This window comes from Komagataeibacter sp. FXV3, assembly GCF_015155755.1.
Classification (GTDB): Bacteria; Pseudomonadota; Alphaproteobacteria; order Acetobacterales; family Acetobacteraceae; genus Komagataeibacter.
In genome coordinates this window covers 1-43,949 of record NZ_VWPI01000099.1, presented here as the reverse complement: position 1 = coordinate 43,949, position 43,949 = coordinate 1, and the positions used below count along the sequence as shown (strand labels likewise).

Annotated in this window: 41 protein-coding genes, 1 tRNA gene and 1 riboswitch; of the genes, 15 read left to right on the top strand and 27 right to left on the bottom strand. The window is 62.4% G+C overall.

The window, feature by feature from the left end:
* On the bottom strand, positions 1-148 hold a 148-nt coding region (locus tag F1542_RS17410; RefSeq protein WP_193732837.1), incomplete at its 3' end, for a 1-deoxy-D-xylulose-5-phosphate synthase N-terminal domain-containing protein.
* Between the two features lie 451 nt (positions 149-599).
* Here F1542_RS17410 and hpnH point away from each other — a divergent pair.
* Together hpnH and F1542_RS09555 are read left to right on the top strand one after the other, a co-directional pair.
* A complete protein-coding gene (hpnH, locus tag F1542_RS09560) occupies positions 600-1,781 on the top strand; it encodes an adenosyl-hopene transferase HpnH (RefSeq protein ID WP_193732836.1) in 1,182 nt (393 codons plus the stop codon).
* A 128-nt stretch (positions 1,782-1,909) separates the two neighbouring features.
* Positions 1,910-3,199, top strand: coding sequence for a hemolysin family protein (locus F1542_RS09555; protein WP_193732835.1), 1,290 nt, complete (start codon positions 1,910-1,912; stop codon positions 3,197-3,199).
* Positions 3,200-3,299: 100 nt separating this feature from the next.
* Here the strand turns inward: F1542_RS09555 and F1542_RS09550 are convergent, their stop codons facing one another.
* Together F1542_RS09550 and F1542_RS09545 are read right to left on the bottom strand one after the other, a co-directional pair.
* Positions 3,300-5,276, bottom strand: coding sequence for a lytic transglycosylase domain-containing protein (locus tag F1542_RS09550; protein ID WP_193732834.1), 1,977 nt, complete (start codon positions 5,274-5,276; stop codon positions 3,300-3,302).
* Between the two features lie 182 nt (positions 5,277-5,458).
* Complete coding sequence (locus tag F1542_RS09545; RefSeq protein ID WP_193732833.1) at positions 5,459-6,394, bottom strand: uracil-DNA glycosylase; 936 nt, start codon at positions 6,392-6,394, stop codon at positions 5,459-5,461.
* Between the two features lie 42 nt (positions 6,395-6,436).
* Between F1542_RS09545 and F1542_RS09540 the strand changes: the two genes are divergently transcribed.
* On the top strand, positions 6,437-8,254 hold the full coding sequence (locus F1542_RS09540; RefSeq protein WP_193732840.1) for a tetratricopeptide repeat protein: 1,818 nt from the start codon (positions 6,437-6,439) through the stop codon (positions 8,252-8,254).
* A complete protein-coding gene (locus tag F1542_RS09535) occupies positions 8,254-9,180 on the top strand; it encodes a 4-(cytidine 5'-diphospho)-2-C-methyl-D-erythritol kinase (protein ID WP_193732832.1) in 927 nt (308 codons plus the stop codon). The genes F1542_RS09540 and F1542_RS09535 overlap by 1 nt, the downstream gene beginning before the upstream one ends.
* A 179-nt stretch (positions 9,181-9,359) precedes the next feature.
* Here F1542_RS09535 and F1542_RS09530 read toward each other — a convergent pair whose 3' ends face one another.
* From F1542_RS09530 to F1542_RS09505, 6 genes are all read right to left on the bottom strand, one after another.
* Positions 9,360-10,346 carry an SDR family oxidoreductase gene (locus tag F1542_RS09530; protein WP_193732831.1) on the bottom strand — a complete coding sequence of 329 codons (987 nt, stop codon included), beginning with the start codon at positions 10,344-10,346 and terminating at the stop codon, positions 9,360-9,362.
* Between the two features lie 141 nt (positions 10,347-10,487).
* A complete protein-coding gene (locus F1542_RS09525; protein WP_193732830.1) occupies positions 10,488-11,066 on the bottom strand; it encodes a YqaA family protein in 579 nt (192 codons plus the stop codon).
* 39 nt (positions 11,067-11,105) lie between these two features.
* Positions 11,106-11,582: an OsmC family protein gene (locus tag F1542_RS09520; RefSeq protein WP_193732829.1), complete on the bottom strand. Its 477-nt coding sequence runs from the start codon at positions 11,580-11,582 to the stop codon at positions 11,106-11,108.
* Between the two features lie 40 nt (positions 11,583-11,622).
* Entirely contained in the window at positions 11,623-13,227 is a 1,605-nt protein-coding gene (locus tag F1542_RS09515) for an ATP-binding protein (protein WP_193732828.1), read from the bottom strand.
* 10 nt (positions 13,228-13,237) lie between these two features.
* The gene (locus F1542_RS09510; RefSeq protein ID WP_193732827.1) at positions 13,238-13,957 is read right to left on the bottom strand and encodes a response regulator; all 720 of its coding nucleotides are present in this window, start codon (positions 13,955-13,957) and stop codon (positions 13,238-13,240) included.
* An 82-nt stretch (positions 13,958-14,039) separates the two neighbouring features.
* Positions 14,040-15,062: a cysteine synthase A gene (locus F1542_RS09505; RefSeq protein ID WP_193732826.1), complete on the bottom strand. Its 1,023-nt coding sequence runs from the start codon at positions 15,060-15,062 to the stop codon at positions 14,040-14,042.
* 150 nt (positions 15,063-15,212) lie between these two features.
* Here F1542_RS09505 and F1542_RS09500 point away from each other — a divergent pair, with 150 nt between their 5' ends.
* A complete protein-coding gene (locus F1542_RS09500; RefSeq protein ID WP_193732825.1) occupies positions 15,213-15,623 on the top strand; it encodes a rhodanese-like domain-containing protein in 411 nt (136 codons plus the stop codon).
* Between the two features lie 50 nt (positions 15,624-15,673).
* On the opposite strand, the gene F1542_RS09495 is transcribed toward F1542_RS09500, so the two are convergent.
* The 3 genes from F1542_RS09495 to F1542_RS09485 all read right to left on the bottom strand — a co-directional run bounded on the left by F1542_RS09495 (position 15,674) and on the right by F1542_RS09485 (position 18,897).
* On the bottom strand, positions 15,674-16,567 hold the full coding sequence (locus tag F1542_RS09495; protein WP_193732824.1) for a DUF2272 domain-containing protein: 894 nt from the start codon (positions 16,565-16,567) through the stop codon (positions 15,674-15,676).
* 142 nt (positions 16,568-16,709) lie between these two features.
* The gene (locus F1542_RS09490) at positions 16,710-17,066 is read right to left on the bottom strand and encodes a hypothetical protein (protein ID WP_193732823.1); all 357 of its coding nucleotides are present in this window, start codon (positions 17,064-17,066) and stop codon (positions 16,710-16,712) included.
* A gap of 64 nt (positions 17,067-17,130) precedes the next feature.
* Entirely contained in the window at positions 17,131-18,897 is a 1,767-nt protein-coding gene (locus F1542_RS09485) for a Na+/H+ antiporter (RefSeq protein WP_193732822.1), read from the bottom strand.
* Positions 18,898-19,178: 281 nt separating this feature from the next.
* Between F1542_RS09485 and F1542_RS09480 the strand changes: the two genes are divergently transcribed.
* Positions 19,179-20,120, top strand: a complete 942-nt coding sequence (locus F1542_RS09480) for a J domain-containing protein (protein WP_193732821.1) — start codon at positions 19,179-19,181, stop codon at positions 20,118-20,120.
* Positions 20,117-20,446 (top strand): chaperone modulator CbpM, encoded by a 330-nt coding sequence (locus F1542_RS09475; RefSeq protein ID WP_193732820.1) that lies wholly within the window; start codon positions 20,117-20,119, stop codon positions 20,444-20,446. Before F1542_RS09480 ends, F1542_RS09475 begins: the two co-directional genes overlap by 4 nt.
* A gap of 45 nt (positions 20,447-20,491) precedes the next feature.
* Here the strand turns inward: F1542_RS09475 and F1542_RS09470 are convergent, their stop codons facing one another.
* Positions 20,492-20,896 carry a hypothetical protein gene (locus F1542_RS09470; protein ID WP_193732819.1) on the bottom strand — a complete coding sequence of 135 codons (405 nt, stop codon included), beginning with the start codon at positions 20,894-20,896 and terminating at the stop codon, positions 20,492-20,494.
* Positions 20,897-21,135: 239 nt separating this feature from the next.
* Between F1542_RS09470 and budA the strand changes: the two genes are divergently transcribed.
* The 5 genes from budA to F1542_RS09445 all read left to right on the top strand — a co-directional run bounded on the left by budA (position 21,136) and on the right by F1542_RS09445 (position 28,149).
* A complete protein-coding gene (budA, locus tag F1542_RS09465; RefSeq protein WP_193732818.1) occupies positions 21,136-21,939 on the top strand; it encodes an acetolactate decarboxylase in 804 nt (267 codons plus the stop codon).
* 79 nt (positions 21,940-22,018) lie between these two features.
* Positions 22,019-23,710, top strand: a complete 1,692-nt coding sequence (alsS, locus tag F1542_RS09460; protein ID WP_193732817.1) for an acetolactate synthase AlsS — start codon at positions 22,019-22,021, stop codon at positions 23,708-23,710.
* 204 nt (positions 23,711-23,914) lie between these two features.
* Complete coding sequence (gene dld, locus F1542_RS09455) at positions 23,915-25,648, top strand: D-lactate dehydrogenase (protein WP_193732816.1); 1,734 nt, start codon at positions 23,915-23,917, stop codon at positions 25,646-25,648.
* Positions 25,649-25,787: 139 nt separating this feature from the next.
* Positions 25,788-27,482, top strand: a complete 1,695-nt coding sequence (locus F1542_RS09450; protein ID WP_193732815.1) for an alpha-keto acid decarboxylase family protein — start codon at positions 25,788-25,790, stop codon at positions 27,480-27,482.
* Between the two features lie 223 nt (positions 27,483-27,705).
* On the top strand, positions 27,706-28,149 hold the full coding sequence (locus F1542_RS09445; RefSeq protein WP_193732814.1) for an NUDIX domain-containing protein: 444 nt from the start codon (positions 27,706-27,708) through the stop codon (positions 28,147-28,149).
* A gap of 57 nt (positions 28,150-28,206) precedes the next feature.
* Here the strand turns inward: F1542_RS09445 and F1542_RS09440 are convergent, their stop codons facing one another.
* The 3 genes from F1542_RS09440 to F1542_RS09430 all read right to left on the bottom strand — a co-directional run bounded on the left by F1542_RS09440 (position 28,207) and on the right by F1542_RS09430 (position 31,176).
* Positions 28,207-28,392 (bottom strand): hypothetical protein, encoded by a 186-nt coding sequence (locus F1542_RS09440; protein ID WP_193732813.1) that lies wholly within the window; start codon positions 28,390-28,392, stop codon positions 28,207-28,209.
* Between the two features lie 276 nt (positions 28,393-28,668).
* Entirely contained in the window at positions 28,669-29,652 is a 984-nt protein-coding gene (locus F1542_RS09435) for a phosphotransferase enzyme family protein (RefSeq protein ID WP_193732812.1), read from the bottom strand.
* Positions 29,653-29,697: 45 nt separating this feature from the next.
* Positions 29,698-31,176 (bottom strand): carbohydrate porin, encoded by a 1,479-nt coding sequence (locus F1542_RS09430; RefSeq protein WP_193732811.1) that lies wholly within the window; start codon positions 31,174-31,176, stop codon positions 29,698-29,700.
* Between the two features lie 262 nt (positions 31,177-31,438).
* Between F1542_RS09430 and moaB the strand changes: the two genes are divergently transcribed.
* Entirely contained in the window at positions 31,439-31,993 is a 555-nt protein-coding gene (gene moaB, locus F1542_RS09425; protein WP_193732810.1) for a molybdenum cofactor biosynthesis protein B, read from the top strand.
* Between the two features lie 32 nt (positions 31,994-32,025).
* A complete protein-coding gene (locus F1542_RS09420; protein WP_193732809.1) occupies positions 32,026-32,601 on the top strand; it encodes a DJ-1/PfpI family protein in 576 nt (191 codons plus the stop codon).
* 75 nt (positions 32,602-32,676) lie between these two features.
* Here F1542_RS09420 and folE read toward each other — a convergent pair whose 3' ends face one another.
* From folE to metZ, 3 genes are all read right to left on the bottom strand, one after another.
* Entirely contained in the window at positions 32,677-33,282 is a 606-nt protein-coding gene (folE, locus tag F1542_RS09415; protein WP_010509068.1) for a GTP cyclohydrolase I FolE, read from the bottom strand.
* A gap of 57 nt (positions 33,283-33,339) precedes the next feature.
* Positions 33,340-33,750: a Co2+/Mg2+ efflux protein ApaG gene (apaG, locus tag F1542_RS09410; RefSeq protein ID WP_193732839.1), complete on the bottom strand. Its 411-nt coding sequence runs from the start codon at positions 33,748-33,750 to the stop codon at positions 33,340-33,342.
* An 84-nt stretch (positions 33,751-33,834) separates the two neighbouring features.
* Positions 33,835-35,037: an O-succinylhomoserine sulfhydrylase gene (metZ, locus tag F1542_RS09405; RefSeq protein WP_193732808.1), complete on the bottom strand. Its 1,203-nt coding sequence runs from the start codon at positions 35,035-35,037 to the stop codon at positions 33,835-33,837.
* A gap of 127 nt (positions 35,038-35,164) precedes the next feature.
* A riboswitch (SAM riboswitch) is annotated at positions 35,165-35,245 on the bottom strand.
* Positions 35,246-35,356: 111 nt separating this feature from the next.
* On the opposite strand from metZ, the gene F1542_RS09400 reads away from it, so the two are divergent.
* A tRNA-Gly gene (locus F1542_RS09400) sits at positions 35,357-35,430 on the top strand.
* Positions 35,431-35,487: 57 nt separating this feature from the next.
* Here F1542_RS09400 and F1542_RS09395 read toward each other — a convergent pair.
* The 8 genes from F1542_RS09395 to F1542_RS09360 form a co-directional block, all read right to left on the bottom strand.
* Positions 35,488-35,988 carry a hypothetical protein gene (locus F1542_RS09395; RefSeq protein WP_227672624.1) on the bottom strand — a complete coding sequence of 167 codons (501 nt, stop codon included), beginning with the start codon at positions 35,986-35,988 and terminating at the stop codon, positions 35,488-35,490.
* Between the two features lie 134 nt (positions 35,989-36,122).
* A complete protein-coding gene (locus F1542_RS09390) occupies positions 36,123-36,800 on the bottom strand; it encodes a membrane integrity-associated transporter subunit PqiC (RefSeq protein WP_193732807.1) in 678 nt (225 codons plus the stop codon).
* Entirely contained in the window at positions 36,797-37,762 is a 966-nt protein-coding gene (locus tag F1542_RS09385; RefSeq protein ID WP_193732806.1) for an MlaD family protein, read from the bottom strand. The genes F1542_RS09390 and F1542_RS09385 overlap by 4 nt, the downstream gene beginning before the upstream one ends.
* Positions 37,762-38,574 carry an ABC transporter ATP-binding protein gene (locus tag F1542_RS09380; protein WP_193732805.1) on the bottom strand — a complete coding sequence of 271 codons (813 nt, stop codon included), beginning with the start codon at positions 38,572-38,574 and terminating at the stop codon, positions 37,762-37,764. Before F1542_RS09380 ends, F1542_RS09385 begins: the two co-directional genes overlap by 1 nt.
* Positions 38,575-38,579: 5 nt before the next feature.
* Positions 38,580-39,716 carry an ABC transporter permease gene (locus F1542_RS09375; RefSeq protein ID WP_193732804.1) on the bottom strand — a complete coding sequence of 379 codons (1,137 nt, stop codon included), beginning with the start codon at positions 39,714-39,716 and terminating at the stop codon, positions 38,580-38,582.
* Positions 39,717-39,921: 205 nt separating this feature from the next.
* Positions 39,922-40,995: a hypothetical protein gene (locus F1542_RS09370; protein WP_193732803.1), complete on the bottom strand. Its 1,074-nt coding sequence runs from the start codon at positions 40,993-40,995 to the stop codon at positions 39,922-39,924.
* A complete protein-coding gene (locus F1542_RS09365; RefSeq protein ID WP_193732802.1) occupies positions 40,992-41,726 on the bottom strand; it encodes a 2OG-Fe dioxygenase family protein in 735 nt (244 codons plus the stop codon). The genes F1542_RS09370 and F1542_RS09365 overlap by 4 nt, the downstream gene beginning before the upstream one ends.
* A partial coding sequence (locus tag F1542_RS09360; protein ID WP_193732801.1) for a mechanosensitive ion channel family protein occupies positions 41,719-43,949 on the bottom strand: 2,231 nt, incomplete at its 5' end. The genes F1542_RS09365 and F1542_RS09360, both read right to left, overlap by 8 nt.

The window sequence follows — 43,949 nt, the reverse complement described above, 5'->3', positions numbered from 1 at the left end:
ACACGGCATCGATCGTCTCGGACCGCAGTTCCTCCGCCAGCTGCTTCAGCTGTTCCACCGAAAGGTTGCGCATGTCATGCGGCGCGCGCACCCGGTCAAGCTGGGGGTAGCGCCCAAGGGTCGGAATCGCGGGCTTGGTCTGATCCATGATGTTCGCGTCCATTGTTCTGCGTTGGCTCTTGCCCCATGTTCAGGGGAGGAACCAACCCGGGTTTCGGTTTGGCCTGTCGGTCCCGGGATCGGGGCCGGCAACAGGCTGCTCCGGCGGCGATGAATGGCGGCTCATGGCACGAAAACCATGGCGACCGTAGCGTAATCGCGATGTGTTACTCCGGTTAAGCCTGTAAATACAGTCTCTAATTCTATGACTGTTGTTAATTGGCCACACCAAAGCTGATAGCAATTGAATACAGGATGGTTTCTGTCCTATACCCTCGCGAAAGGCTTCATGTGTCGTACAAGTCCGCAACCTCGGCATGCTTTAAATGCACGGCTGGGTGATGTTGGGCTTGTTTTCTCGTAGGGGGATGTGACCATATCCGCCCTACCAGACTTGAAATATGAGACCGGCGTTGGGCCGGTGCAGGAGCAGAGGTTTCATGGCCGTTCCTATTATGCAGGCAGTCCGCGTCGGCGCCTATGTTGTCAAGCAGCATGTCACGCGGCGCAAACGTTATCCGCTCGTGCTTATGCTCGAGCCCTTGTTCCGCTGTAACCTGGCATGCGCCGGGTGTGGCAAGATCGACTATCCCGCCCAGATCCTGAACCAGCGCATGACCCTGCAGGAATGCCTGGATGCGGATACCGAGGCCGGTGCGCCGGTCATTGCCGTGGCTGGTGGTGAGCCGCTGCTGCACAAGGAAATGCCCGATATCATCCGTGGCCTGATCGCGCGCAAGAAGTACGTCTATCTGTGCACGAACGCCCTTCTTCTGGAAAAGAAGATGGATGATTACGAGCCGAATCCCTTCTTCTCATGGGATGTGCATCTGGATGGTGATCCGGCGATGCATGACGCATCGGTGTGCCAGGACGGCGTGTACGAACGCGCGGTCGCCGCCATCAAGAAGGCGAAGGCCCGTGGTTTCCGCGTGTCGATCAACTGCACCCTGTTCGATGGCGCTGATCCCAAGCGCGTCGCCGCCTTCTTTGACGAAGTGATGGCGATGGGCGTTGATGGCATCATGACCGCGCCGGGCTATGCCTATGAGCGCGCGCCGGATCAGGAACACTTCCTGAACCGTCACAAGACGAAGCAGCTGTTCCGTGACATTTTCCGTCTGGGCAAGGGCAAGAAGTGGCGTTTCACGCAGTCGCCGCTGTTCCTGAACTTCCTGGCTGGTAACGAACAGTACCACTGCACCCCGTGGGGCAAGCCGCTGCGTAACGTCTTTGGCTGGCAGCGCCCGTGCTACCTGCTGGGTGAAGGCTATGCCAAGAGCTTTGAAGAGCTTATGGCCGATACCGACTGGGATGCATACGGCACCGGCAATTACGAAAAATGCGCCGACTGCATGGTGCATTCCGGTTACGAATCGACCGCCGTTATGGATGCTGTGCGCAGGCCCTGGCACATTGCCAAGGTCGCCCTGTTCGGACCCGAGACGGAAAAGCCGATGGCGCCCGAAATCTCGCTGGCCAACCAGCGTCCGGCCGAATACGTGTTTACCCAGCACGTTGACGCCAAGATGGAGGAACTTGCCGCCCGCAAGAAGCCCGCGGCCCCGCCGCGCGTGAACAAGGTGGCGGCCCCGGCTGAAACGGCCGACGCGGCAGACTGATCACGCATTCCATGTATTGCGTTTGGGAAAGGCGGGGCATATGTCCCGCCTTTTTCTTTTATGTGGGTATTTTCAGGCATGTGCGTGGTGTGCCCGTGTGCGTGATTATGCTGTAGGATCGCGGGATCATGGTTGTCTCACTGATTGTCATATTATGCCTCGTTCTGCTCAACGGGCTTTTTGCCATGGGCGAACTGGCCCTGATTTCCGCCCGCCGGGCGCGGCTGGCCATTCTTGCGCGTGACGGTATCAAGGGGGCGGACCGCGCCCTGAAACTGGCCGGTGACCCGCAGAGTTTCCTGCCCACCGTCCAGATCGGCATGACCCTTGTCTCGATTCTGGAAGGCACTTTTGGCGGCAACAGCATCGAGGCTGGCGTCAGCCGCTGGCTGGCCCATATTCCCGCCCTGCGCTCGATTGCCGATGAACTGGCCATGTTCCTGGTGGTCAGCGGCATTACCGCCGTCATGCTGGTGCTGGGGGAACTGGTGCCCAAGCAGATCGCGCTGCGCCAGCCCGAACAGATCGCGGCCCGCCTGTCCCTGCTGCTGGAATGGATGGCATGGCTGACGCGGCCCATCGTGTGGCTGCTGGGACGGTCATCCGAACTGGTGCTGAAGCTTATGGGGATAGGTGGCGCGATCCGGCAGTCCGTCTCGGTCGAGGAACTGCGCGCCTATATTGCCGAAGGGGCGCAGGCCGGGGTGCTGGAGCAGGAGGAGCGTGACATGATCGAACGCCTGCTGCGCCTGGCTGAACGGCCCGTTCGCGCCATCATGACCCCACGTAATGAACTGTGCTGGGTGGAACGGCACGTGCCGCGCGCGCAACTGCTGCAGGTGCTGCGTTCGACCACCTATTCGCGCATCGTGGTGTGTGAAGGGGGCGTGGACAACCCGGTGGGCGTGATTCTGGCCAAGGATATGCTGGACCGGTTTCTGGACGGTAAAAGTCCGTCGGTCGAGATCGGGCTGCGTCACCCCATCTCGGTGCCCGATACGCTGTCGGCCTTTGACATGCTGGAACGCATGCGGGCGTCCTCGCTGGGTCTTGCGCTGGTGCTGGATGAATATGGATCATTTGAGGGAATCGTGACCTCATCCGACCTGTTCGGTGCCATCGTGGGTGAACAGCATGAACCGGGCAACACCCCGCCCCAGCGTCTGGCCCATGACAATGTGCTGGTGCTTGACGGGTCCATGCCCGCTGATGAGGTCAAGGACCGGCTTGGCCTGTCCGACCTGCCCGCCGAAGGCAGCTATCACACCCTTGCCGGATTGATACTGGCCCTGCTGCGGCGCGTGCCAGCCAGGGGGGACAAGGTTGTGTTTTCCGGTTGGCTGTTCGAGGTGCTGGAAATGGAAGGCCGTCGCGTCGTGCGCGTGCAGGCCAGCCGGCAGCTGCTGGCGGAAAACTGAGAACCAAACAAAGTAAAAGTTTTCGGATGCCGCCTTTTTTCAAAAAAGGGGCGTCCCCAGCAATGGGGCGCCCCTTTTGCAAATGGGTGCGGAAGATCCGTTAATGAATGGTGTGGCCAGTATGGCTCGCCATGGCGATTTCCGCATCGAAACCCGGCCACTCATTGCGGGCCAGTGTTTCCAGCGAAGGCGTCTGGACGCCCAGCTTGTCGGCATAGATCCACAGATAGGTGAAAGCCCGGCGGACATAATCACGTGTCTCGGCATTGGGCAGGCTTTCGATATACATCAGGGGATCTTCCCCGTCGTCCATCGTGGCGTTATGACGCGAAATGGCGGATGGCCCGGCATTATAGCTGGCCAGCATGCGGATCATGTCGCCGCCCGGGGGGGCATGCGTCCCGCCGGTCTGTGTGGAGCGCTGGGCCAGGTACAGCACATAGCGCTGTCCGATATCGAGGTTGGTCGCAGGGTCGTGCAGGTCTACGGAACGGCGGTTGGAACGGTCCTTGTCGTGCGTAATGAAAGCGGCCGTCACGGGCATGAGCTGCATGAGGCCACGCGCGCCTGCCCCGGAAACGACGGTGGTGTCGAAATTGGATTCCAGCCGCGTCAGCGCATAGACCAGCGCCGGGTCCATGCGGAAACCATGCTGCGGCTGTAGCGGCGGCAGGGGGAAGCGGGAGTCGTGGGTGCTGTGTTCACTCTCGTTCGTATCGATCAGCATGAGCATCTGGGCCGACAGGTCCTTCATGTTCATGGCGTCGGCCACCATCTGGGTGGAACGGCACAGGGCGGCATCGTTCTGGATATCGGGCCACATGCGGCGCAGGGTGGCTTCCGCCCGGTCACGTTCGCCAACCTGCAGCAGGGCAAAGGCACGGCGGCCCGCCGGTGTGGCGGCCACGGCCTCGATATCGATTTCACCCAGTACACGGTTGCCTGCATGGATGGTCTGCTGTTCTGCCGCCAGCGTCATGGCTGCATTCGGGCCGATCGTGTCAGGCCTATGGACGGATTTCGGGGTCGGGGTGCGCAGGCCAAGGATCTGTGACGCCAGCAGGCCATAGAATGTATGCGGGGCAGCGGCCGCGCGGTGCAGCCATGGGTGATAGGCCGCCACGTCCCCCGTTGCCTGATGGGCACGTGCGGCCCAGTAGGCGGCGCCGGCGCGAATGCTGCCCGGTGTCAGGCTGGCGCGCGATGCGGCCTCGAACAAGGGTTCGGCCATGTCGGGCCGTCCCTGCCGCCATGCGGCCAGACCGGCCACATAACCCGCCAGACCCAGCCGTTGGCCAGAATGTTCAAAGGCGTTGCGTGCAATCGACATGGCCTGCCGGTTTTCACCGGCGCTGAACAGGGTCATGGCGATTTCCGCCTGCAGGTGCGCGGCATACAGGTCGTTTATGCCCGGCGTCACCGCAATCAGGTGCAGGGCGCTGCGTGCCCCCTTCACCCCCTGCGCGGCGCGTTCGCGTACCGCGTGGTCCAGCAGGCTGCTGCGGGTAAAAACGCGGAGAGAGGGGTCATCCTCCTCCGGCAGGTGGATATGCTGGGGCGGATGGCTGCTGTCCAGCGCGTTATGGGCAGGCGCTGGCGGCAGGGGGCCGCCCCTGTTGGGCATGGAGGACAGCAGGGAATAAATTGCCGGCGAATCAGCCAGGCCCGAGAACGTGCGCAGCCACAGCCGCAGCTGTCCCGGACTGGCGTGATAGGCGGGATTGAGATAACGCGCGGCCAGGATATCACCCAGCAGGGTATCATCGTGGATCGCGGCCGTTTCATGGATGGCTGCATCGAACTTGCCATCAGCCTGAAGCCGGAACACCCGGCGGATGCGGCTTACGTCATCGGGCGTGAGGGGACGCGGCAGCCCGGCGCTGCCATGCGTGGGCAGGCGCGGAAGGGCAAGTGCCGTTTCCTCGTTATGGTCGCCGTGGGGGGTAGGATCCTGATCCGCCCTTCCGGCTTCCACTGTTTGGGCACGAAGCGGCGCGAACGCAGCCCCTGCCAGAAATGCGGCGCCAGCCAGAAAGGCCGTCACCGCGTGATGGGGGGTATTGATTGTCCCTCGCATAGCGGAGCCGGATGTAAGCCCTGCGCGAATGGAAAGCAATAGATATCGTATTACGGGAAGGTAAATAAGTTTTCAGAACAGATGCAGGAACTATATGTAAACAGTAAAAAACATACACTTGAGCTAGAATGAATAACAGCCTTGCCCCAAGCTAATGCCGGGCATGATTATGTTAATACCCTTTATGATTTTGAAGGAATGTTTCCGATTGCTTCACGTATCAGAAGCATGTCTTTCCATGCATCACGGCGGGCCGTGGCGCTGGCGCGTAGCTGCAGTGGATGACGCATGGGCAACGCCTGTAGCGTGGGCGGGGTTGCACCCTTGTCCGCACTTTCGGCAGGCAGGGGCAGGTCACGCCAGCGGCCACGCATGCGTGCCGCCGTGGTGCGCTGGTCCAGCAGGACCGATACCGGCAGGTTGCCCATAAGAACCACGCGTGCGGGGCGCGCCAGCACGATCGCGCGCTGGATGAAGGGCAGGCAGATCCGTGTTTCGGCGACGGAGGGCGGCCTGCCGCCGGGCGGTCGCCACGGAATGACCGGCGCGCGCAGCAGGCTGGCCTGGTCAATGCCGATACTGGCGAACATGGTGCTGACCAGCGCCCCGCTTTCCCCCGCGAAGGGGTGGCCGCCGCGATCCTCATCCGCATCAGGGGCCTCGCCGATCAGCATGAGCGGGGCGCCCTGCGGTCCTTCCACAAATACGCTGCTGGTCGCGGTATCGCGCAGGCTGCATTCTCCGAAATCGCGGATGGCGGCGTGCAGTTCCGCCAGCGTGCGCGCCGCCTGCGCAACCTCCCGCGTCATGGCCGCTGCCTGGTCGATCAGGGTGGCGGACCCGCGTGGGGGGGGCGGCGCCGGTCGGTGTTTTCTATGTCCATTCCCCGCATCTGGCTGTATGGGGGGGGGCTGTGTTGGCCGGGAGTGGTCGTGTATCGTGGGCGTCAGCGCCAGCCGGTCATGTGGGTGGGGATCCAGCGCGTCATCAGCGCCCCATTCGACATACAGGCGCAACAGGGACAGGGAATCAGTCATCGGATGGATATATCCCGCACAGGCAACGCACGCACGCGCCGTCCTGCCCCCATGCGCGGGGTTTGGCAGCGGACGCCGCACGCGGTAGATTCTGGCGTCATGCTCTTACCTCGTCTGTCACGCATGGTCGTGGCCTCCCTTGTTGTACCGCTCATCGCCGGGATTCCCAACCGCGAAATACATGCCGCAACCCCGGCTGAAGCCATTATCCATGCGGGGCAGCAGGACCTGGCCACCAACCTGCTGGTCGGCAGCGTCGCCGCCAGTGAGGGTGATAACGCCAGCGCGGCCCAGGCCTTTGGCAATGCGGCGCGGCTGGCTCCCACATACCACCTGTTCAGTGAGCGTGCGTTTTATTACAGCATTCTGGCCGGCCGGCCGGAGGCCGCAACCCTGGCGCGTAGCCAGACACCCGGCGTCATGTCCGCGCTGGTGCTGGGCAATGCCGCGGCCCTTGCGGGAAAATGGGACGAGGCGCTGGCAAGCTACCAGAGCGCGCCCGGGGACCAGCTCATGACCCTGCTGCGCCCGCTGCTGCGCGCATGGGCGTTGCAGGGCGCGGGCCGGACGGATGAAGCGCTGGCCGCCCTTGATACAGCCCGGCAGGATCGTACGCTGGGGGGATACTATACCCTCCATGCCGCCCTGGTGGCCCAGCTGTCGGGCCAGAAGATGCGGGCGGATACCCTGTTCCGGCAGGCCGGCAGCATGACGGGCGGCGATCTGTTCACCTCGCTGGTCATGGCGCGGTGGCTGGTAACGCAGGGGCATGTGGCCGATGCGCAGTCGCTGGTCAACCAGCGTATCGCGGGCATGCCGGTGCTGGAGGCGGCGCGCGCCAATATCATGGCCATGATCCAGCGCCCGGTGGTGACCCATGCAACGCAGGGACTGGCGCAGGCATACGGGCTGGTCGCCCTGCTGATCGACCAGCAGCTCTATACGCATGACGGTCCGGATGACGATCACCAGTCACCTGACATGGCAATGGAAATCGGCACCCTGCGCGGCACCGAACAGATGATGCTGCGCATGGCGCTGATGCTGGACCCGGCGGATTCGGAAGCCCGGCTGCTGCTGTCTTCCATGCTGCATCTGCGCAAGCAGGACCGGCAGGCGCGTGAGGCGCTGGATGGCGCACCGGCGGACGACCCGCTGCTGCCGGTCTACCGGACCGAACAGGCCGACCTTGATGTCGTGATGGGGCATAAGGAGCAGGCGGCGCAGGAACTGCGTGACCTGTTGCGGCAGGCGCCTGATGACCGCATGCTGTGGTCCAGCCTTGGCGATGCGCTGCTGGACCAGCAGAAATGGGCCGAAGCGCTGGATGCCTACCAGCGTGCCGTGGCCCTGACACCGCACCAGCTGGAAGGCGATGACTGGCGGCTGCTGTTCGGGCAGGCCATAGCACAGGAACGCCAGAACCACTGGCCACAGGCGCGCGTGCTACTGCAGCATGCCCTCCAGCTTTCCCCCAATGAAGCCGAACTGCTGAACTACCTTGGATATTCCATGGTCGAACATGGCGGGGATCCCGCACAGGCGGAAACCTACCTGCGGCGTGCGCTGGCGCTGGCTCCGTCCGACAACCAGATCCGCGACAGCGTGGGCTGGGTGCTCATGCGGCTTGGCCATGTGAGCGAAGGCCTGCCGCTGCTGGAACAGTCCGCCGAGCAGATGCCACAGGACCCGGCCATCAATTATCATCTGGGCGTTGCATACTGGATGGCGGGCCGCAGGCTGGAAGCGGTGAATGAATGGCAGAACGCCATCCAGTTCCAGCCCGACCCCATGGACCGGCGCAAGATTATGGCGGCCCTGGCCTATGCCAAGGCATGGCAGGCCAATGCGGCCCATCCCGGCGTGGCGCTTCCGGCTGACCTCCGGCCTGCGGTCCAGCCCGCATCTTCCCCTTCACAGGCAAATGGAACCCATCACTGATGTCCCCGCTACGCGAACTGGCCCATGCAAAGATCAACCTGTACCTGCATGTCACGGGACGGCGCGATGACGGCTATCACCTGCTGGACAGCCTGGCCGTGTTTGCGGGTGCCGCTGATGAAATGCGGCTGGAACAGGGGGCCGGACGTGGTGGCCATGTGGGCCTGCGGATCGAGGGAACGTTCGCTCCGGGCCTGCAGGATGACTGCGCCGATAACCTGATCGTACGCGCGGGTGCGCTGCTGCGCACGCATGTGGGGGTGGATGCGACGCGTCACCTGCCGGATGTGGACATCGTGCTGCGCAAGGAACTGCCCGTGGCATCAGGCATCGGTGGGGGATCGGCCGATGCGGCGGCGGCGCTGCGCCTGCTGCTTAAGGCATGGGGCCTGTCCATTTCTCGCACGGACCTCATGGTGCTGGCGACCCGTCTGGGGGCTGATGTGCCGGTCTGCCTGGACCAGCTGCCGGCCCGCATGGAGGGAATCGGGGAAGAACTGACCCCTGCGCCCATGCTGCCCGCCTGTGGCATGATGCTGGTCAATTGCGGACAGAGCGTTTCCACCCCGCAGGTGTTCAGATCACGTGCGCCCGGCTTTACACCACGTGCCGACCTGCCCGCGCAGTGGCATACACTGGCGGACATGGTGCGTGACCTGTCGGCACAGACCAATGACCTGCAGGATGCGGCCTGTGCCATCTGTCCTGAAATCACGAGCGTGCTGGATGCCCTGCGTGCGGCCCCCGGCTGTCGCCTTGCGCGGATGAGCGGATCAGGTGCGACCTGCTTCGCCCTGTTCGACAGCCCGGAGGTGGCACGGGCAGCCGCGCCTGCGGTGCGTCAGGGCAAATGGTGGGTCTGGGCAGGCGATCTGTGCCGCACGGGGATACGGCTGGAACCCCGTGCCGATTCGCTGCCTGCGTGATCGTTGCTGAACTGTTTCAGGAACCTGCCTGATATTGACAGTGGCAGGTGAAATATCCCGTAAATCATAAAAGTTCCTGGATGCCGCCTTTTTCCAAAAAGGCGGCGTTCCTTGAAGCTTTTTGGAAAAACTTCACCAAAAACTTTTGTTATTTTTTACCAGCAATCCCAGTGTCTGCCTCAGTCCCGCCTGCGGCGCAGCGCCAGCAGCACGATAGCCATAAGTCCGGTCACGGTGGCCAGTTGCGCATGGCGGCTGGTCAGCAGCAGGGGCATGCCCTTGCGGGTAATCATGTCAAACCGGCCATGGGCGGCATAGGCCCCCGGAACGGTTTCATACAGGTCATCGGGTTCATTACCCGCGACCGGGGTCTTTTCCATCTGCTTCGCATACCCCTTGCCCGACAGCCAGCGGTCCGACAGGCCGGGCAGGAAGGTGGCCAGCATCCAGTTGCGCACACCAGACAGGCCGACCCAGATGTCACGTTCACGGCCGAAGGCGGCGCGGCAGATCGCTTCGGCAGCGATTTCGGGTTCGTATACCGGTCCCATCGGCTTCAGGCGCTTGCCGGTATGGTTGCGGGTCCATGAAAAGCGCGGCGTGTTGATGGAGGGCAGGTGGACCAGTGCGATATGGATGCGGTCCCCATCATGCAGGATTTCGGGGCGGATGCTTTCGGAAAAGGCGCGTACAGCAGCACGCGCCCCGTTTTCCACCGCTTGCAGCGGTGGCGGACGCAGGCTGGCCAGACGGTCAAGGTTGACGATCGTGCCATGCCCGCGCCGGCGCATGCGCGCCAGTGCGGATCGTGTGCCGTTGACGGTGCCAAGGTAGGTCACTTCGGTCGCGCGCCGGATTTCATCGGCATCAAGGGCCGCGACCTGCCCGGTCACGCTGGCGCCGGCACAGTTGATCCACAGGGTGATGGCGCCCAGCGTTTCTTCGATTTCCTCGGCAGCCTGCTCAACGGCCTTCGCGTCGGCCACATCGACGCAGACGATATGGGTGCGCACATTGAGTTCACGCAGTTCGGCCGCCGCATCATTCAGCCGGTCGCGGTTACGGCCCAGAAGGGCGACATCGCACCCCGCGCGGCCCAGCGTGCGTGCTGTGGCGCGGCCGATACCTGCGCCCGCTCCGGTAATGACGGCAACCTGCTGCGGCATGAATATGTTCCCCACCCGTTGGAATATAGGCCGCGCGGCTGGTGCAGGCCGCGCGGGTTCAGATCACGATAGGTCCGTCATATCACGCCGCGGCAGACCCGAACACCGCCACGCGGGCAGCGCAGGGCGGCAGCCTGCGCGTCATATGTATTTCAGCGCCACGATACCCCCCACCAGAGCCAGCGCGAATATCCCTGCCACCAGCGGCAGGCGACGTTCGATGAAGGCCTGGATCGGCGCGCCAAACCGGCGCAGCAGCGCTGCCAGCAGGAAGAACCGCGCCCCACGCGTCACCGCGCAGGCCAGCAGGAACGGAGCAAGGGAAAGATGGGCTGCCCCGCTGGCGATGGTGACGAATTTGAAGGGGATAGGTGTCAGCCCCTTGATGAGGATGATCCACACTCCCCATTCGCGGAAACGTTCCTGCAGGGTAAGCAATGTGTTCTGTGCATGATAGAATCGCACAATGGGCATCGCGAGGTATTCCAGCAGGAATGACCCGATCACCCATCCCAGTACCGCCCCGCACAGGCTGGCGGCGGTGCAGATGGCCGCAAGGCGGAAGGCACGGGCCCGGCAGGCCAGCACCATCGGCACCAGCATGATATCGGGCGGCAGCGGAAAGACGCTGGCCTCGGCAAAGGCGATGACAGCCAGCCACATGACGGCATGTCGGCTGGCGGCCAGGGCGATGATGCGGGCATACAGGCGATCAAGCATTATCGGGCAATGCCATTCCACCCGGCCTGCGGCAAGGACTTATTGCGCGCTGGTGACGCGGGGCTCACACAATACCGGGAAGCTGACCGAGCGTGCGATGCAGCTGCGCATGGCGGCGTCCTGATGCAGGTCGATCACCTGCTGTATTTCATGGGGGGTGGACAGGGCGGCATGCGGACGCAGGATGACCTGCGTAATGGCAAAGGATCCGTCCTCATATTCATCCAGCATGGCTTCGGCATGATCAGCATAGGAAAGGATGCCGATTCCCATGGCGGTGCACAGGTGGATGAACCACAGCTGATGGTCGGCGCACAGGGCGCCCAGCAGCAGCTTTTCGGGGTTCCATTTCTGGGGATCCCCGCGAAACGCGGGTGAGGCGGAACCGTCAATGACCGGTCGCCCCGTGCAGTGCAGTTCGTAATCACGATGATGGGCCTGCCGGGAAGCCCCGTCATTTCCGCCGTTTCCGGTCCATAGAAGCGAGACCTGATAGCGGTGTGTTCTGTCCGGCATTGAACGTTATATCCTGAATTGTCCGTACGGGAATCGGACCTTAGCAGACAAGTGTGACTGTCACACGCAATCCGTGCGGCTGCCGGTTGCCCAGACGGATGTCACCACCCAGCCCCCATATGATGTTGCGCGAAATCGACAGTCCCAGCCCCGTTCCCCCCGTTTCGCGGTTGCGACTCTGTTCGGCGCGGACAAAGGGGTCGAACATGCGTTCCAGGTCTTCGGTCGGCAGGCCGGGGCCTTCATCCTCGATCAGGATGGTGACCTTGTATTCCTCCGCGTCCTCCCCATTCCCCTTGACGGGATGAAGCAGGGTTATCCTTGCCCCCTCACCATATTTCACCGCATTGGTCACAAGGTTGTTCAGCGCACGCTTGAGCGCCATGGGACGCGCGCGCACCAGCACATCGGGCATGTTTTCCGATACGAACACGATTCGGTCTGCCGCATCGATATGGGTTTCGGCGGCCTCATCCGCGATGGTCTGCAGCATGGCGGTCAGGTTGACCTGTCCCATCGGTTCGCGTTGCGAGGCATCGCGGCCAAAGGCCAGGGTGGCGGCGACCATGGCCTCAAGCTCATCAAGGTCGTTGAGCATCTTGGCGCGCATTTCATCGTCTTCAATGAATTCGGCCCGCAGCTTCAGCCGCGTGATGGGCGTGCGCAGGTCATGTCCGATCGCGGTCAGCATGAGCGTGCGGTCCATCAGGTAACGGCGGATGCGGTGCGCCATGGTGTTGAAGGCATGGGCGGCGCGGGCCACTTCGCGCGGGCCATCCTCGGGCATGGGGGGGGCATTCATGTTGCGGCCCAGTTCCTCGGCTGCGGCGGCAAGCGTGCTGACCGGCGCGATCAGCCGGCGCACGCCCCACAGGATCAGCAGGCCGCCCGTAAAGGTCATGATGAGGAAGGCGATGGGAAAGGTGGGTGAGCGGAACAGGCTGGGCTGAGGCAGGATGTAGTGGATGGTGACCCAGCGCCGCTCGTCCGGCAGCAGGAAGGCCACGGCCCGCCTGCGCCCAGACGTGGGGGAAACCAGGACCTGCTCGGGCCGCATCGAGGGCGGCAGGGGCCCCATGCCCCCGTCATTTTCCGGACCGAAACCATGGGGCCCGCCCGGTCCGTGCGGTCCACCCGGACCGTCGGGACCATCAGGACCATCCCTGTGGTCGTGCGGCCCGCCGCCGCCCCATGGACCGAAAAAGGGTATGGCCCCCATGTCGTCGGGCCTGTGGCCATTCCATTCACCGGGACGGCCCGGTGGACGCGGAAGCGCACGGGCGTTGATCATGTCCGGCTCGGGGCCGGGGGTCAGGGTAATATGCACGTTTTCGGGCAGGGGCAGGGCGGCCAGTTCCCTGTCACGGTCCGATGGCGCGGTTTCCACGATCGCGCGGTAGTAGCTGAACATCTTGCTGCGCGTGCGCTCGTAGATCATGCGCTGGTCAAAATCGAACCGGTCCATCGCATGGATGGTCAGGCCGATGATCTGTATGACCCCCAGCCCGCCAATCAGCAGCAGGGTGGTCCGTGCCGCCAGTGACTGTGGTAGCAGCCGCCTGCGCAGGCGCTGCCCCCAGCGGGGCGCTGCGTTTTCATCGGGAACAGGGGCGGAAAGGAAGGACTGCCGGGGAAAATGGGGCATTGCGGGCGGTTCAGTGACGCTCGACTTCCGATGCAAGCACATATCCACCCCCGCGCACCGTCTTGATAAGCTGCGCGTTGCGCCCGTTATCTTCCAGCTTGCGGCGCAGGCGGCTTATGGCCACGTCGATCGCCCGGTCAAACGGACCGGCCTGCCGCCCGCGCAGCAGGTCAAACAGCATGTCACGGGTCATGACGCGGTTGGCCCGTTCCAGCAGGGCCAGAAGCAGGTCGTATTCCCCGCCCGTCAACGGCACTTCCACCCCATCGGGGTTGAGCAGCCGCCGCCGCCCGGTATCCAGTTCCCACCCGGCAAAGCGCAGCGTATGCAGCACCGGTACGCTGCGGGGGTCGGGGGTGTCGGATGCCCGGCGCAGCACGGCGCGGATACGGGCCAGCAGTTCGCGCGGGTTGAACGGTTTGGGCACGTAGTCATCGGCCCCGAGTTCAAGGCCGATGATCCGGTCGGTATCGTCGCCCATGGCGGTCAGCATGACGATGGGCACATTGGCCTGCGTGCGCAGCCAGCGCGAGATGTCCAGCCCGCTTTCGCCGGGCAGCATGAGGTCGAGGATCACCAACTGGTAATGCCCTTCGGCCCAGCGGCGGCGCGCCTCGTGGCCATCACGCGCGGTGGTGACGCGCAGTTCGTTGCGTTCGAGGAATCGTGCCAGCAGGTCACGGATCTCGCGGTCATCATCAATGATCAGGATATGCGGCAGCGGGCTCATGTCGTGATCCTACATCACAAGAAAGGCGGGAACATCAGATGTTTCAATCCGTAGCAATTCCCGCCCTGTCCGGTGCGAACCCTCAGGCCAGCCAGCTGGGAACTGGCAGGTCCTTGGCGCGCAGGAATTCGGGGTTGAACAGCTTGGACTGGTACCGTGCCCCCCCATCGCACAGGATGGTGACAATGCGGTGTCCCGGCCCCATGGCGCGGGCCACGCGGATGGCGGCGGCGATGTTGATGCCCGCCGAGCCACCGACCGACAGCCCTTCATGGATCAGCAGTTCATAGATCTGTTCCAGCGCTTCCGGGTCGGGAATGCGTACGGCGTCATCAAAGTGCAGGCCCTCCAGGTTGCCCGTCACCCGCGACTGCCCGATGCCTTCGGTAATGGATGACCCGCTGACCGACAGGTCGCCCGACTTGACCCAGCCATACAGGCCCGACCCCTCCGGGTCGGCCAGCACGACGCGCGGCCGTGCGACATCGGCCTTTTTCGCGCAGTCCTCCAGCCCCAGCGTGACACCGGCCAGCGTGCCGCCCGTCCCGCACGAGCAGGTGAAGGCATCGATCCGGCCACCCATCTGGTCCCAGATTTCGGGGGCGGTGGTGTGGCGATGGCCTTCGCGGTTGGCGGTATTGTCGAACTGGTTGGCCCAGACGCCGCCGGTTTCCTCCGCCAGGCGGCGCGAGACATGGACGTAGTTGCCCGGATCACGGAACGGCTTGGCGGGGACCAGGCGCAGGTCGGCGCCGATCATGCTCAGGAAGTCGATTTTTTCCCGGCTCTGCGTCTCGGGCATCACGATGACCGAGCGGTAGCCGCGCGCATTGGCCACCAGCGTCAGCCCGATGCCGGTATTGCCCGCCGTTCCTTCGACAATCGTGCCGCCGGGCTTCAGCGTGCCCCGGCGTTCGGCGTCGTTGATGATGGCAAGGGCCGCGCGGTCCTTGACCGAGCCACCGGGATTCATGAATTCCGCCTTGCCGTAGATATCGCAGCCCGTTGCCTCCGATGCCCGTCGCAGGCGGATCAGGGGCGTATTGCCGATGGCAGCCGGCATGTCCGGTGAGAGGGAAGAGGCGGGATTTGCACTTTCGGCCATAAGGCAGCACCTTCACTGGTCTTGGATCATATCATGCGGCACGGCGGCCGGACATGGCGGCCATGCCGGACGTGTTGCATTCCTTACTATCAGGAATGCACGTGGCTTGGCATATCCCTAAACAGGTTTTCCCGATGAAAGGAAACAGCGATGATTGACGATATTTCCCCCGCCGCCACGTGGGAGGCCGTGCGTGGCCGCCCCAACGCCTGGCTTGTTGACGTGCGTACGCCCATGGAATGGGAACATATCGGCGTGCCGGACCTGTCGGTCGCGGGCAAGGCGCTGGTGCGTGACAGCTGGCAGCTGCCGCCCGCGGGGCAGGTCAACCCGGACTTCATCACCACGCTGGAAAAGGCGGGGATCGGCAAGACGGATGAGGTCTATTTCATCTGCCGTTCCGGCGCGCGCAGCATGGCCGCCGCGCATGCGGCGTATGATGCGGGCTATCACAACGTGCACAACGTGGCCGACGGGTTTGAGGGGCCGGAAGACGCAACCGGCAGCCGTGGCCGCCTGGCCGGCTGGCAGGCATCCGAACTGCCATGGTCACGCGGCTGATCATACGTCCGGGTCACACCCGGAGGTCATGGACCCGGCGGGTGTGATGGTTACTGGTCCGTCTGCGGTTCGCTATCGGCATCGTAGCGGACCTGCAGCACGACGCACCACGGATAGCGGGGGTCGAGGCTTTTGCCACTGTGGTCGGCCAGCCGCCCGTCACGTCCCACCGGCACGTGGGTCAGGGCGACCGCGTCGTCTATGTTGCCACCGATAATGCTGATTTCATGGCCGAAGGGCGCATCGTCATGCGGACCCGCCACCACGATGCCGCAATGGGCTGGAAAACCCTGTGGCGTGGGCAGGTCACGAAAACGCACCGACTTGCTGGCCCCGCGCCCCACACAGATCAGGTCACCCAGCTTTGGCGCATAACGGGCGGGATTGCGCGCCTTGACGCCTTTTTCCTGCCCGCTTGCGGCAGCGTTGATATAGGTGGCGTGGTTGGGGGAATAGGCAAAGCGGTCATTCGCCCCCGCCACCCGCATGACATAGGAAATGAACGCCGCCGACCAGGCGAAGCGGCCATCATGCACGAAATCGGTTATGTGGCCGTCCGCATCATGCTTGCCGTCCCATGCGATCTCGGTTTCCTGCGGGTCCTGGCCAATCCACCAGTATTCGCCCACGCGCTGCCACAGGCCGGGCGTGCGTTCGGGCTTGACCACCGGCGTGGTCGGTTCGGGGCGCAGCAGCGGGTCGTCATCGCTGACCGGCTGGCCAAACAGCCGCCATTCGCGCAGGGCGATGGCCACCACGTCCTGCCGGGTAAAGGGTTCATAATTGCGCGTGGCGAAATCGGGCACATGGGTATTGACCGCCAGTGGGCCGGCCCCGGTGGCGTATTGCGCGACCGGCGTGGTCGCGCGCCGGGTATGCTGGCCCGGATCGTGGGCACAGGCGGCAAGGCAGGCCAGGGACAGGAAGGGGGCTAACTTGCGCAATATCGGCACTCCATTGCAGGCGGCGTGCCTATTCCATACGGGGTGGGCCGCCCCGGTGGAAGGGGGGCAGTGCGCGCAGCGCGGTCAGGAAAGGTGCGGACGGGCAGATGTTACGGGTCGCCTGACCGATCCGTCACACCATTCAGTCATCAAACCGGTCGCCCGTATTGTTGGTGTAGCGGGTGCGCCATGCGCCTGCGGATACCATGCATTCGGCGAAATAGTGGACATGGTTGCCGCCAGCCCTGGCCGTGGCGTTGCCTGTCGCTCCGGTTGAAATGACACCCATCGAAGCCTTGGTCTGACATTTCTGATCGGCCGCGATGTAGCGGGGGTCATGTTCATCCATGGTGGCAATGTAGCCCCTGACCTGGCCATAGGGTGAATTCGCATGGATGTTGTGCTGCGGCATGCTGAAATGATGCGAACGGGCCCGGGCGCCGGGTGCAAGGATCATGGCAAGGCATAGTCCTGCAAACAGGGTGCGGAGGGGGGACATGGCAGGCTCTCCTGAAAGGTCATGCGCGGTTGTGTCGTGGGTATAGGGAGGCAGGCTGTCCGTGTCAGTGGGTCACGGCCCCGGCCATGCATTCACCTGTGGGCTGTATTGCGGTTTCATGTTTCGCGTGGGGCAGACCGTCGGGGCGGGGTAGGGAGCGTGCCTCGATCTGGAGTTCCTGTTCAATGAAATCCAGTTCCTGGTTGATGGTCCATTCGGTTTCGTCATTGATGTGCTTCTGGACCACGCGCATGTGCAGGCGTTCGCGCATGTGCCGGATGATACGGAAGCGCAGCGCCAGTTCTGCGCGTTTTTCCCGTATGGCGGTGGCGCGGATGCTGGCTTCCGCCGCGCGGGAATTGTCCAGCCTGTGTATGGTGTCCTGATATTCATGCAAAAGGCGGCCGATGGCTTCCTGTTTCAGGTCTGCCGATTCCTTGTGATCGGGCAGTTCCTCGACTTCCTGCTGCGCCAGCACCGCCTGTTCGGCATGCAGGGTCTCGATGGCGGTCTGCGCCAGTTCGATGCGCATCATGTCCAGTTCATGCAGGGTGGGATCTTCCTCATCCGTGTTCATGCCATGCAGCAGCGGCGGGATGGCAAGGCTGGCCAGCAGGAGCGAGCAGATGATGACGCCCGCCGCCAGCGTCACCAGCAGGTCACGCCCCGGAAAGCCCGGCCCGGACAGGGACGCCACCGGCAGCGACAGCACGGCCGCCAGCGTGATCGCCCCGCGCGTGCCCGCCACCGTCATCAGCAGCACGGTGCGTATGGACGGGATGACGGTCTTGCGATGGCGGAAATGGGCGAAAAGCCGCCGCGCGGAAATGGAAATCCAGATCCATGCGAAACGGATCAGGCTCATCATGAGCTGGATCCCCCCGATGGCCAGGATCAGGAACCACGGCGATACGCCGCCCGCGCGCGCGATCGCGGCCCCCCCGTTGACCAGGTCGGGCAGCTGCAGTCCCAGCAGCAGGAAGATCACGGCATTGAAGGTGAAGTTCACCATGTCCCACACCGTGGTGGCCTTCAGGCGTGTCTCGGTCCGGGCCTCGTTCATCACGCCGGTGAACTTGACGGTCATGCCCCCCGCCACGGCGGCCAGTATGCCCGAACACTGCAGCGCATCGGCAATCAGGTAGATGCCGAACGGCAGCATCATGGCCAGCGTGATATGGGTGGGCGGGTCGTCATACCCGCGCACCAGCAGCAGGTGTTCTGCCCGGCAGGCGGCCCATGCGCAGGCAATGCCGATCAGGATGCCGCCGGTGGACATGAAGATGAAGCTGCCCAGCGCCTGCTGGAAGGAAAACAGCCCGGTCATGGCCGCCGCCACGGCGAATTTGAAGCATACCAGGCCGGATGCGTCGTTCAGCAGCGCTTCCCCATGCAGGATATGCACCACGCGCGCAGGTGCGCGGCCACCTTCGATCATGCTGCCGACCGATACCGCGTCGGTGGGCGACATGACGGCGGCAAGCGCGAAGGCCGCGGGCAGCATGATGGGCGGGATCAGCCAGTGGATGAAGTAACCACAGGCCAGCGTGGTAAAGACCACCAGTCCCAGCGCCATCATGATGATGATGTTCCGCAGTTCACCAAATTCGCGCATCGGCATGCGGTAGGCATCGGCATATAGCAGCGGCGGGATGAACAGCAGCAGGAACATGTCGGGGTCGAAGCCGATATTCAGCCCCGCCAGGGCGGCAATCGCCCCCACACCGATCTGGATCAGGGGCAGCGGCACGGGAATGCGCCCCACACGTGAAATCAGGCTGCTGATCCCGGTGACGGTCAGTAATGCAAGGGTGATGAAAACGGCATGCATCTGCAGGGAGTCTTTTTTATATTTCTATTGTTATCGGCAAATACTTCATTTTTCCTTTAATTAAAAATACAAAAAATGTTATTTCGAAGTCTCCGTTTTGTTATTTTCTTCTGCCTGCCATGCAGGAAATAAAGATTTCCCCCTGATTTCATTGACCCTGTCCCCCCCAATTCCCATTATCGGGATAAGAGTGACCGCAAGGTCGTATTCATGATGTTCGGGACGATAACGGGCGTGGCACAGGCCGGGCTGGCATGTTCCGACGGAGGGATGATTTTTAAGTGAGCAAGGATCCATACGAAGTACTCGGCGTCGCCCGCACGGCAAGCCAGGATGACATCCGCAAGGCCTATCGCAAGCTGGCCAAGAAGTACCATCCTGACCTCAACCCCGGCGACAAGGTGGCGGAAGAGAACTTCAAGGCCGTGGGCGCGGCCAATGCCCTGCTGTCGGATGAGCAACAGCGCGCCCGCTTCGACCGTGGCGAAATCGACGCCGCCGGACAGGAAAAGGGTTACGGGTTTGGTGGCGGCCGTGGCGGCTACCGCGATCATGCCGAAGGGGCGCAGGGCTTCAATTACGGCGGCGGCCAGTTTTCGGAAGATGATCTGGGCGATATTTTCGGCACCATGTTCGGTCAGGGTGGGGGAGCCGGGTTTGGCGGCGGGTTCCGTCGCAGGCCGCAGGGCCCGCAGCCGGGGGCTGACCGGCAGTACGCGCTGACGGTCAGCTTCCTCGATTCCGTCAATGGCGGCACGTCGCGCATCACCCTGCCCGGTGGGGCGCAACTGGATGTGAAGATCCCCGCCGGCATTACCGATGGCCAGGTCATGCGCCTGCGTGGCAAGGGGGATCCGGGCGTGCAGGGCGGCCCCGCCGGCGATGCGCTGATTACCATTACCGTCGCCCCGGACAGCACCTACACCCGCGATGGCAACGATATCCGCATGTCGCTGCCGGTGGACCTGAAGACGGCGGTGCTGGGTGGCAGCATCACCATTCCCACGCCCGCGGGATCGGTAAAGATGAACGTCCCGCCCCATTCCGACAGTGGCAGCGTGCTGCGCCTGCGCGGACGCGGGGTCAAGGCGCATGGCAAGCAGGAAGCGGGCAACCTGTATGTCAAGCTGGTCGTGACCATAGGCAAGGTGGACCCCGCCCTTGAAGCCTTCCTGAAAGGCACGACGGATGAGGCGAAGGAGCCTGGGAAGGACAAGGCATGATCACGCTCGAAACCCTGTGCATGCGTATCGGCAACGTGCCACAGGACGAGGTACTGGGTTGGATCGACAGTGACTGGCTGCGGCCCGAAGGCGGACGCGGACACTACCTGTTCCGTGAGATTGACGAGGCCCGCGCCCGGCTGATCCTTGAACTGCGCGATGACATGGGGATCAACGCGGACGGGATGCCTGTGGTCCTGTCGCTGCTGGACCAGCTTTATTCCGCCCGGCGCCAGATGCTGCGCCTGCGTGAGGCCCTGAGCATCCCGCGTGAAAACGAACTGCGCAGCAGGCTGCGCGCCCTGCTTGCCAGTACGCAGGACTGATCGCATGGCCCCCATGCCCGGACCGGCATGGGGGTATTTTTTTACTTAATCCGCGCGGCTGAGCGGCAGGTCCAGTTTCTGGCCCGGTTTGGCGCCCTGCATCTGCAGGTCGGCGGCGTTGGGGGATGTCAGGCGGAAAACCGCGCGCGGGTTGTCATCAACCGATCGCAGCGACGTGTCATCCTGAACCTTCATTTCAATGGTGCGCCCGGTCAGGCCGGTAATCTTGCCCAATGCGTCGGGCAGGCGGAGGTACAGCCTGGCCGCCGGGCCAAGCGCCTTGTTGGCGCTGATGGTGACGGGTTTGAGACCTAGCGCCGTCCAGTCCCCGGTATAGGCCCCCGGACCATACGGGGGCTTGGGGTCCGTGCCATCGGCGCGGGCGATCGTGCTGCCCCCGATAACGCCACCTAGGGCCAGTGCGGCAAGTGCCATGTGGAATGGTTTCATCAATCCGGTCTTCCTGATCTTATTTCGACCACCACAATGGCAGGCACGCGTTGCCTTGGGCAAGCGCGGGGGCTGCACGCCAGTCCAGACGGGGCGGGACAGGCCCATCCCTTTCCATATTTTTTATATATGGAAATCGCCTTGAATATATATTGGACGTAAGGACCCGCCTGCTTCACCATCCTTGGGCAATCACATATGACCGGGAAGTGCGGCGCCCAGGTGCGTGCTGTCACCCGATGCAGGAGACTCAGGTCTTGAAGCTGAAATGCTATTCGGTAGGCGATGTCGACACACGCTCCAGCGCCGCGGATGCGACCGGCGTGCGTCCGCGCATGAACCGCCTGTACCAGACGTCCACCATGGCCGCGCTGCTTGACGCGGTGTACGATGGGGAAACCACGCTTGACGAACTGCTGATGCACGGCAATTTCGGGCTGGGCACGTTCAACGGGCTGGATGGCGAGATGATCGTCAATGACAGCGTGATCCACCAGTTCCGTGCCGACGGGCAGGCCGGTCGCGTGCCCGGTGATCTCAAGACCCCGTTCGCCTGTGTCACCTTCTTCAACCCGGAGAAGGAATACATGATCGACACGGCGCAGGACAAGGGAGGCTTCGAGGCGATTGTTGACCAGCTTGTCAACAATCCCAACCTGTTCGCCGCCGTACGCTTTACCGGCATGTTCGAACGGGTCGAGACCCGCACCGTGTTCTGCCAGTGCCGTCCCTATCCGCCCATGCTGGAAGTGGTGGCCCGCCAGCCGACCATGCAGCTTGGTGCCGCCACCGGCACCATGCTCGGCTTCCGCACGCCGGGCTACATGCAGGGCGTGAACGTCGCGGGCTACCATCTGCACTTCCTGACGGAAGACGGGCGGCGCGGCGGCCATGTGACCGATTACGGCGTGCTGAAGGGCAAGCTGGAAGTCGGCGTGATTTCCGATGTGGAAATCCAGTTGCCCCGCACGGAACAGTTCGCACGCGCCAACCTGTCCCCCGAAAACATTCACGAAGCCATTCGCGTGGCTGAAGGCGGCTGAGGGGTTTCCCCTCCCGCTCCCTTGGATTGACCACCCGCGCCCTGGCTGCGGCGCCTACCCGTTCAGGATACCTGAAATAATGACCGACAAGAACAAACCTGCCGCGCCTGAGTGCGGGGCGGACATGATCGTGCGCAACCTGGTCGCACACGGCACGACCCACGTATTCGGCATTCCCGGTGCGAAGGTGGACCGTCTGTTTGACGCGCTGGTGGACAGCCCCATTGAAACGGTGGTGACCCGGCACGAACAGAACGCCGCCTTCATCGCTGGTGGCATTGGCCGCCTGACCGGCAAGGCGGGTGTTGCCATCGCAACCTCCGGCCCCGGTGCATCCAACTTCGTGACCGGCCTGGCCACCGCCAATTCCGAAGGCGACCCGGTGCTGGCCATTGGTGGCGCGGTGAAGCTGGCTGACCGGCTGAAGCTTACGCACCAGAGCATGGACACCGTTGCCCTGTTCCAGCCGATTACGAAATACAGCGCGGAAATCACATCCCCCGCCGCCGTATCGGAATGCATTTCCAACGCGCTGCGCTTTGCCGAAGGGGGCCGTCCGGGCGCCGCCTTCGTCAGCACGCCCATGGATATCCTGTCCATGCCGGCCGAAGGCAAGGTGCTGTCGGGCCGCAAGGTGCCCACCGCCGGCGCCGCCCCGGCCGAAGCCGTGAACGAGGCGCTGGCGCTGGTGCGCAAGGCGCAGCGTCCCGTCATCCTGCTGGGCCTGCTGGCCAGCCGCCCCGATGTGGCCGACGCCGTGCGCGCGCTGGTCGCGACCACGGGCGTGCCGGTTATCGGCACCTATCAGGCCGCGGGCGCGGTGTCGGAAGACCTGTCGGACCGTTTTGGCGGCCGTGTCGGCCTGTTCCGCAACCAGCCGGGCGACCAGTTGCTGCATGAGGCGGATCTGGTGATCTCGATCGGCTACAACCCGATCGAATATGATCCGTGGCTGTGGAATGTCGATAACGGCCGCAAGATCGTCCATGTTGATGTCGTGGCCGCCGAACTGGACACGCATTACGACCCGGCGGTTGAGCTGGTTGGCGATATCGCCGCATCCGTGCGCGCCCTTGCGGCACAGGCGGGCAAGCTGCCGCGCGCGCCGCAGCTGGAAGAAATCCTGTCGCAGTACCACGCGACCCGGCTGGCCGCGCTGTCGGGTGCGCGCAGCACCTCCAACACGGCGGTGCATCCGCTGCAGATCGTGCGTGAGCTTGAGCCGTTCGTGACGCCTGATGTCACGATGTGCCTTGACATGGGCACCTTCCACATTTGGCTGGCGCGTTACCTGCTGTCCTTCCGTGCACGCCAGATGCTGATCAGCAATGGCCAGCAGACCATGGGTGTCGGCCTGCCGTGGGGTATTGCCGCAAGCCTGGTCAACCCGGCGCAGAAAGTGATCTCCATTTCCGGCGATGGCGGCTTCATGATGTCGTGCATGGAACTGGAAACGGCAGTGCGGCTGAAGTGCAACCTGATCCACATGGTCTGGGTCGATCAGGCCTACAACATGGTCGAGATGCAGGAAAAGAAGAAGTACGGTCGTGGTTCCGGCGTGGAATTCGGGCCGATCGACTTCGCCATGTTCGCGCGTTCCTGCGGGGCGCACGGCATTTCGGTGCAGTCCGCCGACGGGATTGCCAGCGCAATGCGCGAAGCCATGGAAATCGAAGGCCCGGTCGTGATTTCGGTGCCGGTTGACTATTCCCAGAATCACCTGCTGATGAAGCCGCTGGCGACACTGGGCGAGACGTCGGCCGCCGCGTAAAACCGGCCACATGCGTGAGGAAAACGGCCCGCCACGCCCTGACCGGCGAGCGGGCCGTTCTGTTTGGACATGTGACGTCGGCATTTTATGCGCACGTCGACCGATGCGGAACATGCCAGACTGTAAAACGCCATTTTGGAAATGCGGCATGGCCCGAGCACAGGCCGCCAGCAGGTTCAAAAATGGGATTGGGGAACAAATAAAATGCTGAAAGCGGCACGGGACATGTCATCTACTGCGGGCGCACAACTGGTTACGGAACTTCAGCAGGTCGTGGGTCACCACCATGTGCTGACCGAAGACGGGGCAACCCTGCCGTACCGCCGGGGGTTCCGTTTTGGCGAGGGCCGTGCGCTGGCGGTGGTCATGCCCGGTTCGCTGGTGGAACAGTGGCGTGTGCTGCAGGCCTGCGTGAAGGCGGGCGTGATCGTGATCATGCAGGCGGCCAATACCGGGCTGACCGGTGGCTCCACGCCTGATGGCAATACCTATGACCGTGACGTGGTGATCGTGCACAGCATGCGCATGCGCGCAATCCACCTGATCGGCGAAGGCAGGCAGGTCGTGTGCCTGCCCGGGGCCACGCTGGACCAGCTTGAAAACATGCTCAAGCCCATCGGGCGTGAACCGCATTCGGTCATCGGGTCGTCGTGCATCGGCGCGTCAGTGTTCGGCGGTGTCAGCAACAATTCCGGTGGGGCGCTGGTGCGCCGTGGCCCGGCCTATACCGACATGGCGCTGTTCGCGCAGGTGTCGGACAAGGGCGAACTGCAGTTGGTCAACCACCTCGGCATCGAACTGGGCAGCGACCCTGAGGAAATCCTGAAGCGGGCGGAGGAAGGCAACTTCCCCGAATCCAGCATCAACTGGAACGCAGGCCGCGGGCATGACGATGATTATGCCCGGCATGTGCGTGATGTGAATGCCGACACACCTGCCCGCTATAATGCCGACCTGCGCCGCCTGCACGAAGGGGCTGGCTGTGCGGGCAAGCTGGGGCTGTTCGCCGTCCGTCTGGATACGTTCGAGGCGGAAAAGGACCCCGTCGTCTTCTATATCGGCACCAACCAGACCGATGTGCTGGAAGACGTGCGCCGCCATATCCTGTCATCCTTTGCCGAACTGCCGATCGCGGGGGAATACCTGCATCGCGACGCGTTCAACATCGCCGAGGAATACGGCAAGGACACGTTCGTCATCATCCGCATGATCGGCACGAAGCGCCTGCCGGCCATGTTTGCGATGAAAAATGCGTTCGACCGCATCGCGGACCGGATCGGCTTCCTGCCCAAGCATTTCAGCGACCGGTTCATGCAGTTCATGAGCCATTTCTTCCCGCAGCACCTGCCCGCGCGCATGCGCGACTACCGTGACCGCTTCGAGCATCACCTCATGCTCAAGGTCAGCGCATCGGGCGCGCAGGAGGCACGTGACTTCCTGAAAAGCCATTTCGCGACGCATGAGGGCGATTTCTTCGAGTGCACCCCCGATGAGGGATCGAAGGCGTTCCTGCATCGCTTTGCGGCCGCGGGTGCCGCCGTGCGGTACCGCAATGTCCATACCGACACGACCGAGAACATCGTGGCGCTGGACGTGGCCCTGCGCCGCAATGACCAGAACTGGTTCGAGGTACTGCCCAAGGACATCAATGACGAGATCATCGTCAAGCTGTACTACGGCCATTTCCTGTGCCACGTGATGCATCAGGATTACGTGGTCAGGAAAGGGTATGACTGCATGGCGCTGGAACACCGCATGCTGCCGCTGCTGGACAGGCGTGGCGCGCGGTACCCGGCGGAACATAATTTCGGGCACCTGTATGCAGCACCCGATGACGTGCTGGCGCATTACCGCCAGCTTGATCCATGCAACTGTTTCAATCCGGGCATTGGTCAGGCCACTAAGCGCCGGAACTGGGTTGCCGAAAGTGTAGGGTGAGTCGCTGGCCGCACATGCGGCCGCCCCTGCTGTCCTTTCGGCATGATGGCCCGGTTGCGGGCCATCCATGTGGTTCCCCCCAGATGGGGAAAGAGCGCGGTATTGCGCGCCCCCACACAAGGGAAGGAAAGTCGAAACAATGACGTATACAGTTGGCCATTACCTTGGTGAACGCCTGGCGCAGATCGGGCTCAAGGATCATTTCGCGGTCGCGGGCGACTATAATCTTGTCCTGCTTGACCAGCTTCTTGAAATTGACGGCCTGCGGCAGGTTTATTGCTGTAATGAACTGAATTGCGGTTTCAGCGCGGAAGGCTATGCCCGTGCAAACGGGGCGGGTGCCGCTGTTGTCACCTTCAGCGTGGGGGCGCTGTCGGCGCTGAACGCCATTGGGGGCGCATATGCGGAAAACCTGCCGGTCATCCTGATTTCGGGCGCGCCCAATTCCAACGATCATGGCAGCGGGCATATCCTGCACCATACCATTGGTACGCCGGATTACGGCTATCAGCTTGAAATCGCCCGACGCCTGACCTGTGCGGCGGTCTCGATCACGTCGGCGGAGGATGCGCCTGTGCTGATCGACCATGCCATCCGCACCGCGCTGCGTGAGAAAAAGCCGGCCTATATCGAAATCGCGTGTAACGTCGCACCCATGCCGTGCCCGCGTCCCGGCCCGGTTGGCGCGATCCTGGCGGATGCGCCGTCCGACCCGGAAACGCTGAAACTGGCGATTGACGAACTGGCCGGCTTCATTGCCGCGCGCAAGAAGCCGATCATGCTGGTGGGCAGCCGCCTGCGTGCCGCAGGTTGCGAGGAGGCGGCCATCCGCCTGGCTGATACGCTGGGTTGCGCCGTGACCTCCATGGCGGCCGCCAAAAGCTTCTTCCCCGAGGATCATCCGGCCTATGCCGGGACATATTGGGGGGATGTCAGCAGCCCCGGCGCACAGCAGATCTTTGACTGGGCGGATGGCGTGCTGTGCCTGACGCCGGTGTTCAATGATTATTCCACCGTTGGCTGGACCGCGTGGCCCAAGGGCGACAACGTGGCGCTGATGGACGGACGGCATATCGCGGCCGGTGGCAAGGCGTTTGACGGCGTGCACCTGCGTGACGTGATCGAGGGTCTGATCGAACGGCTGAAGGGCCAGCCGAAAAAGGATGCGACGCTGGTTGAATACCGCCGCATCAAATCCCCCGAAGCACCGGTGGTCGCAGCCGACCCCAAGGCGCCGCTGGTCCGCGCCGAAATGGCCCGCCAGATCCAGGGCCTGCTGACATCCGACACGTCTGTCATCGCCGAGACCGGGGATTCCTGGTTCAACGCCATGCAGATGAAGCTGCCGCATGGCGCGCGTGTGGAACTGGAAATGCAGTGGGGCCACATTGGCTGGTCCGTGCCCGCTACCTTCGGTTATGCCGTAGCCGCGCCGGAACGCCGGATCATTGCCATGATTGGTGACGGGTCATTCCAGCTGACGGCGCAGGAAGTGGCCCAGATGGTGCGGCTGAAGCTGCCGGTGATCATCTTCCTGGTCAATAACCGTGGTTACACCATCGAAGTCCAGATTCATGATGGCCCGTACAATAACGTCAAGAACTGGGATTATGCCGGGCTTATGAACGTGTTCAATGCGGAAGATGGTCATGGCAAGGGCTTCCGCGCCACGACTGGCGCTGAAATGGAAAAGGCCATTGCCGCAGCCGTTGCGAATAAGGAAGGTCCGACCCTGATCGAATGCGTGATCGATCGTGACGATTGCACCAGCGATCTGATTTCGTGGGGTCGCCGCGTTGCAACCGCCAATGCCCGGCCGCCTGCCGCGCGCTGATTACCAACGGCCGTAATGACCGTATCGGGATGATATGGGGGTGCCTTCGGGTGCCCCCTTGTCGTATGGGATGCATTTTTCAGAGGCTGTTTTAAAAGTCGGCAGATCATTAAGAAGTTTTTGGTGAAGCTTTTTGCAAAAAAGGCGGCACCCAAAAACTTTTATTATTTATTATCAACCGGTTGTTTTGAAGAAGTTTCTTAAAATAGGAAGACGTAAAAATATGACAGCAATAACCGGCCCGCGCGTGGGATGTGGGGCAGCCATTATAGATGAAAAGGGCCGTATCCTGCTGCTGCGACGCCTGAAACAGCCAGAGGCCGGATGCTGGGGACTGCCCGGGGGCAAGGTGGATCCATACGAAACCACGACCCACGGAACGGAGCGTGAAATTGCGGAGGAACTGGGCATCACCATTCAGGCCCGTGACCTGCTATGCCTTGTGGAGCAGATGGACGCCGATGCCGGGTATCACTGGATTTCGCCCGTGTATCTGGTCACGTCGTGGCAGGGCGTGCCAACCCTTATGGAACCGGAGAAACATGAAGGTCCGCGGTGGTATGCACTGGATGCGCTACCTGCTGACCTGACTGAACCGACCCGCCATGCGCTGAAGGCCCTTCAGGCAAGATCGGCGACATCGGCACAAAATAATATCAAAGTTTGATTTTTATCGTGGCCGGTATGCTGTTTGTGCGATCAACTGATCACACGGTGCAGGTGATCAGGTGTTGTCGGTCGGGATATTAAGCGTGCGGGCGTAATCGCGCAGGGCGCGGCGGTGACGGGAATAGATCATCCGCGTGGTCTGCGACCGGGTCGGGATCTCATCAGTGGCTACGGACAGCCCGGCGGCGACGACAGGGGATGCTGCCGGGGACGAAGTGATCGTGTCAACTGCAGGGGTCATTGCTGGTTTTCCGTTATGTGCCAAGGACGGGACGGGCTCCGGTGAATCGGGTTGTTAACCGAACGACACATTACCTAACGTTCATACATGTCAGGAATGAGGCATAAAAGACATACCACGCCGCAAATGCGATTCTGTAAGTCACATTTAATTGATTCCATGCAACCCAACGGCATTCCGTCCCAACATTACAAAAGTGTCTAAAAAGTAATGTGGGCGCGTTCATCGCAAAGATGAATTAAAAAAATATCTAATTATCCCCCGTTCCCGCCAATTTCAGCCGATATCGTGCAGCAGTCGCCCCCGTATCCACGCATGGCATAATCCCAGCGTGCGGTCAGTCCAGTCGGGCCCCAGGCAGCGGACCTGCTGCGTATCGTGATGTGTGCCGGTCCATGCCAGCAACTGGATACGGCGCTGGATGACCAGGGCGGGCAGAATGTCCAGATCCGCCCGCGTGACAGCGCCGACTGTGCTGTAGCCGCGCAGCCAGTGATCGACCCAGCGGGACACATGCGGGTGGTCTTCATGGAAACTCAGTGCCGCAGCAAGATCCTGCATGAACCAGCTTATGCCGCAGTCATCAAAGTCGATCAGGCGTGTATGCGTTCCGCTGACCAGCAGATTGGCCAGCCGCAGGTCGGCATGGATCAGTCCGAATCGGTGGGGTTGCGTGCCGTAATTGGCCAGTTGCGCATCAACCTGCCGCACGCAGTCCGCAATCAGGCTGCGCACAGGTGCGGTCAGGCCCGGTACCGTTTCCCAGCGTCCCCACAGGGCATGGGGACCAGTCATGGTGTCGGGTGTCCAGACCTTGCGGATAAACCCGTCGGGGCGTGTCCAGTGGCGGCTGTGGTCATGCAGGCGTGCGGTGATGCGGCCCAGCCGGTCAAAGGCTGCGGGATCGATGTCCGGTGTGGGTTCGGTGCCATCCATCCATGCAAACAGGACCGCATGGCGTGTTATGCCATCATCACACCGCACGGTGCGCAGGGGCATGCCGTCATGGGCAGGGATGGGCAGGGGCACTTCCAGTCCCGTCGCATGAAGGGCATCAAGCCATGCCAGTTCGCTGCGAATTTCGGGCGCGCTGTGGTAGCCGGGCCGGTGCAGGCGCAGCGCATAACGTCGCCCATCGCCCGCATCGATTCGGAAAATGACATTTTCTGAAATGGAAAGCAGCGTCGCCCGCGCGTCCGGCAGGCGATAATCGACCAGCGCCGCATGGGCCTGTCGGTAAAGGAAGGCTGGATCGGTCATGATCCGCCTCCCATACCGTGGGAAATCCCCTTGATGAAGGGTGCGTTACAGGATGCAGTTGAACTGCAGGCCCATCACCGCCGCATCATGATAGGTCGTGGTGCCGCCAGGGCGGTTGATATACTGGAAGTCCGGCTGGAAGCTCATGCCACGTGCGGTATGGATGTTGTAGAATACTTCGTACACATCCTCATGCGTCTGGATGCCCCATGCCTTGCCCCACTGGTTGGTCAGGAACGGCGTGCCCGCCAGCACCGAGGATTCCTGCTGCAGGACGGATGCGCGGCTCATTTCGAAATAATGGAACATCGCACCCACCGTATCGAGCGGACGGCCCCATCGCGCGCCGGTTTCCACCATGCCTGCCCATGCATGGTACTTCATCGCCGAGACCTTGCCCGACGTATACATGAAGCCCGCAAGCGCGATCAGGCCGTTGGTCGGACCCGCGCCATTGCGCATGAACATCTGGTCCGCCTGGAACCATGCGGTACTGACGCCCGACTGCTTGCGGAACGGCCGGCCGGTCAACACGGCGGAATTGCCGTTGATGTCCTGATACAGGTCGCTGTACTGGGAATTGTCGTAGCCGTAGCCTGCCTTGTAGTGACCGGCCAGGTGGTGGGGGCCGAATTCCGGCAGCCAGCCGAATTCCACCGGGGTGGAGAATTTGCCAAGGCCACTCTGTGCCCATGACCAGCCCGAAATGCCACCATTATAGGAATGCGGCGATACGGCGAACATACTGGCCATGATGTAGGTATCGACGGTCGGCATGACGCGGGCCACGACACCCAGGTTGCCTGAAGGCCAGTCACGTCCGCCCGGCACATATTTACCCGGCGCGGGGTTACCGCATATCGACACGTTCATGAAGTCACAGAACAGCGGGGATGCGGCAAAGAAGCTGCCCACCGGAATCCAGCCCGCGCTGATATCCAGCCGGTTATGGAACAGGGACTGTTCGGCATACATGTACACCAGATGGGCAACCACGTTACCACGGGCACCGTAGATCTGCTGCACGCCAGCAAGGGAATCGTGAATGTAGTCCGTACTGTCATTACGGCCATGACCGTTCACGATCATGGTATGTGTCCAGAAATTCTTCGGTGCACCGGCCAGCTTGTGCCAGTCGATGTCGATTTCCACGCCGACCTGCCCCGCATCGGTCACGCCCTGCTTGGCGCCGCCGCGGAAGTTGCCTGCCAGTTCTTCATGCACGTCGGCTTCGATATGCACGCCGTGTTTCAGCAGGAAGGGCTGAAGTCCGGCCCAGTCCCCGAAAAAATGCTGGTTTCCGTAGGGCGCGCTGAAAAACGATCCCGGATCGTTCACAGGCACATTACGTCGTGAATTGACGTTCAGGCTGGGCTGGGAGCCGATGACACCCTGCCCCTCGCCGGGAATGGCCTGTGCCGATGCGGTCTCACTCTGGGTGAAAAACGCAAGAAGAAGCAGGGATAGCGGTATAAAAAATCGGAGGAACGTTCTGGTCATCCGCGTATCGATAGCATATTTCATGCCGAATATAAACCTTGGCAGGGGAATTATGTAAAAACTAATGTTTTGTAAAATAACGGTAAAGGATTTTTTTTTGTTATATCAATAGATTTATATAGAATGTTACTATTCATGCATATGTTTTTTTGTGCAATGCACAAATACATCAGAACTTTGTGTTTGTTCTCACATATTACTCATTATTTCCCTGTCGGAATGGTGGCGCATACCCCTGCCGCGATGCCCGTTGACGACATGGCGCGGGAATGGTGAACATGGTCCCATGTCGCGACTTGATATGAAAAAAACCTTCCTGCCTGTCCGCATCGCGGTGCTGACGGTATCCGACACCCGCACGCCGGAAACGGACAGATCCGGTGATATACTGGCCGCGCGCATCACCGCAGCAGGCCATGTCGTGGCCGCGCGCGCCATCGTGCCCGATGATGTCGGGCGCCTTGCCACCACCCTGTCGGGATGGGTGGCGGACCCGCAGGTGGATGTCGTCATTTCGACGGGCGGCACGGGGGTGACAGGCCGCGATGTCACGCCAGAGGCTTTCGATAAAGTGATCGAAAAACGGATCGAAGGTTTCGGGGAACTGTTCCGCATGCTGTCCTACCAGAAAATCGGTACGTCCACGATCCAGTCACGCGCACTGGCCGGGGTTGCGAACGGGACCTATCTGTTCGCACTGCCCGGATCATCGGGCGCGGTGAAGGACGGGTGGGACGACATACTGGTCTGGCAGCTCGACAGTCGGCATGTGCCCTGCAATTTTGTCGAACTCATGCCCCGGCTGCGTGAACACCTGTCCCAGGAAGACCATCACGACTGACCGGATAACGGGAAACGGGAAGGAAGCGGATAATGAGCGCACCAAGGCTGCTGCTGCTGGCTGGCGATTATGTCGAGGATTATGAGGTTATGGTGCCCTATCAGGCCCTGACCATGCTGGGCTATCGCGTGGATGCGGTCTGCCCGGGCCGTAAGAAGGGCGAGCATGTCCTGACCGCCATCCATGATTTTGAAGGTGCCCAGACCTATAGCGAAAAGCCGGGCCACCGTTTTGCGCTGAATGCGACGTTTGATGACATCAGCCACGCTGATTACGCGGGCCTTGTCCTGCCTGGTGGGCGGGCGCCGGAATATTTGCGGCTGGACGCGCGGGTGATCGAACTGGTCCGCGCCTTTGCCGACCGGCCGATCGCCGCGATCTGCCACGCAGGCCAGCTTCTGGCCGCAGCGCGTATCATTGCGGGACGGAAGGTTTCAGCCTATCCCGCCTGCCGCCCGGAAGTGGAACTGGCGGATGGCATCTATGCCGATATCGCGCTGGATGCCGCGATTACCGATGGGAAGCTGGTCACGGCGCCTGCATGGCCCGCCCACCCGGCATGGCTTGCGCAGTTCATTGCCGTGCTGGGGGCAAAAGTCACCCTATAGCGTTTTGTAATTGATACAGAAGAATGCCGCCTTTTTGAAAAAAGGCGGCACCCAAAAACTTTTATTTTTTATCAGTCAGATACCGCTGCTGTTCATGGCCGGACGGTTGAGTATCGACAGGAATTCGCGCCGCGTATCCGAATTGGTGCGGAAGGTGCCCAGCATGCGGCTGGTGACCATCGACACCCCGGGACGATGCACGCCGCGCGTGGTCATGCACTGGTGCGATGCCTCGATCACAACACCCACGCCATAGGGCTGCAGCTCCTCGTTTATGGTATTGGCGATCTGGGCCGTCAGCCGTTCCTGGATCTGGAAACGCCTGGCATAGGCGTCCACCACGCGGGCCAGCTTGGAAATTCCCACCACCCGCTTGCGCGGCAGGTAGGCCACGTGGGCCACACCGATGATGGGCACCATATGGTGTTCGCAATGGCTTTCCACGCGGATATCGCGCAGCAGCACCATCTCGTCATAATCATCGACTTCGGAAAAGGTACGGCGCAGCAGGTCGACCGGATCTTCCGCATAGCCGCAGAAGAATTCGTCATAGGATTTTATGACGCGCTGGGGCGTATCACGCAGTCCCTCGCGGTCGGGATCTTCACCCGCCCAGCGCAGCAGGGTGCGGACGGCCTCCTCTGCTTCCGTGCGGGAGGGGCGGGAATCGATGGGAGTCATGCTGTTGGTTCTTGTTGCATGGGCGTGTCCGGCACGGACACGCCGCAGAGGGAAAATTCAGTGGAGGACGGTCGGGTGATGCGGGCTGTCCAGGCTGAATACGGGAATGCTGACATCGAAATGCTGCCGGCTGGCGGGGCGGATCATGTGGTACATGCCCCCCATGAAGCCGGTTGGCGTTTCAAGGGCGGCCCCGGACATGTATTCGAAACTGGCGGCGGCGTCGATAAGGGGCTGTTCCCCCACCACGCCGTCGCCTTCCACCCGGTCGATCCGTCCCTTCCCGTCCACGATGCGCCAGCTGCGGCGCAGCAGCTGGATCTGTTCCGTGCCGTGGTTTTCGATCCGGATCCGGTACGCCCATACATAACGGTGTTCGTCCGGTTCCGACTGGTCATCCAGCCAGAAGGTCTGGACAACCACGCGCACGTTATCGGTCGTCGCCTCGAAACAGGGGGTATTGTCCATTGTCTCGCCCAGCGGGGACTCCGCTCCTTCCCCACCGGGGGGAGGGAAAGGCCTGTTCTTGCTCATGACGGGACTGCTCCTTGCTTACCGGTTGGCCAGCGCCGCGATGCCGCGCTTGAGGTCGTCAATCAGGTCGTCGGCATCTTCCAGTCCGACGGAAAAGCGGATCGCCCCGTCGGTAATGCCAAGGCGGGCACGTTCTTCGGGCGCCAGCTTCATGTGGGTGGTCGTGGCCGGATGCGTGACAAGGGATCGCGCATCGCCAAGATTGTTTGAAATCGAGATCAGGCGCAGCGCGTTCATGAAGGCGAACGCCCCTTCCTTGCCACCCTCGACCTCAAACGCCACCAGCGTGGAACCCGCGGACATCTGTTTTTTCGCCAGTTCGTACTGCGGGTGGTCCTTGCGGCCGGGGTAGAAGACCCGGGCGATGCCGGGTGCTTCCGCCAGGAAGTCCGCCACCTTTGCGGCATTCTGCGTCATGGCGTTCACGCGCAGGCCCAGCGTTTCGATGCTTTTCAGCATGACCCAGGCGTTGAAGGGGGACAGGCTGTTGCCGGTATTGCGGGTGAAGGGGCGCAGGACCTCGTCAATCCATTTGGCATTGCCCAGCACCGCGCCACCCAGTACGCGGCCCTGTCCGTCGATATGCTTGGTGCACGAATACACCACCACGTCGGCCCCCAGTTCCAGCGGCTTCTGGTACAGCGGGGTTGCGAACACGTTATCCACCACAACCGTCGCCCCGGCCTTGTGCGCCAGATCGCAGATCATGCGGATATCCAGCACATCCAGCATCGGGTTGGACGGGCTTTCCAGCAGCACGGCGCGCGTGGGCTTGCTCAGCGCATCCTTCCATGCCGCCATGTCGCCACCATCAACGAATATGGTTTCCACACCGTAGCGCGGCAGCAGTTCGGCCACGATCCAGTGGCACGACCCGAATAGCGCGCGCGACGCCACGACCCGGTCGCCCGCCCGCACCTGCGCCAGCAGGGCGGATGAGACCGCGCCCATGCCCGTTGCCGTCAGGACGCAGGCTTCCGCCCCTTCAAGGTCACACAGGCGGCGTTCAAGGTTGGACGTGGTCGGGTTGCCAAAGCGCGAATACTGGTAATGCGAGACATCGCCCGTAAAGGTACCTTCGGCCTGTTCCGCGCTGTCATAGACAAAGCCGGAGGTCAGGAACATCGCCTCGCTGGTTTCGCCATAGGGCGTGCGCTCAAGGCCCGCGTTGATCAGGCGGGTGGCGGGACGAAAGGATTTGGGATCAGGCTGGTCAGTCATGGCAGATGGCAATTCCTGTGAACGGGGATGGGCGTGAATACGGGCAGAGGCCAGCGCCGGTCTGTTCCGGCGGCCCATTCCCCCAAAAGGCGGTTCACGACCGTGGAAACCATGATGCCCGCGCCCTTGCAGGCGGGATCAGGCCTCTTTAGCGCGTATGTTTTACCTCGCCGCAAGCCGGCCGTATCAAATCACGAGGGTCCGGCAGGCACGCCAGACATCAATGGTTATTGCGGATCAGGGCAGGGTGCGTCAACTGCCGCCCATATGGCGGGGGTGATTGCATCCGTCAGGGTTGTGCAGTATAGAAGGCCCGCATGCGGGTGTAGTTCAATGGTAGAACGGCAGCTTCCCAAGCTGCATACGAGGGTTCGATTCCCTTCACCCGCTCCATTCTTTCCCCGGAAATTCCATCTCCACCGGATCCCTCGCACAGGATGTAGCGGTCGCCTACTGGCCTGTCGCCTCGGGCGCCGGTTCGGGTGTTGCCTGCGTATCGATGTAGGTCGTGCCGTTCCAGATCCAGCGATCCGTCTCATCAACCAGCAGGTCATGCATGTTGCCATGCACCTGCTGGGTAATGGTGATCGGCCCGCTGACGGAATCCAGCACCAGACTCCATTTATGCCCGTCAGGCAGATAAACGGACGTGGAACACCCCGCCGATCCGCACAGGCTGGCAGATTGCAACTGCACAAACAGCGCCATGCGGCGTGGGCTGTCCGATAACAGGCCCGACCCGGTCAGCAGTACGGGCTGTTCACGCTGGTTTGCGGCGTCATGAAGGTCCTGGGCCACCAGCCTGCGGGCCTGCCGGTCCAGTTCGGTGCCGGGATGCTGCGCCAGGATGACCGGCCCGCTTTCCGCCGCCATGCCAGCCGCCAACCCCAGCGCGACAGACAGGCTGGCGACAAAGGCGGTCCCGCGCAGGACATGGAAAAATGGGGGCATGACGATACTCCGGCAGATTGGACAGGGTTGCGCACCCAATGCCTTTCATGCCGAAAGGTTCCCCATCCGTACGGGCCGGTCCGGGTGCCGCGACCCGTTTTCCATGCCCGCAGGCCAGTCAGGCCGGGACAGGATCAGCCTTTGGTATGGCGATGGAAGGTCATGGCGGTCTGCGGTGCCGTCGTGCTGGGCCAGCTTGCCTCGATCCGGTCGCTCAGTTCGTTCAGCAGGCTTTCGGTAACCTTGGCAATGTTGGCGTTGCTGCCCGTATTGCCATCCATGACGATGGTGGTGCGGTTACGCAGGATGGAAGCGTGCGAATCCTCCGGAATGATGGCCCAGTCCGCATTCAGCGCGGATTTGCCGTCGCGGCTGACATCAAGGCGGCTGATATTGAGCTGCAGCCGCCATGTCGGCCGGTCAGGCTGGCTCTGGTCGGTTACGAACAGGTTCGGCCATTTCTGTGCCAGCCGCGCGGTGATCAGGTCGGTAGCCCCCACCGACAGGCGGCTGGCCCAGCGGCCCAGCCCGCTGCGTTCGATTTCGTGGCCGTTACGCACCATGATGTCCTGGCTGTCCAGGTAATCGGGCATGCGCGCGCGTTCGACCTCGATCACGGGCGTGCTGTCCGTGATGGGCTGGGTGGCGGTGCTTTCCGCGCCCACGGCCACGGCGGGCGCGCCAAGGGTATAGAAGCGTACCGGGGCCGAGGAACAGGCCGACAGCATGGCCGCCGACAGCAGTAATCCGCCACTTGCCCGCAGGGCCGGATACAGACGTGAAAGGGAGACGGCGGGCTGGCGCGTTTTCATTTATTGCGTCCCATCAGCAGAAGTTGCGGATTACTTTCGACTTCATTGGCGAATCCGCGCAGCCCGTAGCCTGCTTCCATAATATCACGCATCGTATCGTCCAGATTGAGCCTGTCACGGGATTGCGGGTCAGTCAGCGTACGCAGGCTGGCAAGGGTTTCATGCGCCTGTGCCATGGTCTGGCGGGTATTGGCAATCAGCACCAGAAGTTCCGCCCGTCGTGCCGCGAACTGCTGGCTGTTGGTGGCGATCAGCCTGTCCAGCTTGTTGATGGTGATGCTGGCACGGTTTTCCACATCCGCAATGGTTGAACGGATCTGGGACACAGCCCCTTCACTGCGCGCCGATGTCGTGCGGATGCTGGCGATCATGCCCGGCAGGTCACGGTTCATGTCTTCCGCCAGCTTGCGGATACTGGCCATTGCGGTCTGCAGGTCATGGTGCAGCTGCTGGACGGAGGTCGCCATCAGCATGGTCTCCATCTGCTGCAGCGCCGTCTGCCCCATCGGTATTTCCGTCAGGTCCGTATCCACCAGGCCAGGATGCAGCCGCACCGGTGTCTTGGGGTCCATGTCCAGGTCAAGTTCGGTCTGCCCGGTGACAAGGCTGTGCAGTGTCATTTCCGCCCGCAGGCCGTTACTGATCAGTTCGGGCAGCGGCGGCAGATCGCTGCGTCCAGGCGCATGGTTGGGATCGAACAGGATATAGACCGGCATGTAGGTATGATGACTGGCCGGATCGACCTTGACCGTAATGCGTTCGACAGCACCCACCGGCACGCCCCGGAAATTGACGGGGGAACCGATGTCCAGCCCGTTGGTCGGGCTTTCAAAAATCACCAGTGCCTCGCTGGTGCGGCCGGGCAGGGGCAGCGATCCCTTTACGCCCAGTATGACGAGCGCAATGGCCGCAACCCCCAGCACGGCTGAACCGATCAGCGTCTGCCTGCCGGGCATTGGCATTACCCGTTTCCAGCAGGGCTGGAACTGTCCAGCTGTTCACGGTGCATGAAGGCATGGACCATCGGGTCGGTGCAGTGGTCGCGCAGCCAGCGTGGCGAGCCGTGGGCAATGGCGGTTTTCTGGTCGGCATCAAGGAAGATGCCGTCATCGGCGATATGGAACAGGCTGGATAGTTCATGGCTGACGATGATGATCGTCGCCCCCAGCCCGTCGCGCAGGTTCAGGATCAGTTCATCCAGCCGGGCGGATGTGATCGGGTCCAGCCCGGCGGAAGGCTCATCGAAAAACAGGATATCGGGGTCCAGCGACATGGCGCGAGCAAGGCCCGCACGCTTGCGCATGCCGCCACTCAGTTCGGACGGATACTGGTCAATGGCGTGCAGCATGCCCACCAGCCCCAGCTTGAGTTCCACAAGCTGGCGGATCACGTCCGGTTTCAGTTTGGTGAACATCTGCATGGGCAAGGCGACGTTTTCGCCCACGGTCATGGAACTCCACAGCGCGCCACTCTGGAACAGGACACCGAAACGCCGCCCGATATGCACGCGGCTGGCATCGTCACCGGCCCAGTAATTGTCCTTTTCCACCAGGTAGGTGCCATGGGTGGGGCGCAGCAGCCCGATCATGCTCTTGAGCAGGGTGCTCTTGCCACAGCCCGATCCGCCCATGACTGCAAAGATACTCCCCCGCTTCACGCGGAAGGACACGTCGTGCTGGATCACCTTGCTGCCGAAGGCCAGTGTCACGTCATCGACGGAAATCATCACCGGACGGTCATCGGTGGAGGGCATCTGGGTGTTCGTATCATTCATGGCGATCAGATCCCGATGACATTGGCGATAACCGCGAAGACCGCATCAAGGGCGATCACGCCCACAATGCCCACGACCACGGCCTTGGTCGCGGCAATGCCCACGTCAGCGGCGCTGCGCCCGGCCTTCAGCCCGATGCGGCAGCTGGTCAGGCCGACAAAGGTGCCGAATACGAAGCTCTTGATGAAGCCGAAGGTGAACTGGTCCAGCGGCAGCGCCTGGATCGTTTCGTGGAAGTAGCCCAGCGGCGATACGTCCAGCATGATGTAGGATACGAAAAATCCGCCCAGCATGCCGATCAGGCAGCCGTACAGGTACAGCAGCGGCATGGTAAAGGCGAGTGCCAGCACCGAAGGCAGGATCAGGTAACTGGAAACCGGAATGCCGAATACCTGCAGCGCGTCGATTTCTTCATTGGCCTGCATGGTGGAAATGCGCGCGGCATACGCGCCGCCGGTGCGCCCGGCCATGATGATGGCGGTCATTACGGCGGACATCTCACGCACCATGGCAATGGCCACAAGGCTTGCGACATAGATGTCGGCCGCGAATTTATGCAGTTCCACCGAACCGACGAAGGCAAGGATCGCGCCGACCAGAAAATTCACCACGCCCACGATCAGCAGCGCCGCAGGCCCCGCCGCATTCAGGTCGGACATGAGATCGACGGTACGCATCATCCCGCGCCCGACCAGCGAGGCCAGACCACCACGGGCTGCGGCTGTCCCCATTTCGCTGACGCAGCCGACTTCATTCAGGGTATCAAGGGTGAACTGTCCCACCGCCGCCACCGGGGCGAAATGGTGGGGCGGGGGCGGTGTCGGTTCGGGCGGAATTTCCGGCAGCAGATCCAGCAGTTTGTGCGCGGATTCCGGCAGGGTGTTGGTATCGACGTTCACATGGGCTTCACGCGCGCTGCGCTTGAGTTCCCACAGGAAGCTGATCAGCGAAGTATCCCATCTGCCCAGCTGGTCCGTGCTGAATTCGACCGGCTCGTCATGCGGCACATCCTTCAGCGCCCCGGCGGGAAAGGCGGGTGTGCGTCCTTCCTGTGCAATCCAGTCCCCTGACAGCGTGACAAGGGTCCGGTTCGCCTCGGGCTGAAGATGCCATTGCGGCGCACCATTGACGGACGTATTCACCAGCCTCTCCAACCTCAGTGCCGCAACCTTGCCTGCCCGGTCACGGGGGCGGCATGCACAAAATGATCCCCGTCCACGTTACATGACTGTGTCGCGCATGCGTATGGCGGGCACCCCATGATATTCTGTTTTCCATACCAGATGACCCGCCCGGCACAAGCCCCGCCGGTGTGGAGGTTCCGCGATGGCAGCGCATGGCTTTGGGTCATTGCCGGTCCGTGCCGGATCCGTCACGCAGGTCATGCAGCCTGTCCAGCGATGGATCGGCAACCGGCTTTCCCAGCACGACAGCCGTGATATCGGCCATCAGCCGCCGGGCCACCGGGATCCGGTAATGCAGCGGATCCCAGAAATTGTCGCGGTTTTCCGTCAATGGGCTGTCATGGTTGAAATCAAGGGCGATCACGTTGGGCCTGTGGGCCGCGATCCTTTCCACCCCCAGCCTGCATGCCTGCAGCCGGGTCGACGCGATGCCACCCGCCGTCCCGTGCAGGAAAGCGGATGCGGGCGGAAACCACAGGATACGGATGGTGGAAGCAGGCATGCGTCCGACCATTGAATCCAGCAGCGCCATGGTGGCTGGCGGTGTCCCGGCCATGCCGGGCGGTGCCGGGGTATTGTCAGGCGGCGCCCAGTGGTCGAATGCGGCCTGCACCCGCCCCTGCAGCCGGACATATTGGTCATCGGGCGGGACAAAGCTGGTATAGCCATCCAGACCGAAACGCTGTGCCTTCAGCCCCACCAGCCACAGGAACTGGTTGGCGGCTTCCTGCAGGGCGTACAGGCTGGCCATGTGCAGGTAGCCGGTCCAGGCAGGGTGGCCGTACATCCATTCCGGCCACGGTCGGTTGGGGGATGTCAGGCTGCCGGGGCGTTCATGGCACCAGGCGGCGTCCACGTCGATCATGACAATGCGCGGAGAGGGATGGGCGCGCAGGAAGGTGTCAAGTTCGCGGGCCTGTTCCCACGGACTGGCGCTGTTCATGGACATATTCAGGAAATGCGTGCCCAGTGCGCGGTCCATCACGGCGGGCTGGATCAGCCTGCTGGTGGATGTGCCCAGCATGACGGAATCGAAGCGCGTGTTACGGGCCAGCGCGGGCATGGTGTAACGGGCGTTGGATGTAATGGGAATGCGGGGCAGGCGGGGGGAAAGGGGCAGCACGTCCCACGGGTCAACCGTTACGATGAACAGGTAAAGCCCGCCGCCCAGCGCCAGCATGGTCCCCAGCGCAAGCATGCAGAAATGCTTCCACGCCCCGGACCGTGCCTGCGTCATTGATGGCGGAATGTCACGACCAGTACGTCACGATAGGCCGGTCGTGTGGGGTCAAGGGGCCTGACCGCCGTCACCCCGTGATAGACGCGGTTGTCATTGACCACCGCCGTATCCAGCGGCACGTCCAGCATGAAACTGCCCACCATGGTGCGCTGCAGGTCATGGATCGCGGTTTCGCCCGACATGACGTTCTCGCGCCGGATCATCACGACCATGACCCAGTCGACGCCATCACGGTGCAGCCCTTCCGGCGTGGGCTGGCCGGGACTGTCATCCAGCGCCTCGATCCGGAACTGATGGATTTCGGTATGCCAGGTATCGGGCATGCTGGCCGGATCGGTCATATCGGTGACGATCCGGTGCATGAGCCGCAGGATGGCGCGTAGTGCGGGGTGCGCGCCCACTTCCGGCTCCACCGCGCGGAACCAGCGTTCGATCCCGCCATTGAGTTCGTTGTAATCGCGGCTCTGGTAATGGGGCTGGTGTTTCTTGCGCTGGATGCCGTCATCGCTGATGGCGAAGGTCGCATGGCGGCGGCGGCGGTAACGCCCGCCATCCGCCATGTAGCGGTCCAGCCCCAGCCGGTTCCAACTGGCGGCGAAGCTGGCCCAGTCCCGCAGCCCGTAATGTTCCAGCAGGGGGCGCATGTCCCTCGCTGGCACGAAGGCGTAGCCATCCGTGCGCAGCGGCGATTCCAGCCGCGCCAACAGCGTGGGCGTACCGTCAGCCATGGGAGGGTTCGTTGCCCTTGGGGCCGGCCTGCTGCCCGTCGCCATCGGCCTGTGCCTTCGGGGCGGCCGGTTCCGGTGCGTCGGGCTGCGCCGCGCGTGCGGCCAGCAGCTTGGCCGGGTCTTCCTCCATGTTCATGCGCAGCGTGCCGCTCGGCCCATTGGCCAGTAGGTTGACAGAAGTCGGGATCGGGAATGCGACCTTTTCCTTCACCATGCGTGCGCCCAGACGGCTGTAGTATTCACGATAGACCTTCCACTTCGCCCCTGGTGCCGTGCGGATGGAACCAAGGAACTTGGCCCCGTTCCCGTCCGCCTGCTCGACACCCAGGAACGAGAAGTCGGACTTGATCAGCGGACCATAGACCGGATCCTTGCGCATGAGCGACAGCTCATCCTTCAGGATCGCCGCGACACGGTGCGGGTCTTCCGACAGGTCCAGCATGAAGCTGACCACCACAAGGTTGTAATCGCGCGAGGTATTGGCGATCGACGTCACGGAGGAGAACGGGATGATGTGCAGGTCCCCGTTCACCGCGCGCAGCCGCAGGGTGCGGATCGACAGGTGTTCCACTGTGCCCGCGACACTGCCCGCGGTAACCCAGTCACCCACCTGCATCGCATTTTCCACCAGCATGAAGAAGCCGGTGATGAAGTCCTTGACCAGACTCTGCGAACCGAAGGCGATGGCGGCACCCATGATGCCCGCACCGGTCAGCAGCGGGGCGACGTTGATGCCGATCTGCGACAGCGTGGTCACGGTCACGATGATGATGATGAAGGTCAGCAGCACCGTGCGGATGATCGGCAGCACCGTGCGCAGGCGTGTCGCGCGGGATGCCTGATCCGATGTCTCGAACCGAGTGATCTGGTTCTGCAGCGTGGCGTTGGCCACTTCCCACACCACGATGGCGATGGTGTAGGCGATCATGATCGTCAGCATGGCGCCCACGATCTTGGTGCCCAGCGACCCATGCACGAAGAAGCGGATGGCCGGCAGGCCCCATGACTGCAGCAGCAGCACGATGGTCACGAATGTCAGCAGCACCGACAGCGCACGCCGCGCGATGGGGTAGTAATAGTCCACGCGCGCCTGCAGGCCGGGATAGCGCTTTTCGGTCGCATCAGGCACATGGAAGATCTTGTTCTGCACGCTGAAGGCCAGCACGGACAGCAGCCGTGCGCCAAGGATGACCACGATGGTCAGCGACAGCGTGCGCAGGATCCAGGCATAGCCGCCACGGATCTGGGTCGCCCAGACCAGCCACAGCGCAAGGTCGAAGAACATGGCCGGGATCCACCAGAAGCGGACCATCTTGCCCACGAAGATCCAGAACGGCTTTTCACGCAGGCGGGCCGATGGCTGCAGTGCTGCGCCCACATGGTGGCGGATGCGCCAGATGAAGATCGCGATCAGGATATGTTCGATCAGCACCACGGCACGGATGATGGCTTCCGTGCCACGGGCGGGCATGTCGAACACGCCACCCAGCGTGGACAGGCAGACCACGATGGAAGGGGCCGCGACAAGGAAGTTCCACCACCGCGTGACCATGCGCGCCGTCGCATCCGACGCGCTGCACAGGCGGATGGTGGGGGAATGCGGCACGAATACCGTTTCAAGCAGCAGGTAGATCACGCGCGCGATTACGTAGGCGTTCGTCAGCGTGATGGTGACCATCGCGGCCTGATGGGTGGAGGTAAACAGCGCGGACGCGCCATAACCCAGCCCGCAGAACAGGGCGACCGGCAGCAGCTTGATCAGCAGGTGCAGCAGTGAATAGGGAATGCGCGTGATGATGCGCAGCGTTTCATGCTGCTGCCGGTCATCGTTCTGGCGGGCCTGTTCGGTCTGCTGTTCGGCCTGTGCATCAGCGGTGGAGGCGGGTGGCGGGGCAGGCTGGTCCTGATCCGCCTGGTCTTCGCGCTTCAGGCGCTGGTTCAGACGCTGCTCGGTCGCCACCGCGCGCGCGGTGACACCGGCCAGCGGCTTGCGCATGGCGATGGACAGCGCGCGTTCGGCAACAAGGGCCAGGATGAAGATGATGCTGGCGCGACCCATCGCATCCAGCAGGATCCGGCGCGAATCCGTATTGGACAGGATGGAGTGGACCCACCGGCCCACAAAGGCCAGGTCCTTGAACAGCCCCATGAAGTTCTGGCCCTGCTGCAACGCCATGTCGCGGATGTGGGTCAGTTCGTTCATGGTTTCGCTGCTGATGCTGT

What these genes read in the sequence shown, in the direction of transcription:
- hpnH (WP_193732836.1), top strand. Translation starts at nt 600, where the DNA reads ATGGCCGTTCCTATTATGCAGGCAGTCCGCGTCGGCGCCTATGTTGTC.
- F1542_RS09555 (WP_193732835.1), top strand. Translation starts at nt 1,910, where the DNA reads ATGGTTGTCTCACTGATTGTCATATTATGCCTCGTTCTGCTCAACGGG.
- F1542_RS09550 (WP_193732834.1), bottom strand. Translation starts at nt 5,276, where the DNA reads ATGCGAGGGACAATCAATACCCCCCATCACGCGGTGACGGCCTTTCTG.
- F1542_RS09540 (WP_193732840.1), top strand. Translation starts at nt 6,437, where the DNA reads ATGGTCGTGGCCTCCCTTGTTGTACCGCTCATCGCCGGGATTCCCAAC.
- F1542_RS09535 (WP_193732832.1), top strand. Translation starts at nt 8,254, where the DNA reads ATGTCCCCGCTACGCGAACTGGCCCATGCAAAGATCAACCTGTACCTG.
- F1542_RS09530 (WP_193732831.1), bottom strand. Translation starts at nt 10,346, where the DNA reads ATGCCGCAGCAGGTTGCCGTCATTACCGGAGCGGGCGCAGGTATCGGC.
- F1542_RS09525 (WP_193732830.1), bottom strand. Translation starts at nt 11,066, where the DNA reads ATGCTTGATCGCCTGTATGCCCGCATCATCGCCCTGGCCGCCAGCCGA.
- F1542_RS09520 (WP_193732829.1), bottom strand. Translation starts at nt 11,582, where the DNA reads ATGCCGGACAGAACACACCGCTATCAGGTCTCGCTTCTATGGACCGGA.
- F1542_RS09515 (WP_193732828.1), bottom strand. Translation starts at nt 13,227, where the DNA reads ATGCCCCATTTTCCCCGGCAGTCCTTCCTTTCCGCCCCTGTTCCCGAT.
- F1542_RS09510 (WP_193732827.1), bottom strand. Translation starts at nt 13,957, where the DNA reads ATGAGCCCGCTGCCGCATATCCTGATCATTGATGATGACCGCGAGATC.
- F1542_RS09505 (WP_193732826.1), bottom strand. Translation starts at nt 15,062, where the DNA reads ATGGCCGAAAGTGCAAATCCCGCCTCTTCCCTCTCACCGGACATGCCG.
- F1542_RS09500 (WP_193732825.1), top strand. Translation starts at nt 15,213, where the DNA reads ATGATTGACGATATTTCCCCCGCCGCCACGTGGGAGGCCGTGCGTGGC.
- F1542_RS09490 (WP_193732823.1), bottom strand. Translation starts at nt 17,066, where the DNA reads ATGTCCCCCCTCCGCACCCTGTTTGCAGGACTATGCCTTGCCATGATC.
- F1542_RS09485 (WP_193732822.1), bottom strand. Translation starts at nt 18,897, where the DNA reads ATGCATGCCGTTTTCATCACCCTTGCATTACTGACCGTCACCGGGATC.
- F1542_RS09475 (WP_193732820.1), top strand. Translation starts at nt 20,117, where the DNA reads ATGATCACGCTCGAAACCCTGTGCATGCGTATCGGCAACGTGCCACAG.
- F1542_RS09470 (WP_193732819.1), bottom strand. Translation starts at nt 20,896, where the DNA reads ATGAAACCATTCCACATGGCACTTGCCGCACTGGCCCTAGGTGGCGTT.
- budA (WP_193732818.1), top strand. Translation starts at nt 21,136, where the DNA reads ATGCAGGAGACTCAGGTCTTGAAGCTGAAATGCTATTCGGTAGGCGAT.
- alsS (WP_193732817.1), top strand. Translation starts at nt 22,019, where the DNA reads ATGACCGACAAGAACAAACCTGCCGCGCCTGAGTGCGGGGCGGACATG.
- dld (WP_193732816.1), top strand. Translation starts at nt 23,915, where the DNA reads ATGCTGAAAGCGGCACGGGACATGTCATCTACTGCGGGCGCACAACTG.
- F1542_RS09450 (WP_193732815.1), top strand. Translation starts at nt 25,788, where the DNA reads ATGACGTATACAGTTGGCCATTACCTTGGTGAACGCCTGGCGCAGATC.
- F1542_RS09445 (WP_193732814.1), top strand. Translation starts at nt 27,706, where the DNA reads ATGACAGCAATAACCGGCCCGCGCGTGGGATGTGGGGCAGCCATTATA.
- F1542_RS09440 (WP_193732813.1), bottom strand. Translation starts at nt 28,392, where the DNA reads ATGACCCCTGCAGTTGACACGATCACTTCGTCCCCGGCAGCATCCCCT.
- F1542_RS09435 (WP_193732812.1), bottom strand. Translation starts at nt 29,652, where the DNA reads ATGACCGATCCAGCCTTCCTTTACCGACAGGCCCATGCGGCGCTGGTC.
- F1542_RS09430 (WP_193732811.1), bottom strand. Translation starts at nt 31,176, where the DNA reads ATGAAATATGCTATCGATACGCGGATGACCAGAACGTTCCTCCGATTT.
- moaB (WP_193732810.1), top strand. Translation starts at nt 31,439, where the DNA reads ATGTCGCGACTTGATATGAAAAAAACCTTCCTGCCTGTCCGCATCGCG.
- F1542_RS09420 (WP_193732809.1), top strand. Translation starts at nt 32,026, where the DNA reads ATGAGCGCACCAAGGCTGCTGCTGCTGGCTGGCGATTATGTCGAGGAT.
- folE (WP_010509068.1), bottom strand. Translation starts at nt 33,282, where the DNA reads ATGACTCCCATCGATTCCCGCCCCTCCCGCACGGAAGCAGAGGAGGCC.
- apaG (WP_193732839.1), bottom strand. Translation starts at nt 33,750, where the DNA reads ATGGACAATACCCCCTGTTTCGAGGCGACGACCGATAACGTGCGCGTG.
- metZ (WP_193732808.1), bottom strand. Translation starts at nt 35,037, where the DNA reads ATGACTGACCAGCCTGATCCCAAATCCTTTCGTCCCGCCACCCGCCTG.
- F1542_RS09395 (WP_227672624.1), bottom strand. Translation starts at nt 35,988, where the DNA reads ATGCCCCCATTTTTCCATGTCCTGCGCGGGACCGCCTTTGTCGCCAGC.
- F1542_RS09390 (WP_193732807.1), bottom strand. Translation starts at nt 36,800, where the DNA reads ATGAAAACGCGCCAGCCCGCCGTCTCCCTTTCACGTCTGTATCCGGCC.
- F1542_RS09385 (WP_193732806.1), bottom strand. Translation starts at nt 37,762, where the DNA reads ATGCCAATGCCCGGCAGGCAGACGCTGATCGGTTCAGCCGTGCTGGGG.
- F1542_RS09380 (WP_193732805.1), bottom strand. Translation starts at nt 38,574, where the DNA reads ATGAATGATACGAACACCCAGATGCCCTCCACCGATGACCGTCCGGTG.
- F1542_RS09370 (WP_193732803.1), bottom strand. Translation starts at nt 40,995, where the DNA reads ATGACGCAGGCACGGTCCGGGGCGTGGAAGCATTTCTGCATGCTTGCG.
- F1542_RS09365 (WP_193732802.1), bottom strand. Translation starts at nt 41,726, where the DNA reads ATGGCTGACGGTACGCCCACGCTGTTGGCGCGGCTGGAATCGCCGCTG.